The sequence below is a fragment of the Streptococcus ferus DSM 20646 genome (genome assembly GCF_000372425.1).
Classification (GTDB): Bacteria; Bacillota; Bacilli; order Lactobacillales; family Streptococcaceae; genus Streptococcus; species Streptococcus ferus.
This window is the reverse complement of record NZ_AQVD01000001.1, coordinates 114,832-172,502: the sequence shown is the minus strand read 5'-3', so window position 1 is coordinate 172,502 and position 57,671 is coordinate 114,832. Positions and strand designations below refer to the sequence as shown.

49 protein-coding genes and 1 pseudogene (1 of these 50 running past the window's edge) are annotated in these 57,671 nt (G+C 43.1%); 11 read left to right on the top strand and 39 right to left on the bottom strand.

What is annotated here, in order from left to right; genetic code table 11:
* The 10 genes from A3GY_RS0100850 to A3GY_RS0100805 all read right to left on the bottom strand — a co-directional run.
* Window positions 1-716, bottom strand: partial view of an ABC transporter permease gene (locus tag A3GY_RS0100850; RefSeq protein ID WP_018029499.1) — the 5' portion only. The gene continues 16 nt to the left of window position 1, outside the view; 716 of the gene's 732 nt are visible here — the first part of the coding sequence; the start codon lies at window positions 714-716; its stop codon lies off the left edge, out of view.
* The gene (locus tag A3GY_RS0100845; RefSeq protein ID WP_018029498.1) at window positions 713-1,591 is read right to left on the bottom strand and encodes an ABC transporter ATP-binding protein; all 879 of its coding nucleotides are present in this window, start codon (window positions 1,589-1,591) and stop codon (window positions 713-715) included. Before A3GY_RS0100845 ends, A3GY_RS0100850 begins: the two co-directional genes overlap by 4 nt.
* A 187-nt stretch (window positions 1,592-1,778) precedes the next feature.
* Window positions 1,779-2,702: a YihY/virulence factor BrkB family protein gene (locus A3GY_RS0100840; RefSeq protein WP_018029497.1), complete on the bottom strand. Its 924-nt coding sequence runs from the start codon at window positions 2,700-2,702 to the stop codon at window positions 1,779-1,781.
* A gap of 8 nt (window positions 2,703-2,710) precedes the next feature.
* Entirely contained in the window at window positions 2,711-3,571 is an 861-nt protein-coding gene (locus A3GY_RS0100835) for a methionyl aminopeptidase (RefSeq protein WP_018029496.1), read from the bottom strand.
* Window positions 3,572-3,587: 16 nt separating this feature from the next.
* Window positions 3,588-4,871, bottom strand: coding sequence for a CBS-HotDog domain-containing transcription factor SpxR (spxR, locus tag A3GY_RS0100830; protein WP_018029495.1), 1,284 nt, complete (start codon window positions 4,869-4,871; stop codon window positions 3,588-3,590).
* Entirely contained in the window at window positions 4,864-5,418 is a 555-nt protein-coding gene (locus A3GY_RS0100825) for a GNAT family N-acetyltransferase (RefSeq protein WP_018029494.1), read from the bottom strand. Before A3GY_RS0100825 ends, spxR begins: the two co-directional genes overlap by 8 nt.
* A 110-nt stretch (window positions 5,419-5,528) precedes the next feature.
* On the bottom strand, window positions 5,529-7,805 hold the full coding sequence (gene glgP / locus A3GY_RS0100820; protein WP_018029493.1) for a glycogen/starch/alpha-glucan family phosphorylase: 2,277 nt from the start codon (window positions 7,803-7,805) through the stop codon (window positions 5,529-5,531).
* Window positions 7,792-9,306 (bottom strand): 4-alpha-glucanotransferase, encoded by a 1,515-nt coding sequence (gene malQ / locus A3GY_RS0100815; RefSeq protein ID WP_018029492.1) that lies wholly within the window; start codon window positions 9,304-9,306, stop codon window positions 7,792-7,794. Before malQ ends, glgP begins: the two co-directional genes overlap by 14 nt.
* Before the next feature lie 99 nt (window positions 9,307-9,405).
* Window positions 9,406-10,431, bottom strand: a complete 1,026-nt coding sequence (locus tag A3GY_RS0100810; protein WP_018029491.1) for a LacI family DNA-binding transcriptional regulator — start codon at window positions 10,429-10,431, stop codon at window positions 9,406-9,408.
* A gap of 74 nt (window positions 10,432-10,505) precedes the next feature.
* Window positions 10,506-12,248 carry a glycoside hydrolase family 13 protein gene (locus A3GY_RS0100805; RefSeq protein WP_018029490.1) on the bottom strand — a complete coding sequence of 581 codons (1,743 nt, stop codon included), beginning with the start codon at window positions 12,246-12,248 and terminating at the stop codon, window positions 10,506-10,508.
* Between the two features lie 228 nt (window positions 12,249-12,476).
* Between A3GY_RS0100805 and A3GY_RS0100800 the strand changes: the two genes are divergently transcribed.
* From A3GY_RS0100800 to A3GY_RS0100785, 4 genes are all read left to right on the top strand, one after another.
* On the top strand, window positions 12,477-13,724 hold the full coding sequence (locus tag A3GY_RS0100800) for an extracellular solute-binding protein (protein ID WP_018029489.1): 1,248 nt from the start codon (window positions 12,477-12,479) through the stop codon (window positions 13,722-13,724).
* Between the two features lie 64 nt (window positions 13,725-13,788).
* Window positions 13,789-15,150 (top strand): carbohydrate ABC transporter permease, encoded by a 1,362-nt coding sequence (locus A3GY_RS0100795; protein ID WP_018029488.1) that lies wholly within the window; start codon window positions 13,789-13,791, stop codon window positions 15,148-15,150.
* Window positions 15,150-15,986, top strand: coding sequence for a sugar ABC transporter permease (locus A3GY_RS0100790; RefSeq protein WP_018029487.1), 837 nt, complete (start codon window positions 15,150-15,152; stop codon window positions 15,984-15,986). Before A3GY_RS0100795 ends, A3GY_RS0100790 begins: the two co-directional genes overlap by 1 nt.
* An 18-nt stretch (window positions 15,987-16,004) precedes the next feature.
* Window positions 16,005-17,138: an ABC transporter ATP-binding protein gene (locus A3GY_RS0100785; protein WP_018029486.1), complete on the top strand. Its 1,134-nt coding sequence runs from the start codon at window positions 16,005-16,007 to the stop codon at window positions 17,136-17,138.
* Window positions 17,139-17,236: 98 nt separating this feature from the next.
* Here the strand turns inward: A3GY_RS0100785 and A3GY_RS09985 are convergent.
* The 4 genes from A3GY_RS09985 to metK form a co-directional block, all read right to left on the bottom strand.
* Window positions 17,237-18,588, bottom strand: a protein-coding gene (locus A3GY_RS09985; protein ID WP_111703029.1) for an IS3 family transposase whose coding sequence is annotated in 2 segments (ribosomal slippage) — window positions 17,237-18,129 and window positions 18,129-18,588 — 1,353 coding nt in all. Because the reading frame shifts where the segments join, the coding sequence is not laid out codon by codon here.
* An 83-nt stretch (window positions 18,589-18,671) separates the two neighbouring features.
* Window positions 18,672-19,931 carry a UDP-N-acetylglucosamine 1-carboxyvinyltransferase gene (gene murA / locus A3GY_RS0100770; protein ID WP_018029483.1) on the bottom strand — a complete coding sequence of 420 codons (1,260 nt, stop codon included), beginning with the start codon at window positions 19,929-19,931 and terminating at the stop codon, window positions 18,672-18,674.
* Between the two features lie 125 nt (window positions 19,932-20,056).
* Complete coding sequence (locus A3GY_RS09550) at window positions 20,057-22,531, bottom strand: GBS Bsp-like repeat-containing protein (protein WP_018029482.1); 2,475 nt, start codon at window positions 22,529-22,531, stop codon at window positions 20,057-20,059.
* An 88-nt stretch (window positions 22,532-22,619) separates the two neighbouring features.
* A complete protein-coding gene (gene metK / locus A3GY_RS0100760) occupies window positions 22,620-23,816 on the bottom strand; it encodes a methionine adenosyltransferase (protein WP_018029481.1) in 1,197 nt (398 codons plus the stop codon).
* Window positions 23,817-24,125: 309 nt separating this feature from the next.
* Here metK and birA point away from each other — a divergent pair, with 309 nt between their 5' ends.
* A complete protein-coding gene (birA, locus tag A3GY_RS0100755) occupies window positions 24,126-25,061 on the top strand; it encodes a bifunctional biotin--[acetyl-CoA-carboxylase] ligase/biotin operon repressor BirA (RefSeq protein ID WP_018029480.1) in 936 nt (311 codons plus the stop codon).
* On the opposite strand, the gene A3GY_RS0100750 is transcribed toward birA, so the two are convergent.
* The 16 genes and pseudogenes from A3GY_RS0100750 to udk all read right to left on the bottom strand — a co-directional run bounded on the left by A3GY_RS0100750 (window position 25,042) and on the right by udk (window position 38,386).
* On the bottom strand, window positions 25,042-25,236 hold the full coding sequence (locus A3GY_RS0100750) for a DUF3272 family protein (protein ID WP_026161855.1): 195 nt from the start codon (window positions 25,234-25,236) through the stop codon (window positions 25,042-25,044). The two genes, birA and A3GY_RS0100750, sit on opposite strands and share 20 nt — an antisense overlap.
* A 46-nt stretch (window positions 25,237-25,282) precedes the next feature.
* Window positions 25,283-26,950, bottom strand: a complete 1,668-nt coding sequence (gene dnaX / locus A3GY_RS0100745; RefSeq protein WP_018029478.1) for a DNA polymerase III subunit gamma/tau — start codon at window positions 26,948-26,950, stop codon at window positions 25,283-25,285.
* Window positions 26,950-27,447 carry a GAF domain-containing protein gene (locus A3GY_RS0100740; protein WP_018029477.1) on the bottom strand — a complete coding sequence of 166 codons (498 nt, stop codon included), beginning with the start codon at window positions 27,445-27,447 and terminating at the stop codon, window positions 26,950-26,952. The genes dnaX and A3GY_RS0100740 overlap by 1 nt, the downstream gene beginning before the upstream one ends.
* Before the next feature lie 82 nt (window positions 27,448-27,529).
* Window positions 27,530-28,261, bottom strand: coding sequence for an ABC transporter permease (locus tag A3GY_RS0100735; RefSeq protein ID WP_018029476.1), 732 nt, complete (start codon window positions 28,259-28,261; stop codon window positions 27,530-27,532).
* A 2-nt stretch (window positions 28,262-28,263) separates the two neighbouring features.
* On the bottom strand, window positions 28,264-28,986 hold the full coding sequence (locus tag A3GY_RS0100730; protein WP_018029475.1) for an ABC transporter ATP-binding protein: 723 nt from the start codon (window positions 28,984-28,986) through the stop codon (window positions 28,264-28,266).
* Window positions 28,987-28,988: 2 nt separating this feature from the next.
* Complete coding sequence (locus A3GY_RS0100725) at window positions 28,989-29,405, bottom strand: helix-turn-helix domain-containing protein (protein ID WP_018029474.1); 417 nt, start codon at window positions 29,403-29,405, stop codon at window positions 28,989-28,991.
* 114 nt (window positions 29,406-29,519) lie between these two features.
* A pseudogene (locus tag A3GY_RS10200) lies at window positions 29,520-30,140 on the bottom strand (Type 1 glutamine amidotransferase-like domain-containing protein).
* Window positions 30,141-30,154: 14 nt separating this feature from the next.
* Window positions 30,155-31,207, bottom strand: a complete 1,053-nt coding sequence (locus A3GY_RS0100715; RefSeq protein WP_018029471.1) for a bifunctional transcriptional activator/DNA repair enzyme AdaA — start codon at window positions 31,205-31,207, stop codon at window positions 30,155-30,157.
* Between the two features lie 140 nt (window positions 31,208-31,347).
* Complete coding sequence (locus tag A3GY_RS0100710) at window positions 31,348-31,866, bottom strand: class I SAM-dependent methyltransferase (RefSeq protein WP_231871634.1); 519 nt, start codon at window positions 31,864-31,866, stop codon at window positions 31,348-31,350.
* Window positions 31,867-31,974: 108 nt separating this feature from the next.
* On the bottom strand, window positions 31,975-32,541 hold the full coding sequence (locus A3GY_RS0100705) for a GrpB family protein (RefSeq protein WP_018029468.1): 567 nt from the start codon (window positions 32,539-32,541) through the stop codon (window positions 31,975-31,977).
* A 55-nt stretch (window positions 32,542-32,596) separates the two neighbouring features.
* Window positions 32,597-33,187, bottom strand: coding sequence for a 3-isopropylmalate dehydratase small subunit (gene leuD / locus A3GY_RS0100700; RefSeq protein WP_018029467.1), 591 nt, complete (start codon window positions 33,185-33,187; stop codon window positions 32,597-32,599).
* Window positions 33,188-33,198: 11 nt separating this feature from the next.
* Window positions 33,199-34,584, bottom strand: a complete 1,386-nt coding sequence (gene leuC, locus A3GY_RS0100695) for a 3-isopropylmalate dehydratase large subunit (protein WP_018029466.1) — start codon at window positions 34,582-34,584, stop codon at window positions 33,199-33,201.
* The gene (locus A3GY_RS0100690; protein ID WP_018029465.1) at window positions 34,581-34,865 is read right to left on the bottom strand and encodes a DUF1294 domain-containing protein; all 285 of its coding nucleotides are present in this window, start codon (window positions 34,863-34,865) and stop codon (window positions 34,581-34,583) included. The genes leuC and A3GY_RS0100690 overlap by 4 nt, the downstream gene beginning before the upstream one ends.
* Window positions 34,852-35,889 (bottom strand): 3-isopropylmalate dehydrogenase, encoded by a 1,038-nt coding sequence (leuB, locus tag A3GY_RS0100685; RefSeq protein ID WP_018029464.1) that lies wholly within the window; start codon window positions 35,887-35,889, stop codon window positions 34,852-34,854. The genes A3GY_RS0100690 and leuB overlap by 14 nt, the downstream gene beginning before the upstream one ends.
* Before the next feature lie 14 nt (window positions 35,890-35,903).
* Window positions 35,904-37,466 carry a 2-isopropylmalate synthase gene (locus tag A3GY_RS0100680; RefSeq protein ID WP_018029463.1) on the bottom strand — a complete coding sequence of 521 codons (1,563 nt, stop codon included), beginning with the start codon at window positions 37,464-37,466 and terminating at the stop codon, window positions 35,904-35,906.
* A gap of 293 nt (window positions 37,467-37,759) precedes the next feature.
* On the bottom strand, window positions 37,760-38,386 hold the full coding sequence (gene udk / locus A3GY_RS0100675) for a uridine kinase (RefSeq protein ID WP_018029462.1): 627 nt from the start codon (window positions 38,384-38,386) through the stop codon (window positions 37,760-37,762).
* Between the two features lie 91 nt (window positions 38,387-38,477).
* Here udk and A3GY_RS0100670 point away from each other — a divergent pair, with 91 nt between their 5' ends.
* Together A3GY_RS0100670 and A3GY_RS0100665 are read left to right on the top strand one after the other, a co-directional pair.
* The gene (locus A3GY_RS0100670) at window positions 38,478-39,458 is read left to right on the top strand and encodes a Gfo/Idh/MocA family protein (RefSeq protein ID WP_018029461.1); all 981 of its coding nucleotides are present in this window, start codon (window positions 38,478-38,480) and stop codon (window positions 39,456-39,458) included.
* Entirely contained in the window at window positions 39,455-40,543 is a 1,089-nt protein-coding gene (locus tag A3GY_RS0100665) for a DEAD/DEAH box helicase (RefSeq protein WP_018029460.1), read from the top strand. Before A3GY_RS0100670 ends, A3GY_RS0100665 begins: the two co-directional genes overlap by 4 nt.
* A 34-nt stretch (window positions 40,544-40,577) precedes the next feature.
* Here A3GY_RS0100665 and A3GY_RS0100660 read toward each other — a convergent pair whose 3' ends face one another.
* From A3GY_RS0100660 to acnA, 7 genes are all read right to left on the bottom strand, one after another.
* The gene (locus tag A3GY_RS0100660) at window positions 40,578-42,212 is read right to left on the bottom strand and encodes a phosphoenolpyruvate carboxykinase (ATP) (protein WP_018029459.1); all 1,635 of its coding nucleotides are present in this window, start codon (window positions 42,210-42,212) and stop codon (window positions 40,578-40,580) included.
* A gap of 115 nt (window positions 42,213-42,327) precedes the next feature.
* Window positions 42,328-43,767 (bottom strand): NADP-dependent glyceraldehyde-3-phosphate dehydrogenase, encoded by a 1,440-nt coding sequence (locus A3GY_RS0100655; protein ID WP_018029458.1) that lies wholly within the window; start codon window positions 43,765-43,767, stop codon window positions 42,328-42,330.
* A gap of 169 nt (window positions 43,768-43,936) precedes the next feature.
* Window positions 43,937-45,664 carry a phosphoenolpyruvate--protein phosphotransferase gene (gene ptsP, locus A3GY_RS0100650; protein ID WP_018029457.1) on the bottom strand — a complete coding sequence of 576 codons (1,728 nt, stop codon included), beginning with the start codon at window positions 45,662-45,664 and terminating at the stop codon, window positions 43,937-43,939.
* 2 nt (window positions 45,665-45,666) lie between these two features.
* A complete protein-coding gene (locus tag A3GY_RS0100645) occupies window positions 45,667-45,930 on the bottom strand; it encodes a phosphocarrier protein HPr (protein WP_003064009.1) in 264 nt (87 codons plus the stop codon).
* A 173-nt stretch (window positions 45,931-46,103) separates the two neighbouring features.
* Entirely contained in the window at window positions 46,104-47,294 is a 1,191-nt protein-coding gene (gene icd / locus A3GY_RS0100640; RefSeq protein ID WP_018029456.1) for an NADP-dependent isocitrate dehydrogenase, read from the bottom strand.
* 1 nt (window position 47,295) lies between these two features.
* Complete coding sequence (locus tag A3GY_RS0100635) at window positions 47,296-48,414, bottom strand: citrate synthase (protein ID WP_018029455.1); 1,119 nt, start codon at window positions 48,412-48,414, stop codon at window positions 47,296-47,298.
* Window positions 48,411-51,080, bottom strand: a complete 2,670-nt coding sequence (acnA, locus tag A3GY_RS0100630) for an aconitate hydratase AcnA (RefSeq protein WP_018029454.1) — start codon at window positions 51,078-51,080, stop codon at window positions 48,411-48,413. The genes A3GY_RS0100635 and acnA overlap by 4 nt, the downstream gene beginning before the upstream one ends.
* Before the next feature lie 259 nt (window positions 51,081-51,339).
* Between acnA and nrdH the strand changes: the two genes are divergently transcribed.
* The 3 genes from nrdH (at window position 51,340) to nrdF (ending at window position 54,820) form a co-directional block, all read left to right on the top strand.
* Complete coding sequence (nrdH, locus tag A3GY_RS0100625; protein ID WP_018029453.1) at window positions 51,340-51,564, top strand: glutaredoxin-like protein NrdH; 225 nt, start codon at window positions 51,340-51,342, stop codon at window positions 51,562-51,564.
* Between the two features lie 84 nt (window positions 51,565-51,648).
* Window positions 51,649-53,808, top strand: coding sequence for a class 1b ribonucleoside-diphosphate reductase subunit alpha (nrdE, locus tag A3GY_RS09540; protein ID WP_018029452.1), 2,160 nt, complete (start codon window positions 51,649-51,651; stop codon window positions 53,806-53,808).
* A gap of 52 nt (window positions 53,809-53,860) precedes the next feature.
* On the top strand, window positions 53,861-54,820 hold the full coding sequence (gene nrdF / locus A3GY_RS0100610; protein WP_018029451.1) for a class 1b ribonucleoside-diphosphate reductase subunit beta: 960 nt from the start codon (window positions 53,861-53,863) through the stop codon (window positions 54,818-54,820).
* Window positions 54,821-54,929: 109 nt separating this feature from the next.
* On the opposite strand, the gene A3GY_RS0100605 is transcribed toward nrdF, so the two are convergent.
* Window positions 54,930-55,667: a glycerophosphodiester phosphodiesterase gene (locus tag A3GY_RS0100605; protein ID WP_026161852.1), complete on the bottom strand. Its 738-nt coding sequence runs from the start codon at window positions 55,665-55,667 to the stop codon at window positions 54,930-54,932.
* Window positions 55,668-55,769: 102 nt separating this feature from the next.
* The gene (nagB, locus tag A3GY_RS0100600) at window positions 55,770-56,471 is read right to left on the bottom strand and encodes a glucosamine-6-phosphate deaminase (RefSeq protein ID WP_018029449.1); all 702 of its coding nucleotides are present in this window, start codon (window positions 56,469-56,471) and stop codon (window positions 55,770-55,772) included.
* Between the two features lie 119 nt (window positions 56,472-56,590).
* Between nagB and queA the strand changes: the two genes are divergently transcribed.
* Window positions 56,591-57,619 (top strand): tRNA preQ1(34) S-adenosylmethionine ribosyltransferase-isomerase QueA, encoded by a 1,029-nt coding sequence (queA, locus tag A3GY_RS0100595; protein ID WP_018029448.1) that lies wholly within the window; start codon window positions 56,591-56,593, stop codon window positions 57,617-57,619.
* Window positions 57,620-57,671 lie beyond the last annotated feature (52 nt).

Here is a 57,671-nt window from a genome sequence, read left to right as displayed (position 1 = left end):
TTGTTTTTGATAAAGAGTGCGAGACCCGCTATTATTATCGCATATCCCAGAACAATTAGCAAAGATGTCCAGTTGATCTGACTCTTTTGAGCATAAATCTCAACCAGCTGGTTGACATGATAGGTTGGGGTAACTTTTGAAATAGACTGCATCCAGTCCGGAAAAAGACTGATTGGCATCCAAGAGCCGCCCAAAACAGCTAAACCAAGAAAAGCAAGATTCCCGACAATCGACATCAGCTGCTGGGATTTTATCTGAGCAATTAAAAGACCAAAGGCCAAAAAAACGACACTGGCAATTAAAAGCAAGAGAATGGAGACTAACCATTTTTCCACAGGCATAGAAACCTGACGGTAGAATTTCCCAACTAAGAAGGTCACAGTGATGGAACACAGAAAATAAATAAACACTCGGAAAATTTTAGAAAGATAGTAGTAATAAACCGGTACTGAAGAATGTTCGATATAAGAAAACCAATGACTGGTCCGATCTTCGACTAACATAAAAGGAAAAGAGAAGAAACCAAAACTTGACATGGAAAAAGCTGTCATGGTCAGCATATAGTTCCGAACAAACAACTTTTGTTCTTCTGGCGTGGGAGCCATCTGCATACCCGAATAAAGCAGGAAAAAACCAACAGGCATCCCAATTGCTAAAACAAAGACGCTCCACTGACGCCAAATTTGGATCCATTCCACTTTGATAAGTGCTTTCATTTGTCTTCCTCCCTCGTATTGTCAAACAGCGTATTCAATAAGGTTTTATTCTGAACCTCAATATCTGAAATACGGCAGCCCTGCTCTTGCAACTCCTGCCAAATGGTATCAATCGACTTGGTCATAAAGCTGACCGTATCATTTTTGACTTCCAAATCGTAAATACCGTCCAGTCCTTCCACCGCCTCTAAAAAGTCCTTGGACAGAGTCACCTGTTTTTCCTGCTCGCTGGTTCGCATCGCAAAAGGGGTTGTATCTCGGAGGAGTTTGCCTTGATGCAGCACTAAGATCCGTTCGGCTGTATGTTCCACCTCCTCGATATAATGACTGGAATAAATAATGGTAATGCCCTTAGCTTTTAAAGACTGAACAATCTGCCAAAAACGCTGACGGGTTGAGGTATCCATTCCCGCTGTCGGCTCATCCAAAAACAACATCTGAGGCTGACCAATCAGGCATAGAACGAAAGACAACAAACGCTTCTGACCACCAGAAAGCTTGCCGGCCAGCTGTTTTTTCTGTTCATCGGTAAATTGCAGATAAGCATCAATGGCCTCATCAGACAGAGGATGGCGGGCAATCTCTTTGAAAAAATTCAGCAGCTCAAAAACCTTAAGATTAGAAGGAATCTCATTTTCCTGAGCTAAGACCGCCAGCTGACTCCGCAGCTCCTTGCTTCTTGGCGATTTGCCATTCACTAAAACCTTGCCCTGACTAACCACCTTATCTCCTAAAAGACAAGACATGAGGGTGGTTTTCCCTGCACCATTTGGACCAATCATAGCCAGACAGTCCCCTTTTTCAATAGTGAAGGATATATCTGACAGAATGGTCTTTCCCTTAATTTGTTTTCCCAAATGCTCAACTGTAATCATAAGCTCCTCCTTTGTGCCCACAACTTATATCCTAGAGGCTCCTCTTTGGCGACACCGCTTGTTAACTTTTCATCTTTATTATAAAAAACGGCCGACAAGTGCGTCAGCCCAAAATGTCATCTTTTGACATGACTTTTGTCATGTTTTAAAACAAAAAAAGACTTAGTTCTTCTAAGTCTCTTACGTTTTATTCCGGCGTATCTTCTTTCTTGTCTTCCCGTCTGGACTGGATTATTTCAATTACCGTTCCGCGGCGAGTTTCAAATTCTTTGACAAAGCGTTTTTGATAGCTGGCATTGAAAATGGACCCCATAATCAATATTTTGGCAAAGAAGATAAACCACAACATCAGTACAAATACAGCTACGGACCCAAAAATCCTCAAATTGTCCATCCGATCCATGGCATAATTGACATAGGAACCAAATAAACTGGTCAAGGTCACAAAGACAGTTGTCGTAAAAATACTGCCTGGCAGAATGTAGCGAATCTTACGAATCTTCACATTGGGCAAGATATAATAAAGAATCGCCAAGGCCACAAAAAAGATCAGTGCTGTAACAGGCTGGGTCAAATACATGAGGGCACTGTACAGCTTGTCGTTGATATGATAATTCTCATAGATGAGCCGCAAAATGGTCTTTCCGAAAGTGGACAGTAAAATAGCAACCGTCAAGAATATCAGAATCAGCAGACTGGAGAAGAGACCGACCACGTGACCTAAAATGATGTCTCGGTGATCCTGCACTCCGTAAGCTTTGTTAATCGACTTCTGCAAGAAAATCATACTGCGGGACATGGTCCAGAAACCTGTCAAAATAGACAGCCACAAGAGACTGGTTGAAGGGTTATTGAACGCATTGATAACAATGGTGGCCGTACTATTGTACAATTCTTTGGGCAGATTGTCTCTCATGAAATTTAGAATTTCTGCCGTATCAATATTAAGATAAGGAAAGAGATTGGCCAAAAGCACCAAAAAAGGAAAGATGGTCAGAATCAAGTAATATGCAACAGCGATACTTGATAAATCCATCTCTGAAACCTTATAGTATTCAATAAAATAGTTGACAAAACGGCTATTTTTCAGCCTTTCAAGTAACCTTTTCACAATTCCCCTTAATAACTGCCCTCTTCACCCTGACTCGTCAGAATACGAGGACCATCTTTGGTAATGACAAATTGATGCTCATATTGGCAAGAAAGTCCGCCATCGAGCGTTTTATGAGCCCATCCTGTTTTCGTATCGGTATCAATCTCCCAGGTTCCAGTATTGATCATAGGTTCAATGGTTAAAACCATACCTTCTTTAAGACGCAAACCTCTGCCAGCAGTGCCATAATGCGGAACATTAGGCTCCTCGTGCATTGTCGGTCCAACACCGTGACCCACTAAATCACGAACAACACCGTACCCTTTGGATTCCGCATAATCCTGAATTGCTGCCCCGATATCACCCAGACGGTTGCCTACAACCGCTTGCTCAATACCGCGGTAGAGACACTCCTTGGTAACAGCCATAAGGTCTGCAACTTCCGGTGAAACATTGCCAACAGCGTAGGCCCAGCAGGAATCTGCGATACCGCCTCGGAAAGACTCTGTATAGGTCTTCATTTGCGCCACATTGTTAAAATCCAATTTGGACACATCCAAGTCCGACTTGGCAATTGGTCCGCCTAGAACCATATCAACCTTTAGGAGATCTCCTTCTTTTAAAGTATAATGGCGCGGAAAAGCATGTGCCACTTCATCATTCAACCCGCAGCAGGTGGCGTAGGGGTAGTCCATCAGATGCCCATCTACTCCAATCTGAAGTGGCAAGAAATTATCCTCTTTACAACGCTTGCGAACATACTCTTCAACTTCCCACATGTCCACTCCTGGCTTAATCAAATCGCGTAAGCCAATATGAACACTTGCTATAAAATCACCCGCCTGATCCATGGCTTCGATTTCACGTGCGGATTTCAATGTGATCATTTATTCTTTTCTCCCTTTAATTCAACTTAGTCGTCACAACGGCTTTTGTCACAGCCTGACTGCCGTGGTAAATTTCAAAATCAAGTGTCGCACCACGTCTGTTTTTAGTAATAATCTTGGGTACAATTCTTAACTTGTCATCAATCTGAACAGCCTGTAAAAAGTATAACATCATTTGTTCAATAATGATATTCTTTTTCATTTTTTCAGTCAAAACACGTATAGCGATATCTTTCAGAAACTCTGTTAGAACACCATGCGCCAAATTTCCTGTCTGATCAATCATAGCAGGCTCTACCACAAAATGAAAACCGTCTCGCTCCTCCTGCAGTCTGGAAACAATTTGTTCGCTGTAAGTATGCAAATTGATATGTTGCGTGTCTTGCAGACTCTCCATGACCTGCCGGCGCGTAATAACCCCCAGCAAGCGATAATCCTCACGGACAACTGGAAGCATATCAAAATCCTCAAAAATCATTTTTTGGCTGATATTGGCCAAACTTATAGTCGGCTTAGCAACCACAGGATTTTTGGTCATCAGCTGATTCAGCGACACATTCGGGTCTTTGCCAGCGACATCTCTCATACTGATGACACCTACCACCATGTCATGATCATTGATAATCGGGTAGCGGACATCCTTGTTTTTCTTGATCAGATTATTGTAATCTCTGACGGTATCTGTATCATGAAGAAAGCCATGTTCACTCTTCATTTTATAGACTTCTTCAACAGTTTTGATATCTGTCTTAATCCGCACATTTGATAAGGCCTGATTGATTAAAGTTGCGACGGTAAAGGTATCGTAATTGGTCACCATGACAGGAATGCCCAATTGGTCGGACACCTGACGCACTTTTTCCGAAACGTCAAATCCTCCCGTTATCAAAATCGCATTATGATTTTCCAAGGCTAGTAACTGGATATCTTCACGATCACCGACAATCAGCAGGCCGCCATTGGTCAAATAACGGTGAATATTATCAATGGTCATGGCTCCGATTGAAAATTTGCTGAACTCATGTTGTAAGCCATCTGAACCGGAGACAACTTCTGACTCGCTGATATTAGAAATTTCCTCATAGGTTAGCTTATCCAGACGAACACGAACCTTCTTTTCAACCCGAACCGTGCCGCTGCGAGGGCGGGTCTCTACAATACCTCGGTTTTCAGCCTCCTTAATGGCACGATAAGCTGTCCCGTCGCTGACCTGCAGGTGGTTGGATATACTGCGCACACTGACCCGCTGTCCAACAGTCAGCTTTTCCAGATAGTGTAAAATATCCTGATGTTTACTCATTGTTCCAATCTCCTATTTGGTAGTCATAAGCAAGATAGTCTCGAATTTTGTGACTGTAACGGTCACTCCCCTTGAAACGTTTTGACAAACGAAAACCTGCTTTTTCCGCCACTCTGCCGGAAGCGTGATTTTCTTGATGAACGATAAGGCTTAATCGTTCAAAAGCAAATTCCTGAAAGGACAGAAATACCAGATTTTGAAGCGCTTCTGTAGCCAGTCCCCTGCCCCAAAAGTTCTGATTGATAAAGTAGCCAATTTCGACCTCAGATGCCTTCTCCTTTAAATTTTCAAACCGAATCACACCGATCATCTTATGACTGTCCTTGTCTTCCAAGGCCCATGCTCCCAAGGGATTCTTCATAAAAGAGTGCACCATCAAATAATCACTCTCAGCTCTGCTGCTACAGGCTGAAAACAAAAAAACCAGGTTTTGAGGATTGCTCGCTATTTCAAAAAAATCCTGCCCATCTGAAAAATGAAAGGGGCGCATTCGTAAATGTTCCGTTTCAAATTCTGCAAACCGGGCAAACTGTACCCATCTATCCATATTGTTATAATACAGTTTTTTTCCTCAATCGTCAATATGAAAGACAATTCTCACTAGAGACTTTCTTTGATACACTTAAAAAATCAGCTGCCATAGGCAGCTGATTTAGCTTATTGGTCTAATGAATGCCAGATATCAGCATCATATTGTTCGATGGTTCTGTCTGAGGAGAAGAAGCCTGCTTTGGCAATATTTTGAATGACTTTTCTGTTCCAAAGATCTTGATCTTCATAGTCAGCCAGCATCTCTTCTTTCTTAGCCACATAGTCAGTGAAATCAATCAAGGTCATGAACCAGTCCTTGTTAATCAACTCCTGATAAAGGCGTTCCAAACGCTCTTTATTTCCTAACGCGGTTAACTGATCGCTGACAATAAAGTCAACAGCTTCTTTGATGGCTGCGTCGTTTTCATAGTAGTCTTTAGAAACATACGCTTCTTTGTCATAGAGATCAATAATAGTGTCAGAATCTTTACCAAAGATATAAATGTTTTCTGGTCCAACTAGCTCTGCAATTTCAACATTGGCACCGTCCATTGTTCCCAGAGTCAGGGCTCCATTAAGCATAAACTTCATGTTACCTGTTCCTGACGCCTCTTTAGAAGCTAGGGAAATTTGTTCGGAAATATCTGTCGCAGGAATCAGCTTTTCTGCAACCGTAACATTATAGTTTTCAACCAAATGAACATTGAGATATGGACTGACTTCTGGATCATTATTGATCAATTCAGACAGACACAGAATCAAGTGGATAATGTCTTGGGCAATCGTATAGGCTGGAGCTGCTTTACCACCAAAAATGACGGTTACCTTACGCTGCGGCAGCTGACCATTTTTGATCGCCAAATACTTGTGGATGACATAAAGGGCATTCATCTGCTGACGTTTGTACTCGTGGAAACGTTTGATTTGCGTATCAATGATTGAATGCTCATCCAGATCAATATTCTTATTCGCTTTGAGGTAGCGTTTCAGAGCTAATTTATTTTTAAATTTGATTTCTGCCAGTTTTTCATGAACCGTTTTATCATCTGCAAAGGCCAGTAATTTTTCAAGTTTGGTCGCATCCTCAAGGTAGTCATCACCAATCAGTTCCTTGATATAGTCGGCCAAATCTTGGTCTGCAAATTCCAGCCAGCGACGGAAAGTGATTCCGTTCGTTTTATTATTAAAGCGGTCTGGGTAAAGATCATAGAAAGGTTTGAGCTCTGAATTTTTCAAAATATCTGTGTGCAGAGCTGCAACCCCATTAACACTTGTGGAGAAATGAATATCCATATGTGCCATATGAACACGACCAGATTCATCAATAATCTGAACACGGGCATCCTCATACTGATCACGTACCAGAGCATCCAAACGTTTGATGATGGCAACAAGGTTTGGCACGACTTCCTCCAAGAAGTCCAGAGGCCATTTTTCAAGTGCTTCGGCCAAAATAGTATGGTTGGTGTAGCCCACCATCTTCTGAACAACAGCAACCGCTTCTGCAAAATCGAAACCATGTTTTTCCGTCAACAGACGAATGAGTTCCGGAATAACCAAGGATGGGTGCGTATCATTGATCTGAACATAAGCGTAATCAGCTAAATCATGAAGGTTAGAGCCACGCTGGAGTGCTTCATCAATAAGGAGCTGGGCTGCATTTGAGACCATGAAGTACTGCTGATAGATACGCAGCAATTCCCCTTGTTTATCAGAATCGTCAGGATAAAGGAAAAGGGTCAAATTCTTTTGAATTTCTTCCTTGTCAAAGGTAATGCCGTCTTTAATTAAACCATAGTCAAGACCATTGATATCAAAAAGATTCAGATAATTCTTAGTCTCTTTTTTGTAACCTAAAATGTCAATGCGATCTAATCGTGACTTAAGTGTAAAATCACGGAAAGGCACATCATAACTGATATCTGTCGGTACCAACCAAGAATCATCTTCAATCCAGAAATTAGGCTCTGCTTCTTGCTGGTTGTCTCGGAAGACCTGTTTAAAGAGGCCGCAATGGTAGTTAAGTCCTACCCCTTCGCCATTAATACCAAGTGTTGACATGGAGTCAATAAAACATGATGCCAGACGGCCCAGACCGCCATTTCCTAACGATGGTTCCGGCTCAATATCTTCAATTTGGCTAATTGATTTGCCAGCCCGTGCTAATTCTTCTTTGATATCTTTATAGATGCCAAGGTTGATCAGGTTATTCGATAAAAGTTTCCCAATCAGGAACTCAGCCGAGATATAGTAAACCTTGCGTTTTGAGTCATTCTTAGGTTTATCTTTGGCTGCTTCTTTCACAAAATCCAGAAGACCTACGTAAATGGTCTTATTATCAAGTGCAGCTAATGTTTGTCCCGTTTTAGCCTCGATGTAGTTGGTAAAATTAGTTGTTGTCATTGTCAAGTTTCCCTCTCTGATAAAGTTTTGTAATCTTAAGTAAATACGCTTTTCGTTCTTCTGTCAAATCTTCTGCTTTCATACGCCACTGCCAGTTCCCTCCTACCGTCGATGGGTAATTCATGCGACTCTCAGCGGGCTGATCAAGGATATCCTGCATACTGGCAATAGCCAAATCGCTGACTGTCGAAAAAAGGAGACGCAGCATGGCCCGGCTGACTTTTTCGATAGGCTTGCGATGGGTATAGTCATCAACAAACTCTTGCTGTTCAACCGTTAAATTGTCATACCAGCCATTGACCACCTCGTTATCATGCGTCCCTATGTAGGCAACACTATTGGGAACGCAGCGATGAGCAATATCAATACTCTGACCTGTCACATCATAAAAGCCAAACTCCAAGACCTTCATGCCTGGATAACCTGTATTGCTGAGGAGCTTTCTTGCCTTATCGTCTATATTTCCTAAGTCCTCAGCAATAATCGGCAAGTCTCCAAGACTGGCTTGGACAGCATCAAAGAGCGCTATACCGGGACCAGGTTTCCATTTACCATTTTTAGCAACTTTGGCATCACCTGGAATTTCCCAATAATCTGAAAAACCTTTAAAGTGGTCGATCCGAAGCATATCGTAGAGCTTAAAACTCTCCTTGATACGGTAGATCCACCAGGTGAAGCCCGTCTCCAAATGTTTAGGCCAATCGTAAATTGGATTGCCCCAAAGCTGACCGTCTTTTGAAAAGCCATCAGCAGGAACACCGGCGACATAAAGGGGTTTTCGGTTTTTATCCAGCTTGAAAAGTTCTGGCATGGTCCAGACTTCCACACTGTCCGTTGAAACATAGATTGGCATATCACCAATAATATCAACGCCGTGCTGATTGGCATAGGTTTTCAAATCATGCCATTGCTCAAAGAAAAAGTACTGTGTGACTTTATAGTAATCAATTAAATCGTTGAGCTTGTCACGATAATAAGCCAGTCGCTCAGGAACCCGCTGAATGGCTTCTTTGTCCTCCCACTCTTGGAGAGCCTTGTAATCAAAGTGTTCCTTGATGGCCATGAATTCAGTGAAATCAGGCAGCCAAGACTGATTCTTTTTCTCAAAGTCTCTCAGTTTCTTTAAGTTAGCCGGCCGTCCCAAAAAATGACGGACAGCTTTTTCTAAAATGGGGCGACGAACTTTAAAGAGCAAAGCATAGTCAACTGTTTCTGGGTCTTGACCAAAATCAATATCAGCATAGTCAGCCTCTACCAATAAGCCATCGCGTGACAAAAAGTCAAAATCAATAAAATTAACATTCCCTGCTATGGCTGAAAAAGATTGATAAGGGGAATCACCGTAACTGGTTGATGTTAAAGGCAGAATTTGCCAGCAACTCTGTTCTGTTTCTTTAAGAAAGTCTACAAAATCATAGGCTTCCTTTCCAAACGTTCCGATGCCAAATTTTCCAGGCAGGGAACTGATGTGCATCAGTACACCGCTTGCACGTTTTTCCATAGTTTTTTCTCCCTTTGGCGTTTCGATAATGAAATTATAACGCAAGCGCTTGCGTAAGTCAAGAGCTTCTGAAAATTTTAATCAAAAAAAACCGAGAAATTAGCTTTTCTCAGTTCCTTTAATATTCCGAACACTTTCCCGTTTTTTAAGGGTGAATGGAACAATGACTTTTTCATTTTGCTCCTGATGCTTAATAATGGCCAACAGCTGTCGCAGGCTCGTCCTTCCCAGACTATTGACATTGATATCAAAAGTGGTCAGGTAAGGATGGAATATTTTAGCATAGGTTGAATTGTTAAAAGATACAATAGAAACATCATCTGGCACCTTAATGCCATGATAAGACAGAAGTTGAATAATCTTAACCGACAAGACGTCACCAATCACCACTAGACCGGTGATTCTATTATTTTTTATTTCAGTGATAAACTGTTCCAGAACTTCTGGATCGCGATGGTCAAAGAGAAGGCTGTCGAAGGACGGCAGTTTTAGCTTCACAATTCCTTTCTGGTAACCAATGTACCTTTCCAAAAAGATTTCACTTTCTTGGTCATTGGTAACAAATAAAATCCGCTCATGCCCCATTTGATAGAGGTAGTCAACAGCTGTTTTAGCCATCAGCTGGTTATCATTGTCAATATAGGTTGTTTCGTTGCTATAAGCTACCGGCGCTCCTACAATGACAAAAGGAATTTTATTTTTCATGAGAAAATTACGGACAGGATCATCCTCCTCTGAGTACAGCACTATGAACCCATCCACTCTTTTTTGACGGTGCATCAGCTGCACCTGCTCCTTTAATTCGGTAATGGTATCACTGGTAGCGATGGAAACCGTAAAGTCATTTTTCCGAGCTTCGTCATTGATAGCTGTTAAAATCTCCATGAAAAAGGGGTCACTGGCTCGGTCAGGAGTGATTAAAGGGGGCAAGACCACACCGACACTATAAGTCAGGCCGCTGGCCAACATTTGCGCCGCTAAATTGGGAACATAGCCCAAATCGGACATGGCTTTTTTGACTTTTTCTTTCGTTTTTTGCGAGATGGATGAACTGTCCTTCAGAGCTCGACTGACCGTTGATGGATTGACGCCTGCTTTTTCTGCCACATCTTTAATGGTAACCATAAGAATTCCCTTCCGTTGTTTAATTAGGTCTATTTTACAACAGATGTCAGGTCTTGACAAGGGCAAACGCTTGCTTAGTTTTGATAAATGAGAAAACCGTGCTTTTCCAGCTTTCCATTGATATAATTTTGCCTCATGATTGCATGCTCCGCTGCAATGTCATGAGTCTTTCCTTCATTAAAAATGCAAGATAGGCGCTCATCTCCATGCTGAATGACGAAGGATAAAAGTCCCTTCTCCTCATCAACAAGCTCAAAAGACCTTTTCCCAAAGCTAATCACATCTGCATAAGATTTTCGAAAGGCAATTAGTGCTTTGTAAAAAGCCAAAAGCTCCAAATCCTGATTTTCCGGAAGCCAGGCCATACAGCGACGGCAATCAGGGTCTGCTCCTCCTGTCAGACCGACTTCATCTCCGTAATAAACAGCAGGACTCCCTTGCTGCAAAAAGATGAAGGTCAAAACAAACTTCAGCAGCTCCTTGTTATTACCACATAGGTGTAGGAGTCTCGGTGTATCGTGAGAAGCAGGTAAATTGAACATAACTTGGTTGGCTTGTTCTCGGTACAGCTGCTGATGTTCCGCCAACTGCGACAGCATCCGATTAAGACCGATTTGATGATAGAGGTAATGGCTTAAAATGCTGTCCGTGTAGGCATAATTCATGACTGCATGACATTCATCTCCTTCTAACCACTTTTGGGCCGAATGCCAAATTTCACCGACAATGTAGAAATCCTTCTTAGCTGCATCACAGACCTTGCGAAAATCTTTCCAAAACGCATGGTCAATTTCATTGGCAACATCCAAGCGCCAGGCATCAATGTCAAACACCTCAATCCAATACTTGGCAACCTCTAACAGATAAGCCTTAACCTCTGGATTGGCCGTATTTAATTTAGGCAGATTGCCTGATTGGGCAAACATGTGGTAAGTGGCTCTGACGTGTCCCCTTTTGGAGCGTGTCACCTGCGGAGGAAATTGCTCAATATGGAACCAGTCTTTATAACGTGACTCTTCTCCCTTTTCAAGAACATCCTGCCACTGAGGTGACTCTTCACCGATATGGTTAAAAACAGCATCCAGCATGACCTTGATTCCTCTCTGATGGCAGGCGGTTATGAGTTGCTTCAGCAGCTTCTTGTCTCCAAAGGCTGGATCAATATCAAAATAATCAATGGTATCATATTTATGATTGCTGGAAGCTTTAAATATCGGACAGAGATAAAGACCGTTAACGCCCAAATCAGACAGATAATCCAGTTTATCCATAATTCCTTGTAGGTCACCACCAAAAAAATCCTTGTAACCCGGTTTTCTCTGACTGTCCCAAGTGAGGGTCCCCTCTGGGTCATTCGCTGGATTGCCATTGGCAAAACGCTCTGGGAAAATCTGGTACCATACCGTTTCCTTAACCCATTGAGGCGCCTTGAAAGCATCCCTGTCATGAAGAAAAGGAAGGCGAAAGTAAAGATTTTCAATCTGTAAGGATAGGTCTCCTTCAGCAAAAATGCCATGTTCCGTATAATAGGCGACCTGTCCTTGGGTATCCGTCAGTTTAAAGAGATAAGCCAGCCTTTTTAAAGGAGGCTGGATGGCTATCTGATAAAAATCTTTGTCCAGACTACTGGCTGTCTGTGCCATCGGTTGAGCGTTTAAATACCACCTTTCTGATAAAAGACGGTAAGGATCTCCCCAAATTACTTCGACCTTCTGCAAGTCGTCTTTAGCTGACTGGAAACGAATATGGAGATGCCCGTCATCGTATAAATAGGCCATTTCAGACTCAGGACGATGGTAACAAGCTGCACTATTCATCTAAATCACCTCAATTCTCTCTATTATTTTACTGATTTTTGATAAAAAGGCAAGAATTTCAGCAAGCGATTGCATGTATCGTTCGTTATTTTGTCGGTTACTTATCCTTGTTAGAACTCTTTTTTAAAAATTTTTTAAATTTTTTCAAAAAAGACTTGACTTTTTTTGCAAACGGTTGCATAATATTCTTGTAAGAAAAATTTTTAAAAGTTTCAGGAGGAAACAGCTATGAAAACATGGCAAAAATTAGCAATTGGTAGTGCGAGTCTTGTTCTCGCAAGCAGCTTATTGGTCGCTTGCAGCTCTAAAGACTCAAGCTCTTCAACATCGTCTTCTAAGACCATTAAACTTTGGGTTCCAACCGGTGCCAAAGAATCTTATGCCGCTATCGTGAAAAAATTTGAAGCGGATTCAGACTACGATGTTAAAGTCATCGAATCAGAAGATCCAAAAGCACAAGAAAAGATCAAAAAAGATCCTAGCACTGCTGCTGATGTTTTCTCTCTTCCACACGACCAGCTCGGTCAATTAGTTGAATCAGGAACTATCCAAGAAATTCCTGAACAGTACACTAAAGAAATCACAGACACAGTTACTGAGCAAGCTCTTGCCGGTGCTCAATACAAGGGTAAAACTTATGCCTTCCCATTTGGAATTGAGTCACAAGTTCTTTACTATAACAAGTCAAAATTATCAGCTGAAGATGTTAAATCATACGAAACAATTACCAGCAAGGCCACATTTGGTGCGAAATTTAAACAAATGAACGCCTATGCAACCGCTCCGCTCTTCCTCTCAGTTGGGGACACTCTCTTTGGTGAAAACGGTGAAGATGCCAAGGGCACAAACTGGGGAAATGAAGCTGGTGTTTCTGTCCTTAAATGGATTGCCGATCAAAAAAATAACAAAGGTTTTGTTAACCTAGACGACAACAACGTTATGTCTAAATTTGGAGATGGTTCTGTTGCATCATTTGAATCCGGACCATGGGACTTCTCAGCTGCCCAAAAAGCAGTTGGTAAAGACAACCTTGGTGTTGCTGTCTACCCTAAAATCAATATCGGCGGAAACGATGTTCAGCAAAAAGCCTTCCTCGGTGTTAAACTTTATGCGGTTAACCAAGCCCCTGCTAAAGGAGACACAAAACGTATCGCAGCAAGCTACAAGTTGGCATCATACCTCACTAACAAAGAAAGCCAAGAAAACCAATTCAAATACGAAGGCCGTAACATTATCCCTTCTAACAAGGAAGTACAAGCTTCTGAAGCTGTTCAATCAAACGATTTAGCAAAAGCTGTTATCACAATGGGGTCTTCTTCTGACTACACAACTGTTATGCCAAAACTGAGCCAAATGGCAACATTCTGGACTGAAAGTGCTGCTATCCTTAGCGATACCTATAACGGTAAAATTAAAGAAAGCGACTACCTTGCTAAATTACAACAATTTGATAAAGATTTAGCAGCTGCTAAATAATATCAAGATTTATGAGTGAGGGGAGAAAATCTCCTCGCTTCTTTTTATATAAAGGAGATTGTATATGGCTAAATCAGTGCTATATGATCAAGTATCGGTTCCGCAGGCCTTCAAAGAAGGTGGGATTGATATTAAGCTATCATTTCTTATTATGGGTTTTGCCAACCTAGTAAACAAACAATTCATCAAGGGCTTTTTATTCCTGATTAGTGAGCTGGCTTTCTTAATGGCTTTTGTGACTCAAATCATCCCTGCCATAAAGGGTTTGATAACACTGGGTACCAACACGCAAGGAATGCAGGAAAAGGTCATTGACGGCGTGAAATTTCAGGTGGCTGTTGAAGGTGACAACTCCATGCTCCTTCTCATTTTTGGTCTGGCTTCCTTGATTTTTTGCTTGGTCTTTGCCTATATTTACTGGTGCAACTTAAAAAGTGTCCGTAATATCTACGTCCTTAAAAAAGAGGGCCAAAAAATCCCAAGTTTCAAAGAAGATTTTCTAACTCTGACTAACGGTCGCTTCCATATGACTTTGATGGCTATTCCGCTCATCGGAGTGCTTCTCTTTACCGTACTGCCGCTAATCTATATGATTTGTTTGGCTTTTACCAACTACGACCACAATCATCTGCCGCCAAAATCACTCTTTGACTGGGTCGGTTTAACCAATTTTGGCAATATTTTGACAGGCCGGATGGCGGGGACCTTCTTCCCTGTTCTGTCTTGGACCTTGATCTGGGCTGTCTTTGCTACCGTAACCAACTTTATTTTCGGCGTTATCTTGGCTCTCATCATTAACACCAAAGGATTAAAACTGAAAAAATTATGGCGGACCATTTTCGTTATCACCATTGCGGTGCCACAGTTTATTTCCCTCCTTTTGATGAGAAATTTCTTAAACGACCAAGGACCGCTCAATGCCTTACTGGAAAAAATCGGCTTGATTTCTGATCCGCTTCCATTCCTATCCGATCCGATATGGGCTAAATTCTCTATCATCTTTGTCAATATGTGGGTTGGTATTCCTTTTACCATGCTAGTTGCCACAGGAATTATCATGAACCTGCCAAGTGAGCAAATTGAGGCCGCGGAAATTGATGGTGCCAGCAAGTTCCAAGTGTTCAAGTCCATCACCTTCCCTCAGATTCTCCTGATTATGACCCCATCTCTGATTCAGCAATTTATCGGAAATATCAATAACTTTAACGTTATCTATCTCCTGACTGGCGGCGGTCCAACAAATTCTGAGTATTACCAAGCAGGGACAACTGATTTGCTGGTGACTTGGCTGTATAAATTGACCGTAACAGCCGCAGACTACAACCTAGCTTCTGTTATCGGTATCTTTATCTTTGCCATCTCTGCTATCTTTAGTCTGCTAGCATACACCAGAACATCATCATATAAGGAAGGAGCTGTGAAATAATGAAACGAAAAAAACAATTGCGATTTGCACTGACCTACCTTCTTCTCGTTGTTCTTTCACTCATCTGGCTTTTCCCAATCATTTGGGTGGTCCTGACCAGTTTCCGTGGAGAAGGAAGTGCTTATGTCCCTTACTTCATCCCGAAAACCTGGACCTTGGACAACTACATCAAACTCTTCACCAATTCTTCCTTCCCATTTGCCCGCTGGTTCTTAAATACACTGATTGTATCGACTGCGACCTGTGTTTTATCAACCTTTATCACGGTATCAATGGCCTACTCTCTCAGCCGAATCAAGTTCAAATTTAGGAACCGCTTTTTAAAAATTGCACTGGTTCTCAACATGTTCCCAGGCTTTATGAGCATGATTGCTGTTTACTATATTTTAAAAGCGCTTGGACTGACGCAAACTCTGACATCACTGGTCTTGGTTTACTCCGCCGGAGCTGCCTTAACTTTCTATATCGCCAAAGGTTTCTTTGATACCATTCCTTACTCTCTTGACGAGTCGGCGATGATTGATGGAGCAACCCGAATGGATATCTTCTTTAAGATTACCCTTCCTCTGTCAAAACCAATCATTGTCTACACAGCACTTCTGGCCTTTATTGGACCATGGATTGACTTTATCTTCGCCCAAGTTATTTTGGGAGATGCTACCAGCAAATACACGGTTGCCATCGGTCTCTTCTCCATGCTTCAAGTGGATACTATCAATGACTGGTTTATGGCCTTTGCTGCTGGTTCTGTCCTAATTGCAATCCCGATTACCTTGCTCTTCATCTTTATGCAGAAATATTATGTTGAGGGCATTACAGGCGGATCCGTGAAATAAAAAGTAAGGAAATAGATTATGACAACTTTAAAACTTGATAAGATTTACAAAAAATACCCCAATTCAACTCACTACTCCGTTGAAGACTTTAATCTTGACATTAAAGACAAAGAATTTATCGTCTTCGTTGGTCCATCTGGATGTGGCAAATCAACCACACTCCGTATGATTGCAGGGCTGGAGGATATTACAGAAGGCAGTTTCTATATTGACGACAAACTCATGAATGATGAGTCTCCCAAAGACCGTGACATTGCCATGGTTTTCCAGAACTATGCCCTCTACCCACACATGAGCGTTTACGAAAATATGGCTTTTGGGCTTAAACTTCGTAAATATAAAAAAGATGACATTGACAAACGGGTTCGAGAAGCGGCTGAAATCCTCGGTTTGACAGAATTTTTGGATCGAAAACCAGCAGACCTATCCGGAGGACAAAGGCAGCGGGTCGCTATGGGACGTGCCATCGTCCGTGATGCTAAGGTCTTCTTGATGGATGAACCTTTATCAAACTTAGATGCTAAGCTCCGTGTTTCCATGCGGGCAGAAATTGCAAAAATTCATCAGCGCATCGGAGCGACCACTATCTATGTAACCCATGACCAGACCGAAGCCATGACACTGGCAGACCGCATCGTTATCATGAGTGCTACAAAAAATCCTGAGGGAACAGGTACCATTGGCCGTATTGAACAGATCGGCACTCCTCAGGAACTTTACAATGAACCTGCCAACAAATTTGTGGCTGGCTTTATCGGAAGCCCAGCGATGAACTTCTTCGAACTGACCGTTGAAAAAGATCGTCTGATCAGCCCTGACGGCTTTGAACTGGCACTTCCCGAAGGGCAGGAAAAAATCCTTGAGTCAAATGGCTTCTTAGGCAAAAAAGTTATTTTTGGTATTCGTCCAGAAGACGTTTCCAGCAAGGAAATCGTTCACCAAACCTTCCCGAATGCCAATGTCACAGCCGAAGTTCTGGTTTCAGAGCTCTTGGGCAGCGAAACCATGCTTTATGTCAAAGTCGGAAATACCGAATTTGCTTCCCGTGTTGATGCCAGAGACTTCCATAATCCAGGGGAAAAGGTTAATCTAACCTTTAACATAGCCAAGGGACATTTCTTTGATCCTGAAACTGAAAAACGCATAAAATAAGGATGTTTCTCTTGGCAGCCACCAGATTAACATCTGGTGGCTTTTTAGCTCAAAAAAGGTCTGGAGTTGTACTGCCCCCAAAAAGTTAGACAAAAATATTAGTGAAAGGATTTGGTTCTGTACTGGACAGGACTAAGTCCTTTTAGTTTTGCTTTAATACGTTTGTTGTTGTAGTAAAAAATATAATCAGTGATGGCTTGTTCCAAGTGTTCCAGTGACTTGAAAGTCTTCTCAAATCCGTAAAACATCTCTGTTTTCAAGATACCAAAGAAAGACTCCATCATGCCGTTATCCGTGCTGGTTCCTTTGCGAGACATGGACGGACGGATGCCTTTCCTGTCAAGAAAATGATGGTAAGTTTCATGCTGGTATTGCCATCCTTGGTCACTATGGAGGATGGTATTTGGGTAAGCTGCTTCAGGAAAGACCTTCTCAAGCATAGACTTGACCTGCATGAGGTTGGGAGAGCGAGATAAGGTAAAATCAATAATTTCGCTGTTATAGCCATCCAGAACAGGCGATAGATAGAGTTTCTCAGAGGCATCTGGCAGAGCGAACTCGGTCACATCGGTATAACACTTCTCAAAAGGCTTCGCCCCCTCGAAGGCCCTGTTAATCAGATTAGGAGCTTTCTTGCCCACATCCCCCTTATAAGACTTGTATTTCTTCCGCTTACGGATGCGAGCTGATAAGCCTAGCACCTGCATCAGGCGTTGCACCTTTTTATGATTGATAACATAGCCACGGTTGCGTAGTTCCAGGTAAATCCTGCGATAGCCATAATTGCCCTTGTGTTCCTCAAAGATAGCTTGGAGATCAGCTTTTAGTGCTTTGTCTTTGTCCTCTTTAGCCAGCTGTTTGAGCTGGTAATAGTAGGTGGCACGAGCTAACTGAGCTGTTGTAAGAAGAAGGTCTAGTCGGAATCCTCCATTGACCATTTCTCTAACTGTTTCTGCCTTTCGCGCGCTAAGGCTTCGTCCCTCAGGCGCAATTCCCTCAACTTTTTTAGATAGGCATTCTCCGTTCTAAGCCGTTCATTTTCTTCCTGGAGTCGCTCCAACTCCGTCATCTCTTCCCAGGTTTTCTTTGGTTTACGCCCCATTTTTGGTGGCCTCCCTCTTGTTTTCTCAAGAATAGTATACCCCTTTTTCTTGTATTGTGCTATCCAGTTTGGAAGAGTTCCTTGATTTGGTAGAGCGTACTCAAGTGAGACTGATAGACTTGACTGTTTCTTCAGAAGTACTTTATCAATCATTTCCAGCTTGAGTTCTGGAGGATAATAGGTGTTCTTCCCTTTCTTGACAATACCTATTCCATACCGGTCCATCAATCGAATCATATATTTAATGCCGGATTCTACGATATTAAACTGTTTTGACAAGGACTTACTGGTTTCACCATTTTGTCGTAGCTCATAAATTCGAACTTTATCGTCATAACTCAATTTCATAAAAATAACACCCCAAAAGTTAGATTTTTTCTGTCTAACTTTTGGGGTGCGGTTCAAGTTAACTCCAGACCTTTTTCCCGTCTTTAATCTTCAATCAGCTGAATATCAGCACCCAGCTCTGTCAGCTTTTCAATAATGTTTGAATAGCCTCGCAGGATAAACTCAACATTGGTAATCTCGGTACGTCCTTCAGCCATTAGGCCGGCAATGACAAGGGCTGCTCCGGCCCGTAAATCAGTTGCCTTGACAGGTGCCCCTGACAGGCTATTGGGAGCTTCATAGACAATCTGGCCACTCAGCACAGAGATTTTCGCGCCCATTCTTGCCAATTCAGCAACATGATTGACCCGCTTCTCGTAGATGGTATCACGGATATTACCTCTGCCCTGTGTCCGCAAAAGGAGGGGGGTAATAGGCTGCTGCAGGTCTGTTGCAAACCCTGGATAAGGGGAAGTCTTGATAGACACCGATTTGAGTTGATCTTGTTTTTCAACAAAGATACTGTCTTCTTCGACAGTCATCCGAACGCCCATTTCTTCCAGCTTTGAAATAAAACTTTCCAGATGTTCATAAAGAACATTACTGACCTTGACCCCTTCACCGATTGCAGCCGCCATAGCGATATAGGTTCCTGCTTCGATACGATCAGGGATGACTTGATGACGAGTGCCATGAAGCCTTTCAACACCTTCAATGGTAATGATATCCGTACCAGCACCGCGAATATGGGCTCCCATATTATTCAAAAGGGTAGCCACATCAATAATTTCGGGTTCACGCGCCGCATTTTCGATGACTGTTCTGCCCTGCGCTCGGCTGGCGGCTATCATGGTATTGATGGTTGCTCCGACACTGACGGTGTCCATATAGATATGTGTCCCTTTCAAGGGATTCCCATCTGTCGCCAGACGCATGCTTTCGCCTTGGTAGGAAACTTTGGCTCCCATCGCTTCAAAAGCTTTGAGATGGAGGTCGATTGGACGAGGTCCTAAATCACAACCACCTGGCAGCCCGACAACTGCTTGCCCAAAACGCGCTAACAAACTGCCGTAAAAATAATAGGACGCCCTGAGACTGTTAATTTTTCCGTAGGGCATGGGAACATCCTGAACACCACGAGGGTCAATGGCCAAAGTCTCACCTTCTCGCTCGACCTTGGCTCCCATCAATTCCATAATATCAATCAGGCTGTCAACATCACTGATAGCCGGAACACCGTCTAAGATAACAACATCTTCTGCTAGTATAATCGCCGGTATTAAGGCCACAACACTATTTTTTGCTCCAGAAACAGCGACTTCTCCCTTTAAAGGATGGCCACCATTAATCACAATTTTTTTCATTCATTTAAATACTTTCTCTAAAGTTCAGCCTGTCAATTCTACCATAAAAAAGGGATTTTTTCAATATTCCCCAACAGAAAAAGCGTCAGAAAAACCGGACCAATCTTCTGCGATCAAGGAAATAACTAAATATCATTAATTTTAAAGAAGGGCGTTCCTGAAAGATTATCCATTGGATCGGTTGATTTAATACTGTAAAGGTAATCAATCGAATACCAGCCATTATTGCTGGCATGATCCGGGTCTAAAACATAGGTCATATTGTCCCGATAGTCTTTTAGCACAATTTCATGAGTCCAGCCTGGGACAACAAATCGGCTTGCACCAACGGCTGCTGCGACATAGTAACCATTTTTCAAAGCCTGTGTCAGACTGTCTTTAGAAGATAAGCCCTGCGCCGACAGGCCCCAATTAGCTGCTGCATGGAGAATGCCGTTGCTGGAGGTGCCGCCGCCTAGGCGATTAAAGTCCAGGCTGTTATAGTGAAGGTAGTTAGCCACCTGAGTCGGAAGGACTTCTTGCCCTTTCAGAGCTGAAATGATCATAGCCATAGAAGTCGGCACACAGCCTGATGAATCCATATTGTAGAGACCATAATAAGTTGTTCCCCAGCGAGGATCATTTTGAGAATAGTAAGGCGCGGCATAGGATGATTTCGTCACATGGAATGTTGCCGCCTTAAGCGGAATCATCTGTCCCTGATAACGCTGATAAAGGTGGAGGTGATAGAGGCCTGTTCCTGAGTGCTGCTGCGTATTGATATGACCGCTCATAACTGACTCTTCAGCAGAAGCTTGATACCAGCGAAGGTCATCTTGGTCATTTTGATCAGACCAAACAGCATAAAGGAGATCCCCTTCTCCGGACGGATTAGCGACTCTTAAGCGATAAGTGCCAGTACCTGTATAAGTGATTTTTATTTGGTTGGGAATCGCTTCTAAGGTCACCGAACGGTTAGCCAGTCCTTGCAGACTGCCATCGTTTTGTTTTAGATAAACATGGATTTGATAGAGGCCTGATTCATACTGATGGTTTTCAGAGTTTACCGTCACCTTATAACGATTGTCCGTTTGAAGCATCGCCTGATACCAGACAATATCATTTTGACCAGACTTCTCGCCCCAGACAGGAACCAAGACCTCTTTTAAGCCCATAGGTGCCTTTATATCTGAAATCAAGACCTCAAAGCTGCCATTTTCCTTGCTTACATTCTCAATGGTGACGGTTGCCGAGGGTTTAGGAAAACTGACTGATACGCTGGTGCCAGCAATTGGGACAACACTGCTTTTGCTCTTTAACTTGTAATAAACATGAATATTGTAATTTCCGCCTGAATAGTTATGACGGGCAGGATCTACCGATAGCATATAGCTGCTATCATCTTGTCGCTTAGCAGAATACCAGATCAGATCATCTTGACCAGCGGCTTCTGACCAGACCGGAACCAGAACCTCATCCAGTCCTCCCTGAGCTACAACCTCCGAAACCTTAATCACAAAACCACCTGTTTCAGTATTTTGTTCTACTATGGCGACCTTTCCAGAGGGCTTTCGTTCTGGTATGATGAGACTTGTTCCTAAAACTCCCCGTAACTGATTATCCATCTCTTTATAATAAACATGGATATGATAAAGACCCGTTGAAAACTTGTGGTCTGCCATAGAGACTGAGAGCCTATAAGTACCATCATTCTGCTGGTTTGCTGTATACCATCTAATATCATCTTGATTGTTGACATCAGACCAGATGGGGAGAAGAACCTCTTTAAGACCCTTTTGATCCGTCACATTGGAGAGAACCAGTTCAAAACTGCCCTTGTTATTGTCCTGATTGAGAATATTAAGCTCCCCTGTGGGCGGTAAGGCATGAACAGTGGTGCTGGCTGTCGTGACACCTCTTAATTGATTGTTAATCAAGTAGTAAAGATGAATTTGATAAAGGCCAGTTGAGAATTTATGATCCTTGATAGCCACTGAAACGCTGTAAGTCCCATCCGCCTGCTTTGAAGCCGTATACCAGATAATATCGTCCTGACCGCCTGTCTCTGACCAGATGGGAACAGCGACTGAGCTTAGACCGCTCGGAGCAGCGACTTCTTTAATCACCACATCAAAACGGCCTAGTTCATCTCTTTGATTAAGAATCGTCACTTGGCCTGAGATAGCTGTTGAATTGACCGCCGCTCTTGGCTCAGGACTGCTTTCAACTTGGACCCTCGAACTGGTCTCGGGCTGACTCTGCTTCTGACTTGAGACAGCCATGGACTGACTAGAACTTGATGATGTCAGTTCTGTTTGGCTTGCCTCCTCGGACACATCAGCTGGATTGATCCTTGGCACCTCTTCGGCTACCGAAGGCTGACTGCTGATCTGGGACTGGTCTGTCTCAGGGACCGTTTCAGCGGCTGCCTGATTATTGTCAGTTTCTGCCGCCTGCTCACTGACCACCGTCAACGAAGGTTGTTCCTCCACGGTAACACTTTGGTTTCTTGTAACCGATGTCTCCTGATTAAGGTCATCGGCTAAGGCTGCTACTGTCCAAAAACTTCCCAGAATGACGGTTGATACCAGCAAACTTTTTAAAATGCGCGTCTTTTTCATGTTTTCTCCTCATTGTTATCGCTACTCTTATTTTATGATATTCTGGGCTATAAAACAATCTACCATTCATGAAAAAAAGTAGGTTTCCCTACTTTTTACTGACAATAGCTTTTAAATCCTCTACCTTATCCAATTTTTCCCAAGGCAGATCAATATCGGTCCGGCCCATGTGGCCATAGGCTGCGGTTTGTTTGTAAATCGGCCGATTGAGGTCCAACATTTGGATAATGCCTGCTGGCCGGAGGTCAAAAATCTGACGGACAGCTGCTTCAATCTTGCCTTCGGAGACTGTATTGGTACCAAAGGTATCCACCCGTACCGATACAGGACGGGCCACTCCGATGGCGTAGGCCAACTGCACCTCTGCCTTGCTGGCTAGACCTGCTGCCACGATATTTTTAGCGATATAGCGGGCTGCATAGGAGGCGGAGCGGTCTACCTTGGTCGCATCCTTACCAGAGAAGGCACCGCCACCATGACGGGCATAACCGCCATAGGTATCAACGATAATCTTACGGCCTGTCAAGCCGGAATCTCCCTGCGGGCCACCGATGACAAAGCGACCGGTCGGATTGATGAAATACTTGGTTTTTTCGTCCAGATATTCCGCAGGAATAACTGCTTTGACGACTTTTTCTATCACATCTTGATGAATTTGCTCATTGGTCACATCTGGATCATGCTGGGTCGAAATGACAACCGTATCCACTCGAGCTGGTCTTCCATTCTCATCGTACTCGACGGTCACCTGTGACTTGGCGTCTGGACGCAGGTAGGAAATGGCACCTGATTTGCGCAAATCCGCCAATTTTTTCACCAGCTTATGAGAAAGTGAGATGGGCAGCGGCATGAGTTCAGGCGTTTCATCTACCGCAAAACCAAACATGAGCCCCTGATCACCTGCACCAATCAAATCCAGCGGATCTTGATTGGCATCCTCACGCACTTCCAAGGCTTCATTGACCCCCTGAGCAATATCTGGTGACTGCTCAACCAGTGACGGATGAACTCCGACAGATTCTGCTGCAAAACCGTATTCGCCCTTAGTATAGCCAATCTCAGCAATGGTATCACGCACAATTCGGTTAATATCCACATAAGCCGTGGTCGAAATTTCCCCAAAAACATGGACGCTTCCAGTGTAAACAGCCGTTTCAGCTGCCACATGAGCATCTGGATCCTGAGCCAAAATGGCATCCAAAATCGCATCGGAAATCTGGTCTGCAATCTTATCCGGATGTCCCTCCGAAACCGACTCAGACGTGAAAAGTTTACGTTCTGACATAAAAATGTCCCCCTTTTAAGAAAATCGTTTGCCAACAAGCAGCCGTTTGGAAAGACAAACAGCTGTCAGTTGACTGTTCTAGGTTAAAAAGTTACAAAGAACTGACTAAAATCATCGGTCTAGACCTTCTTTCAGTCACCTTTTCGGGACTCATTAACTGTTTTAGTATATCATGTTTTCACGATAAATTGGGAAGAATCACCAAAATTTCTATTAGAATTTAGAATAGCCGGTCATCAGTCTGACTGATACTCCAAATAAAGATAGCTTTTTAGGATTTATGTTACAATAATGGTAAAGGTAAACAAGATGAAAACTTACGAAAAAATATACCAGGCGCTTGCTCAAAGCAAGGACTTTTTAAACGGCGAAGAATTAGCACAGAAGTTAGGTCTCTCACGGACTTCTGTTTGGAAAGCTATTCAGACATTAGAAGCTAAAGGTTTGAGGATTAACTCTGTCAAAAACAGAGGCTATCGTCTTCTTGAAGGTGACCTCCTCATCCCTGACAATATTAAGGCAGAGACTGGCTTAGAGGTCTTTCACAATGACAAGTCTATTTCTACCCAGCTTGATGCCAAAGAGGGGATTGATAAGGGACATACTGCGCCGAGCCTATACTTAGCGCCTAAGCAAGAAACCGCAAAGGGACGCTTCAGCAGAGACTTTTTCACACCTGAAAACGGTGGTATCTACATGTCTCTCCACCTGAAGCCAAACCGACCTTACGCAGAACTTCCTCCCTATACGCTGATGGCTGCTTCCAGTATTGTCAAGGCGATTTCCCGCCTAACGGCTATCAATACTGAGATTAAGTGGGTCAATGACATCTATCTTCATCAAAAAAAACTAGCTGGTATCTTGACCGAAGCCGTGACATCTATTGAGACTGGTTTGGTGACGGATGTCATTATTGGTGTTGGTCTTAACTTTTATGTTACCGACTTTCCAGACGCCTTAGCAGACAAGGCCATCAGCTTATTCACAAGCCAGCCAGACATTAGCCGAAATCAGCTCATTGCTGAGATTTGGAACATTTTTCTGGGAACGCCTGTTGCAGATTTGGTGAAGGTCTACAAAGAAAAATCACTTGTCCTAAACAGACAAGTGACCTTTGACGAAAATGGAAAGCACTATCAAGGAATGGCGACTGACATTACCGACACTGGCCAGCTTGTGGTTAGGCTTGACAGCGGCTTAGAAAAAGTGCTCAACAGCGGAGAAATCAGTCTTTCTTCTTGGTAGAGGCTAGGACATCTTTGGTAAATTTACTGATGAGATAAACCTTCCTTAAATTTCTCAGCAGCAGAAAGCCCCAAAAACCGGCCAGAAAGAAGTCACCGTCTAGGATTGCATTATTTAGCAAAATAGTTTCAAACACGGTAATCAAAACCATGATTAGAAAATCTCGTTTTATCATAGAACTATTGTACCAAAAAAAGAAAATTCTGCGATGAATTTTCTTTTTAATTTTCCTCAATGGTAATTTTTTCAGCCAAGAAATCAAATTCCTCCGGTATCAGCTCTTCTGCCGGTGCTTCTTCTGCTGGCGTTTCTGATTTCAAAGACTTGGCAAATTCACTGCGGATGGCATTAAAGTCTTCTCTGGGAATCGCCATGATATTCGGTGAAAATCCTGAGGTCTGGCTCATGATATTTCCAAATATGGTGTTGAGGTCCTGACGCTTCATAGCCTGCTGAGCATTGAAAGCAGCATCAAAGGCTAAAATGGCATTCTCGCTGTTGGCCAAAACAGGTTCTGAACCCAGCAAAAGCGCCCTGTCCTGAGGTGTTAACCGCTCCAGAATCTCATTCCAAGAACCTTTGAGAGCATCCAGATATTCTCGCGACTGCTGGCTATTGACGACGGTCTCCTGCATAATGGTGATCACTTTGTCACGGTCAACCTGATAACGCTGACTGGAAACCTGTTTGGTTTTGGTAACAAGGGCAACTGCTGGTTTTTCCCCTTCGTTTAGTGCCTTGATGGCTTGTTTAAGCTGGTGAACTTCCTCTTTCAAAGACTGGAGGTCTTGCTCAAGATTGGCTGGAAGAGCAGGCTCTTTTGGACCTTCTAACTGTGACAGCCGGATTGTCATCATTTCTGCGTAAATCTTAGGCTGAGTACCGGTTTTAATTTCTGGCAGACTGTCTGTAATAAGATCAATCATAGCAAAAAGATGACCTTGCGACAGAGACAAGTTTGCCGTGAAGAGATCACTTTGATGACCGCTATCACCGCCTGCCTGAACAAGGAGAATGTCTCTCAGATAATTCAATAAGTCCGTCGCAAATCGGCTCATGCTTTTACCATTTTCAAAAATCAGTTCCAGCTTAGCCAATGCCTGATTGACATCCTTCTCTCTGAGGGCAGCAACATATTCATCAAGAGCCTCTAAACTGATACTCCCTGTAATTTCTTCGGCAATCGCAAGAGAAAGATGACCATCACTGGTTAAGCTGAGTGCCTGGTCCAAAATAGACAAGGCATCGCGCATGCCGCCTTCTGCCCGTCTGGCAATCAGTCTCAAGGCATCTGTATCAAAAGCGAGTCCTTCCTTTTCCAAAACGGCTGCTAAATGTCTGTTAATATCAGCTTCCTTAATGGCCTTGAACTCAAAACGCTGTACACGGGATAAAATGGTGGCTGGAATCTTATGTAGTTCTGTAGTTGCCAAAACAAAAACAACATTCTCAGTAGGCTCTTCCAAGGTTTTCAAAAGGGCATTAAAAGCACCTGTTGAGAGCATATGCACTTCGTCAATGATGTAGACCTTATGGGTCGCTCGACTGGGAGCATAGGTTGATTTATCACGAATGTCGCGGATTTCATCCACACCGTTGTTGGAGGCGGCATCAATTTCAATCACATCTTCAAGACTGCCATTGGTAATATCCTGACAAATATCACAATGATTGCATGGTTCTCCATCTTTTTGATTGGGACAGTTCATAGCCTTGGCAAAAATCTTGGCCGCACTGGTTTTCCCTGTTCCTCGCGGTCCTGAAAATAGGTAGGCGTGACTGATTTTTCCTGAGGCAACGGCCTGTTTTAACGTGGTCGCAACAACTTCTTGCCCAACCATTTCATCAAAAGTCTGGCTTCTGTATTTTCGATAAAGGGCTTGATACATCAGTTTTTTACTCCAAACATGTTAAAATTCCAATCCGTTTTTTCAAGCAAAAGTGCTACAAATCGTTCCAAATAAGTTTGATCAATGGCATCGTAATCTGCAAGCTCCGAAGAGTCCAAATCCAGAACTCCCACTAGCTGGCCGTCTACAACCATAGGCACCACGATTTCTGATTTAGCCGCAGAATCGCAGGAAATGTAGTTGGCATGCTTGGTCACATCCTCCACAATCAGCGTTTGACGCTTCTGGGCGGATTCACCGCAGACCCCTTTGCCAAGAGCAATATGCACACAAGACACCGCCCCCTGAAAAGGACCCAAGATCAATTCACGACCATCAAACAGATAAAAACCTGCAAAAACAGAGCGAGGCAGAGCCATCTTCAAAAGAGCACTGGCATTTGCCAGATTAGCGACAGGATTGGTCTCATCAGTCAGTAAGGCGTCTAACTGAGCTAACAAGAGTTCGTATTGAGACATTTTTTCTGAATTCGTCATGAGTCTATTATAACAAAATTCACCTCTGAGAGGTGAATTTTTAAAACTTAAATCTAGCAGCCTTTTAACACAATATTTACCATTAATTATTTTTCATTTGCCTCAAAAAGAAATATGTCGCCAGAAACATCGTCAAAAGAGTATAGCCCAAAAGCCACAGCAAACTGGAAAAGCTATCCTTAGTAAAGCCATTCAAGGCCATTCTCTCCAAGTTGACCGCGTGGACAAAAGGCAAGGCATAGGCGACCTTCTTAAAGAGACCCCCAATCAAATCAAGATCAAACCAAATCCCTGATAACCAGCCAGCCAGATTGGTCAGCAAAGCACCACATATCCCTCCTACCTGTTTGACACTAAGAACACTTCCGCAAAGAAGACCCACAGCGATAAAAAAGAGGGAAATCGGAAGGATACAAAGAATCGCGTAAACCGTTTTAAGGTTAAAAGACAGGCCCAGCGGGATGGCCACCAGATAACAAATCAGTGTCTGTGTTAAAGCAATAGGCAGAATTGGAAAAGCATAGCCCAAGATAAAGTCCATAGCCGTCATAGGACTTGTATAAAGGCGTTGCAGAAATGATGATTCTCTATCCTTGGCAATAAGTGTCGCCGAAAAAACGGTCATAAAGGTCAATCCAAACACGGCAATCCCAGGAATGAAGCTGTTTAATTGAAATAAAGAAACCGGGATGTTTGCCTGGATCGCATTGAGGAGAAAAATCAATACCACCGGGAAACCTACACCAAAAGCTAAATTGATAGGATCTCGCAAGATTTCTTGGGCCGTACGTTTTGAAAAAGCAAATAATCTCATGATCAGCCTCCTTTTACAATCGTGATAAAAGCTTGTTCAAAATCAGTTGTATTTGCCAAAACTTTCAGATCATGAACACTGCCAAGGGCAAGGAGTTTACCCGCTTTCATGATTCCTACTTGATCTGACAGAGCTTCTGCTTCCTCCATATAATGCGTGGTCAAGATAATAGTCATCTTATTTTTCAAATTTTTTATCGTATCCCACAACTCACTTCGTGCCACAACATCCAAACCAAGAGTCGGCTCATCCAGAAATAAAATCTTAGGTTCACTAATCAAAGCCATGGCAATACTGAGTCGGCGACGCCATCCTCCAGAGAGTTTACCTGCTCGTTTATCAAGAACAGGAGCTAGCGCAAACTGACTCACCGTCTCTTTTATTTTTTGACCGGTTTTCTGTTTGGAAAAACGATTAATGCCACACATCAAATCTAGGTTTTCTCTAACGCTCAAGTTGGGAGCAATGGCTGTTTCTTGTGGGGAAATACTAATGAGGTCTTTCACTTCTTGCCGATTACTCATAATACTCTTGTTGTGTAAAAAAGCATCACCACTGTTTGGCTGCGTCAGACAAGCTAGCATTTTGATAAGCGTCGTCTTTCCAGCCCCATTAATTCCTAATAAGGCAAAAAGCTTCCCTTCTTCAATTTTTAAATCAAGATGGTCGACAGCAACGATACCTTTGTACTTTTTGGTTAATCCCTCTATCCTGATGGCATCCATAGCTAATCTCCCCCTTTTTTTAAATGATTATGCGCCTCCATGAAAAATCTAGCATCAACAAGGGCAAGCCCCTGATTAATATCGCCTAGTACAAGTAACTCATCTCCCTTTTCGATATGGAAAATACGTCGAGCTTTGACAGGGATAACAATCTGACCCTTTTCCCCGACAGTAACTGGCCCAAACATAAACTTGCCATCCTTAGTTGCACTATGGAGGACCTCCCGTCCAGAGTAGACCAATTCATCAAGTGTGATTTCAAAAGCCTCTGCTAAACGACTTGAGTGAATAATATCCGGATTGCTTTCGCCGGTTTCCCACTTACTCAACGTCTGGCGAGACACACCAATTTTTTCCGCCAACATTTCTTGAGACAAACCGTGTTTCTTTCTTAAAAAGCTAATCGTCTCACTAATCATACTTTTCCTACCTCCTCTTGACTTCATTATAACTGAACAAATCCTCTTTTCAAGAAAGAATAGGTGGCAGTTTATCTATTTTTGGTTAAACATTGTGGCGAAAACGATCCAAATCTACGGACTGCTCACGACAATAGACTTATCCCTAGTCGTCAGAACAGCTTGTTTGTTGTCAAGCTTGATGAGATTTAACTGCTTGCCATAAGTTCCTGCTGTCTGCTCGGTGATTTCTTCAAAAGGAAACTCACCCCAATGCGGCAAAACAGAAAAATCAACTAGACCTAAGGCAGCATAATCTGTCAGATCTGATGCTAGACTCTTATCATCCATGATTTGGCTGTAAGAAATATCATTGGAAGCAATGATGGCACCAGCTGATTCACCGACATAAACCATTCCTTGATTGATGCGTTCGCGGATCAAAGGCAGTAAATTTTTTCGCTTTAATTCCTATAAAAGATAAAAAGTATTGCCGCCTGAAATGTAGAGACAAGACGCTTGTGCTAGCTTTTCCCGCACCACCGTCTCTGTCGCTGCTGCTATATCCACCAAGTCAACATCAAATTGCAAATCTGCAAAAATAGCCCTGCCTTCATCAATATAGTCCCTGTACTCTTCGATATCTCCAGCTGTGGGAATGAAAAGGACTTTCTTTTCCAACTCATATTGTTCTGCGAATTTCTCAAATAAAGGCCGCACTTCTGCAAAATAAGAACATAAGAATAATGTTTTCATGAATTTTCTCCCAGTCATGTTTTTTTAATTTTTTTCTCTAACTCCAACAGATATTTTTTGCGCTCTTTTCCGCCGCCATAACCGCCCAAACTGCCGTCACTGGCAATAACACGGTGGCAAGGTATCAAAATAGCAATCTGATTGGCTCCGTTAGCATTGCCGACAGCTCTGACCTTGTTGCTATCACCTAGCTTTAGAGCCAAATCTTTATAGGTAGCCGTTTCTCCAAGTGGAATTTTCTGAAGCAGTTTCCAAACTGCTTGCTGAAAGGCTGATCCACTCAAATACAGAGGAACGGTAAAACCTGCAAAGGTTCCAGAGAAATAGGCAGCTAGCTCTTTCTCCAATTGCTGTAAAAGAGTATTGGTTCCATGGATAATTCTTGCATTCAGTCTGCTGCGCAGCCGCTCTATTTCTCTTTCCAGTCCTCGTCGATTTTCAAATTCCAAAAGATAGAGATACTCCTCATCCGCCAGAGCCAGCATTCGTCCAATTGGTGTCGCGATAAAAGCAGCCGTCAGCACTTTAATAGTCGTTTTTTTGACTGGATTTCCCATAATACGGCTGAAGGCGTCATTGAAACCGCTAGACGATTGATAGCCCATAGCCAGCTGCTGATCAATGACTGTCTGTCCGTCCTTGATATTCTTAAAAGCCAGACCCATCCGACGGGCACGCGCGTACTGAACAAAGGTCATATCGTAGACTTCTTTGAATTGTCGCCTAGCAGTTGCCGAATGAAGACCTAACCTCTTGAAATCTTCTTCCCTCCACCGCTTCTCAGGATTAGCTTCTACAGTTGTTATGAGCATTCTGACTTCTTCAGGAAGTTGATGTGGATATGACAGGGGCTGACAGATTTTGCATGGTCGATAACCAGCCAGAAGCGCTTCTTCTGCCCTTTCGTAAAAATCACAGTTTTCAAACTTAGGCTTTCTGGCCCGGCAGGTCGCGTGACAAAAAATCCCCGTCGACTTAATGGCCGCAAAGAAAATCCCGTCAAACTGCGCATCTCGTTCCAGCAAAGCTTGGTAATAACGCTCTTTTAGCTGTTCATTTTCTATCATTACAGTCTCCTCATTCATCAATTTTTATTATTATACCCTAAACCAAAGTGAATGACTTCCGAAAAATGAACAAGTAATTTAAAAGGTTAAAAACAAAGAACAGATCTTCATCTTCTAACAGAAAATGTTTAAGTTAGTACCTACTGTTTTGCAATCACATAACAAAGCCAAGCTGCCTGCTTTTGGCAATCTAGCAAGCGCAAGCCCATTTTATCCAAATAGTTAGCAAACTCTTTATTGTCTTTCAAATCGGGTAAATAATAAGTCACTTTACTTTGCTCGCAAGCAATGATGAACCGCCCATCATCTGCCAGCACGCGCTTGATTTCAGATAGAGCCTGCTGTAAATCCGGCCAATGAAAATGCGTCTGAAAGGCGCAGACAAGCTCAAAACGGCTATCAGGATAAGACAGCTGACTGACGTCCATGACATCAAAAGTCACTCCTTCTAGCTGATAACCTTGCTGGGCTTGGGAAATAGCCTCCGCAGAAATGTCTATGCCCTTGATCTGACTCTGGGGAAAAAGTCGGTGAAGGTAGGCTGTTGATGCCCCATTGCCGACCCCAATATCCAAGATATGCCCATAAGATTTTTGAGGAAGCACAGACAAAGCCCACTGTGCCATCGGTAAGTAGGCCTTATTCCAAATTTTCATCATGCTCCTGCCAATGAATCCTGATGGGTGTTTCGATTGGCTGACGAGATACTTGAGCAAGATGTAAAAGGATACTGCTAAAACGACAAAAAACAGCAAGGACGCTTATCATCAATACCTCCCCTTATAGTCTTTCTTAGCTTGTTGCGTGTATTTCTTAATGAAATCCGTCTTAGCATCTGTATAAGCATCACGGTTATGCTCGTATGCTTTCCATAAGGCAAGTTTCAACCCTTCATAGTCTTTGGCAACTTCCGGATGTTCTCTTAAATAATCTCTAAAATAAAGTTCATCATGGTCACCCTGATAACGTAAGTGAAGATGAAAAACTTTCTTGGCAAAACCAGCTTCTGTATAACCTTTATTGAAGGACATACGATCTTCCTCTTCAAACATCAGCAAATAGCCAGCATTTAGCAACTGCTTTTTGACAGATTGGACATCTGCTGTTTTGGGAACTTCCAAGAGGATGTCCACAATATTTTTAGCCCAGATATCGGGAATAGCTGTGCTGCCGATATGCGAAATGCTGCTGATTTCCCCCTTGGAAAACAGCCGCAAGAGAGCCTGCTCTTCTTCTTGATACCACTCCTCCCATTCTTCCTTAGGCGGCACAAGAAAGATTGGAAACAAGTGCCAGAGTTCTTCCAAAGTCATATCTGATAACGATTTTGTCATACGTTTCCCCTATCTCATTTATAGCAAAAAACCACTTAAAAAGTGGTTTTGACTGTTACTGCCAGTAAGCCGGGCGTTGCTTTTCGTAGGCCGCAATTAGTCCTTCGTATTGAAGCGTAATGCCAATATCATCAAGCCCTTCGACCAGTTTACGCTTCCACTCATGGTCAATATCAAAAGGGAATTCCCCCACAGACGACTTAATCAGCTGATTGGGCAAATCAATAGTAATTTCTTCACCGGCTGGCAAGGATGCTAATTTTTCACGCACATCAAGTGGCTGAACAATTGGAAGCATGCCATTTTTCAGTTCATTGTTGTAATGAATGTCTGAAAAAGAGCCTGCAATCACACAGCGGAAGCCATAATCTTCCAGAGCCCAGGCTGCGTGCTCACGTGACGAGCCTGAGCCGAAATTATCCCCCGAAATCAGAATGGTTGCATTCCGATACTCTGGTTTATTGAAGATAAAGTCTGGATTTTCATCATAATCATCATTGAGGTAACGCCACTCAAAAAGTAAATTCTTCCCAAAACCCTTCTTATCGATGGCTTTTAGGAATTGTTTAGGAATGAGCTGGTCGGTATCAATATTGTCATTCATCAAAGGGACAGACTTCCCTGTATAAACGGTAAATTTTTCCATCTTATCCTCCCTTATCCTTGAACTTCTTCAAGCTGACGAACATCAACAAATTTTCCAGCGATTGCAGCGGCTGCTGCCATAGCTGGGCTGCAAAGGTGAGTTCTGGCTCCATAACCTTGACGGCCTTCAAAGTTACGGTTAGACGTTGACGCACAGTGTACCCCTTCTGGAACATGGTCAGGGTTCATCCCCAGGCACATAGAGCAGCCCGGATCACGCCATTCAAAACCTGCGTCTAGGAAAATTTGATCCAACCCCATGCGTTCAGCTTCCTTCTTAACAGGACGGCTGCCAGGAACAACGATAGCCGTTAAATTGGGTGCAATTTTTTTCCCTTTCACAAACTTGGCCGCTAATTCCAAATCTGAAAGTCGGGCATTGGTACAAGAACCGATAAAAATATAGCCTAAATCAATCTCTTCAGCCAGCTGACCTGGTTTAACATCCATATATTTGTAGGCACGATCATCGTTCATATCCTTAATTTCTGGGAATGGTTGATCAAACTCAACCCCCATTTCAGGATTTGTTCCCCAGGTTACCATCGGCGCCAGTTTAGACACATCAATGGTAATCACTCGGTCATAGACGGCATCCGGATCTGAAACCAATGTTTTCCAGTCTGCGACTGCCGCTTCAAAATCTTTAGGCGCTTCTGGACGTCCCTTAACATAGTCAAAGGTTTTTTGGTCTGGATTCATCAGACCAATTTTAGCCCCAAATTCAATGGACATATTGCAGATCGTCATCCGCTCATCCATTGTCAAGGCATCAATAGCCTCACCTGTAAATTCAACCGCATAGCCGACACCGGCATCAACACCGTAACGTGAAATCAGAGCCAAAATAAAATCTTTGGAATAAACCCCTTTTTGCGGGATACCGACAAATTCAACCTTCATCTTCTTAGGCTTAACCTGCCAGAGCGTCTGGGTGGCAAAGACATGCTCCACCTCAGATGTCCCAATTCCAAAAGCAATCGCTCCGAAGGCTCCGTGCGTTGCCGTATGGCTGTCACCGCAAACCACCGTTTTACCTGGCTGACTGCGACCTGTTTCAGGTCCGACCATGTGAACAATCCCCTGACGCTCTGTTCCATGCGTTGCCGCATCAATTCCAAATTCCTCAACATTACGAGCCAAGGTATCGATCTGATTTTTAGAAATCAAATCTCGGATATTAAAAATATCAACTGTGGGTACATTGTGATCCGTTGTTCCAAAAGTCAAATCCGGCCGTCTGACCTTCCTGCCAGCATCACGCAGTCCTTGGAATGCCTGAGGACTGGTTACCTCATGAATGTAATGCTGATCAATATAAAGTAGCTGGGGCTCACCTTCTTTGCCAGTTATGACATGGCGATCCCAAAGTTTGTCAAAAATAGATTTACCGCTCATCTAAGCCTCCAAATCATGTAAAGAATGGCTCCGTCAACAAGAATGCCGACTAGCCATACCAGTTTAAAATACCATTTTCTAGTCTTATGACGAAATTGCTGTGCCGATATCAAAGCACCTAAACCGCCACCGCATAAACTCATCAGCAGCAAGGTTTGTTCAGAAACCCGCCAAAGACCTTTTTGTGCCTTCTGCTTGTCTAAATAATAGATTAAGTAGACCAATAAATTCCACAAAAGCAAAAAGCCTAATAAGATATAGCTGATATTATAAATTCGCAATAATAGCCTCTGTCATTTCTCTTGTCGTAGCTGAGCCGCCTAAATCACGCGTAAAAATTCCCTGTTCAAAGGTCTTATCAACAGCTGTTTCAATCATATCAGCACCAGCTGTTTCGTCAAAACTTTCCCGCAGCATCATCGCGACCGAAAGAATCATACTCACCGGATTGGCAATACCCTGCCCTGCAATATCAGGAGCCGAGCCATGGATAGGCTCATAAAGGCTGGGGCCATCTTCAGAATGACTGGCAGAAGGCATCACGCCAAGCGTCCCCGGAAGGACACTGGCCTCATCGGACAAAATATCTCCGAAAAGGTTTTCGGTGACCAAAACATCAAAACGAGCTGGATTGGTAATCATAATCATAGCAGCCGAATCAACCAGCTGGTGCTCCAAGGTCACATCTGGAAATTCTTCTGCTACCTCATCTGCTACTTTTCGCCAAAGTTTTGAAGTTGCCAGTACATTTTGCTTATCAATACTAGTGACTAGCTTGCGGCGGTTCTGTGCCGTCTGAAAAGCTCTTCTCATGATACGGCGAATTTCATCAGCTGTATAATCATTGACATCACGGGCGGAATCTCTGTTCAGAGTATGTTCTCCAAAGTAGATCCCTCCTGTCAATTCACGCACGACAACAAAATCAACACCGGCAATTTTCTCTGCTTTTAGGGGCGATAAATGTTTCAGTGCTTCAAAAATCTTAACCGGACGGATATTGGCAAAAAGATTGAGTGCCTTACGAATAGCAAGGAGCCCCTGTTCCGGCCGAACTGGCGCCGTATCGTATTTAGGACCTCCAATAGCAGCCAGCAAGATGGCATCTGCTTCTTTTGCAGCGCTTAAAGTCTCTTCTGGCAGCGGATGGCCCTTTTCATCAATACCCGCTCCTCCAAAAGGCTTGGCATCAATTTGATAATCAAATCCTATTTTTGCCGCAACAGCCTGTAAAACGTCCAGACCGGCAGTCATAATTTCCGGTCCTATCCCATCACCGGCCAAAGTCACAATTGTTTTTGTCATTGTATTCCTCATTCTTAAGTATTGGGTAAATCACGGAAAGACAGGGGCTTCCCAATTTCACCAGCGTTTTCTTTCTGAACAAAGACATTGGCATTAACATAAGCAATAGCCCCCGCCTTCAAAACATCAAAATCAATCCCCGAAGCATTAAAGATCGTACCGGTATCAACATTTTCTATCGAAACCGTTACCCGAGCCTGGGCATCGATGCCATCCGTTACGGCATCCATGGTATAACTCTCTAATTTGACCGTCTGGTTAAAGAATTTGTCAATCGCATTGTAAATCGCTTCAACAGATCCCTTACCATTGGCAATCACATCAACGGTTTCATCCTCAGTATTGGACATGGTGACTTGGGCTGTCACCGTATCATCCGGATTAGACGTCAATTTCAAATCGCCAAAGTGGAACCCTTCAGGGTTTTCAATATCTGTTCCCGCAATCAGAGCGACAATATCTGCATCTGTAATATCATGTTTTTTATCAGCCAATGATTTGAATTTGGCAAATAGGGTGGCGACTTCAGAGTCTTCAAAATCAAGTGCTAGTTCTTTTAGTTTTTCAACAAAGGCATGGCGGCCAGAAAGTTTGCCAAGTGGCAGAGAATTTTTCTTCACACCAACCAGCTCCGGCGTAATGATTTCATAAGTCAGTGGATTTTTGAGGACACCGTCCTGATGAATGCCTGACTCATGTGAAAAGGCATTGCCGCCAACCACGGCCTTGTTCTTAGGAATCGGAATACCTGAGTAGCGCGAAATCAGTTCAGAGGTATTAACAGTCTCATTAAGAACAATGTCGCTTGTTGCCTGATAGTAGTCTTCACGAATATTAAGGGCCACTGCCACTTCTTCAAGGGCAACATTACCGGCACGCTCACCGATACCATTCAAGGTTCCTTCGACACGACCAGCGCCATTTTTAACAGCTGCTAAGGTGTTGGCAGTTGCCATTCCCAAATCATCATGGCAATGTGGACTGAAGATAATCTCATGGTCGGAAACAACATTTTCAATCAGGTATTTGAAAATATAACCAAATTCCTCCGGCGTTGTAAAGCCGACAGTATCAGGAATATTAATGTAAGTTGCCCCTGCATTGACAGCCGTCTGAACCACTTCTAAGAGAAAATCCAGTTCTGTCCGTGTCGCATCCTCAGGGGAAAACTCAACGACATCAAATTTAGAACGCGCATAAGCCACATGCTCTGCAATCGCCGCCAGAATCTCTTCTTTGGATTTCTTGAGTTTAAATTCACGGTGAATCGGACTTGTCGCAATAAAGACATGGCATTGAGGAAACTTGGCATCCTTCAGCGCCTCATAGCAGGCATCAATATCCGACTTAACCGATCTAGCCAAACCAGAAACAGCCGTCTTAGTCATGGCTGCAGCAATTTGTTTAACTGCTTCAAAAGAATCTGGACTGGCTGCCGGAAAGCCTGCTTCAATAGAGGAAATCCCCCACTTTTCTAATTGCTTCGCAATCGCCAATTTTTCTTTAATGGAAAAATTAACACCCGGTGTTTGCTCACCGTCACGAAGCGTCGTGTCAAGAAATTCAACTTTACGCATAAGATTACCACCTTCTAAAATTAAAAAAACATCTCACTCAGGAATCCAAGCGAGATGTCTTATCTTCCCGCTTGGTAAGCCAAACAGGACTAATGCTTCTGCACTAGCCCTCGTACCTCAACAACAAAACTGATGTCATTTTGATAATCATTTGACTTTTTCCTTCTAAGATGTATGTTGTTACAATAATACCCTTTTTTAGAAAACTTGTCAACTCTAATAACGAAAATTTTCTGAAAAATCAAACAATCAAAATAACTTGGGGCAAATCACCTCAACAATAATCACTATATCTATTTGCTTTCAATAATACTGGCAATCTTGGTATTGATGAGATCAATGGCAACTAGATTGGAAACCCCTTCGGGAATTACGATATCAGCATAACGCTTGCTGGGTTCAATAAATTGATGATACATGGGTTTTACCACAGTCGTATACTGTTCAATAATACTGTCTAGGCTGCGACCCCGCTCTTCCATATCACGCTTGATCCTCCGAATAATACGAATATCATCGTCCGTATCAACGAAGAGCTTGATGTCCATCAGCTCACGAAGACGCTTATCTTCCAGAACTAAAATACCTTCAACAATAAAAACCTCTTGAGGCTCCTGCCGATAAGATTTGTCGCTACGGGTATGTTGCGTATAGTCATAAATAGGAATATCTACCGGCCGGCCGGCTATCAGTTCTTTCAAATGATCAATCATAAGATCTGTATCAAAGGCCAGCGGATGGTCGTAATTAGTAGTGACCCGTTCTTCAAAGGTTAGGTGACTTTGATCCTTATAATAGGAATCATGCTCAATCATGGCAATCTTAGCATCAGGAAAGTGAGCCAAAATAGCTCTGGACACACTCGTTTTTCCACCGCCTGATCCACCTGTCACACCGATAATAATTGGTTTATTGCGCATTCTATCCTCCACAGCGTCATTATATCCTTATCTATTTTACACTAAATCATGTTATAATGAAATATAAATAAAGGAGAAATGGGGTGCTTTTATGCTAAAACTCGCAATTATCGGAACTGGAAATATTTCGCACCAATTCATTGAAGCCTGTCAGCTGTCAAAGGCTTACCAGTTAACTGCCGTTTATTCCCGTAAATTAGAGACCGCCCGTGCGTTTGCCAAGACCTATGAACCACTTGAGGTGTTTGATAATCTTGAACAGTTTTGGAAGGCAGATTTCGATGTCGTCTACATTGCCAGCCCAAATGCCATTCATTTTGAACAGGCCAAACAAGCGATTACAGCCCAAAAACATGTTATTGTTGAAAAACCCGCTTTTTCCAATCCTAGAGAGCTCAGAACCATCATTGATTTAGCTGTTGAGAACCATGTGTTCTTCTTTGAGGCAGCTCGCAACTACCATGAAAAAGCCTTTAAGACTATTGAAGCCTTTTTAGCTGACCAGACCATTTTAGGGGCTGACTTCTCCTATGCCAAATATTCCTCCAAGATGAAAGATTTGCTGGGGGGCAAAAATCCTAACGTTTTCTCAGCAAAATTCTCCGGCGGATCCCTGTCTGACTTGGGAATCTATCCTGTTTACGCAGCTATCCGTCTTTTCGGTCAGCCCAAGGACGCCAATTATACCGCTACCCAGCTGAAAAATACAGTTGATTTAAACGGTAATGGTAACCTCATTTACCCTGACTTCCATGTGTCTATCCGAACTGGAAAAAATTATGATGTCTTAGACCATGCTGAAATCTATACCAGTCAAGGAACACTGCATCTTAATCATATCCAAGGCATTTCTTCTGCCGTTTTCCAAAAACACGACGGCAGCAAAGAAAAACTAACCATCAATGCTCCTCAGCATCTCATGCTGGATGAAGTCCTTGCCTTTGCTTCTGCCATAGAGAACAAGGACTTAACAGCTTACCATACCTATTTGAACGCTGCACTTGCTGTCAATCAGGTTCTCTATCAAATGCGTCAGAGCGCAGGTATTATTTTCGAGGCGGACCAAAAATGAAAACAAAACTCCCACAAGTTTGGCAGGACATGCTGAAGCAATACCAGTTTGAAGAGCTGACTCCTATCCAGGAGCAGGCCTTTGAACTAATTCAAAGCAAAAGCAATCTCCTAGGAATCAGTCCTACGGGTAGCGGTAAAACCTTGGCCTATCTCTGGCCCAGCCTTTTAAACCTAAGCCCTAAAAAAGCTCAGCAGCTTCTCATTCTAGCCCCGAATACCGAACTGGCCGGTCAAATCTTTGAAGTGACCAAAACTTGGGCTGAGCCCTTAGGCTTAACAGCCCAGCTCTTCTTATCTGGCTCCAGCCAGAAACGCCAAATTGAGCGGCTCAAAAAAGGACCTGAAATCCTCATTGGAACACCGGGACGGGTTTTTGAGTTGATTAAGCTCAAAAAGATCAAGATGATGGCTGTCAACACCATTATTTTGGACGAATTCGACGACCTGCTCAGTGACTCTCAATATCAGTTTGTTACCCATATTATTAATCGTGTTCCAAAAGACCACCAGATGATTTATATGAGCGCAACCAAAACCGTTGCCCCTGAAACACTGGCGCCAGATACCATTACTCTAGATCTATCACAGCAAGCTAAGGAGACTGTTCAGCATTACTATCTTGCTTTGGATAAGCGCGACCGCCTAGACATACTAAGGAAGCTGTCCAATATCCCTGATGTCAGAGCCTTGGTTTTCTTTAACAGCTTGTCTGATTTGGGAGCGGCTGAGGAACGGCTCCAATTTCATGGCACCTCTGCTGTTTCACTAGCAAGTGATGTGAACAGCAAATTTCGTAAAGCGATTCTTGAGAAATTTAAAAAGCATGAGATTTCTCTTTTGCTGGCGACTGACTTGGTCGGCAGAGGTATTGACATCGAAAACTTAGACCTTGTCATTAACTTTGATGTTCCCAGAGATAAAGATACCTACATTCACCGCGCAGGGCGGACCGGAAGAATGGGCAAAAGCGGTCAGGTCTTGACCTTGGTCACCCATAAGGAGGAACTTAAAAAACTCAAAAAACTGGTTCCCGTTCAGGAAGCTGTCCTGAAAAATCAAGAACTGCGTCTCTTATCACATTAAAGACAGGCCAAGGCCTGTCTTTTTGCTGTTCAATTCAGATAGAAGAAACTAGAGATTTCAAATAGCTAATGACCGTTTTTGGAATAGCTTCTTCCTGCGTACTTCTGTTGTTGAAATCAAGAAGATAACTCAGACGAAAGTCTAAACGCTCCTTAAACAAAATACGGTAATCTGGATCATCCTCAGGAACACGAAAGCCTTTAAAAGGGAGATACTGGCAAGATTCAAGCAAGGGAAATTCCTCGAATCGAGCCTCGTTATCAACAATTTTTTCAATACAGGCTAGAGTGACCTCTTTACTGATATCTTTAGCAATATATTTACCTGTATTGATAATGTAGCAATCAACACCGGTATCAAATAATTTAAAAAATTTATGAAAATCTTCAATCAACGGATAAACTCTGAACGGATTAGCATAAGGTTCAATAACCAGCTCACCCATATTTCCTTTAACATTTTCTGCATTGGAGCGTTTTGTCATTAGAGTACAACCAAAAATCGTTGCTAAAAGAGGATGATTGATTTTCATTATTGGAGGGAGAGAGTCGTCTTTCATAATCCAAAAAATAGCAGTAATGGGTTCATCAATCTTATCGACCCGATTAGGTGTTGCATAGCGTGATTTGATGGTTCGTCCATTACCGTTACGAATATCTTCTGTGACAAGGACACGTCGACCTTCTTCATCCAGTGTCACTCCACAATTTTGAACTGTGACAAAATAATCCTGCTCTGGATGACCAGCTGGATAGTCGCTCGTTTTATCAAAATAGGCTGGTTCCAGAGCGATAGATGAGCCTGTTGACATGGAGATAATAAAAGCATCATCATGCAAGACCTTAATATCATACTTACCATCATGCTTAGCATGCGTCAAAGTTGACTTCCCAGAACCTGATAAACCAAAAAAGGAGGCAACAAAAGGATTTTCTTTTTTAAAGGACTTCAGTCCGCCGTGACACGCGGCATAGCCACTCCTAGCCGCAGCTGCCCAGGCGAGCGTCAAGGTTCCTTTCTTGATTTCACCGAAATACCTCATTCCCAAAATGGCAGCCACATTATGTGCTGCATCAAAATAGGCTAAGCCATCAGGATAATCGGGATGAGACCAGCGAGGATCAAAGAAAATATAAATGTCATTTTCCTGATAACTCTTAGAATGTTTAAACCTTTCTTTATAATCTTGATTTAACATTTGAAAATTAAGAAGCCAGGAATATAGGTTATTGCTCTCTTCTTTTGGCATCATGATATGCGCTTCAATCATGAACTCTTCGTCCAGGCCTACCACTGCTTTGGCACTTAGAAAAGGGGAAAACCCAGCCTGATAAACGGCTTCGCGAACAAGGGGAATAAGGACTGTGTCCTCTGCAGCATCTTCTCCAAACAGACGTCTGGCTTTAGCGGTTCGGCCCACAATAGCGCCGCTATTTTCAAGTAAGACCTTAGATGAACTTTCAAGCCCCAACGCCTCAGCATGAGCGACCTCTTGAGCCAGAATAATAGTATTGGGTGCTTCCTTAGCTAAAGCATAAGCTTCTTTCAAAGAAGCCACCTCGTGGACATTGTTGCCATAAAATGCCGTCTCAAGGGTAACCTTCAATCTTGAAAATTCTGAATTATCTTTCTTAATGGCTGTTTTTTGAAACCTCTGAATAGATGTCATGCCTTTCCCCTTTATTTCCTTCTATTAGTGCAAGAGACTATGTTAAAAGCGTAAAGTCCACTCTTTCAAATTTCCTTTACGCTTATTGGCTTTGGGAGATAATCTCCTAAGCTTTTTATTTAATATCAAACACAACTGATTTAACGGTTGTCATCGCTTCGATAGAGTATTTAACCCCTTGGACACCGGCACCAGATTTTTTAGCTCCCAAGAATGGGAAGTTATCTGTTCCACGCTGTGTCTTATTATTGATATGGACAGTACCGACCTCAAGCTGCTCAGCAATATTGAAGGCAAGCGGGAAATCATTGGTAAAGACAGCTGCCTGCAAACCATATTCCGATTCATTGGAAATCTTAATGGCTTCTTCAACAGAAGCAACTCGGATGATTGGCAGAACAGGGCCAAATGGTTCTTCCCAAGCCACGCGCATATCCGTTGTGACATCTGCCAGAACAGTCGGCCAGATTAAATTGTTTTCACGCTTATAGGCATTCACTTCCTTAGCTCCCTTATCGACCGCATCTTTCACAAGACCTTCGATAAAGTCAGCAGAAGCTGTGTCAATAACTGGAGTAATGAAAGCGTCGTCTTCAGGCATCCCAACAGACAATCCTGCAACTTCGGCTTGAATAAGCGCAGTTAGCTCATCTGCAACGGAATCTAGCACCAAAACACGCTTAACAGCGGTACAACGCTGACCTGAATAGCTGAGAGCTCCGCCAACGATATCCTTGGCAGCCTTTTTAAGATCCGCATCTTCAAGGACGATAGCCGAATCCTTACCACCTAATTCAAGCATGATTGGACGCATACCTGCCAATTTACCAATGCCCTCACCAATTGGTGTTGACCCTGTAAAGTTGATAAAGTTAACGGCTGGGTGCTCAACGATATAGTCACCAATGACAGATCCACGACCAGTGATGGTGTTAAACACGCCGTTTGGAGCACCAGCTTCTTCCAGAGCTTCTGCGAAAGCTTGCGCCAAGAGAATACCTGAGATGGAACCTTGTGTCGGTGGTTTGAAAGCAACAACATTCCCAGCGATTAAAGCAGGTGCAATCTTAGAAGCGGCCAAGTTTACAGGGTAGTTAAATGGTGAAATAGCTAGCACCAAGCCAACTGGCTCACGGCGAACGACTGCAATTTTCTTCTTGCTGGCAGCCTCAAAAGAGCCTCCTTCCAACACTTCACCCTCTAGACGAAGCCCTTCTTCTGCTGCGTAATTAATAATCTCAGCTGTACGTACCACTTCACTAACAGCAGCTTTGTGCCCTTTGGCCACTTCCTTGGACAGAACGGTCCCAATCTTCTCAGCATCACGTTCTAAGATGTCTGCAACAAGGTGCAAAATAGCAGCACGTTCCAAATAAGACAGAGCACGCCAAGCTGGCTGAGCTTCTTTTGCTGCTGCGTAGACCTGATCAACCTCGGCCTGAGTCATTGCAGGAACGGAACCTAGCAAGTCACCTGTAGCCGGAGTATAGATCTTGATTTCAGTTTGCGAGCTCTTCCACTCACCATTGACATAGTTTTTATATTGTTTTGCCAAACTAGTTCTCCTTTTTAATATACTAGTACCATTCTAACATTTTGTGTTATTTTTTCAAGACTTTGACACGAAATCTTTTTGAATTATTTGAAAATTAAAACTATTATGAGTTTCAGCAGTTATTAGAAAAGCAGAGCTCCTGCCCTGCTTTTTATTCTATTAAATCTGATTAGTCAAGATATTCTTTTTGCAATTCAAGAACTTCTTCAGCCGTTGCACACTCCGTAATCGCACGATTAGCGTACTCTTGCATCTTAGCCGTATCAAGTGTTTTCATCAGACTGCGTGTTCGAAGAACAGATGTTGCTGACATTGAGAACTCATCCAAGCCAAGACCAACAAGAAGAGGAACGGCCTGCTGATCACCTGCCATTTCACCACACATACCTGCCCATTTACCTTCAGCATGCGCTGCCTTGATAACGTTATTAATCAAGCGTAGGATAGATGGATTGTATGGTTGATACAAATAAGAGACTTGTTCGTTCATGCGGTCTGCGGCCATTGTGTACTGAATGAGGTCGTTGGTTCCGATAGAGAAGAAATCAACTTCCTTAGCAAACTGATCTGCTAACATGGCAGCCGCTGGGATCTCAATCATAATCCCAACCTGAATATCGTCAGCCACGGCAATTCCTTCTGCCTTAAGCTTAGCTTTTTCTTCATCAAAGACAGCCTTAGCCTTACGGAATTCATGCACAAGCGCAACCATAGGGAACATGATGCGTAACTGACCATGAACAGACGCACGGAGAAGCGCACGAATCTGAGTGCGGAACATAGCATCTCCTGTCTCTGAAATGGAGATACGCAGGGCACGGAAACCAAGGAAAGGATTCATTTCTTTTGGAAGGTCGAAGTAAGGAAGTTCCTTATCACCGCCGATATCCATTGTCCGAACCACAACTGGTTTGCCGTTCATCCCTTCAAGAACAGCTTTGTAAGCTTCATACTGCTCATCTTCTGTTGGGAAATCTTGAGAATCCATATAGAGGAATTCTGTCCGATAAAGGCCAACCGCTTCGGCACCATTATCGTTAACACCTTCAACATCTTTGGGTGTTCCGATATTAGCCGCCAATTCAAAATGTTTTCCATCTGCTGTAACGGTTTTAGCGTCTTTCAAGAGAGCCCATTCCGCTTTTTGCTTTGCATAAGCCTGACCGGCAGCCTTAAAGTCTGCAATTTCTTGCTCTGACGGGTTAATGATAACATCTCCTGTGATACCATTGACCGCTAAAATGTCTCCGTCTTTAACTAATTCGGTAATATTATTAGTTCCCAAAACGGCTGCAATTTCAAGTGTACGAGCCATGATAGCAGAGTGGCTGGTACGCCCTCCGATATTGGTTACAAAAGCTTTGACAAAGTTCTTGTCCAACTGAGCTGTATCAGAAGGGGTCAAATCATGAGCCACTACAATAGACTCTTCATCAATGGCAGCTGGGTTTGGTAATTTAACACCAAGCAGGTTAGCCAAAACACGTTTAGCCACATCGCGGATATCTGCTGCCCGCTCTTGCATATATGGGTTATCTTCCATATTTTCAAAGAGGGTCACAAACATATCTGTGACTTCTTTGAGACCAGATTCGGCATTTACTTGTTTGGCACGAATCGTTTCTTTAATCTGACCAATCATTTCCGGGTCAGCGAGAACCATTAAGTGAGCATCAAATACGGCTGCTGCTTCCTCTCCTAACGTACCTACTGCCTTTTCACGGATAAGAGAAAGCTCGTTTTGTGAAGCTTCTAGAGCTGCATCCAAACGAGCTTCTTCTGCATTTGTATCTGTAACTGAAACAGTTTCAAATGACAAATCCGGTTGGACTAGTAGATATGCTTTTGCAACAGCAACACCATCAGATGCCGCAATTCCTTTAAGCATTTCTGTCATATTTAAGCCAATCCTTCTTTTGTCATTGTTTCTTCGATAGCTGCAAGCGCATCATCAGCATCTGCACCTTCTGCTGAAATGGTAACATCTGCACCTTGACCAACACCTAGGCTCATAACACCCATGATCGATTTAAGATTTACTGCTTTACCCTTGTAGTCTAAAGTGATGTCTGAAGCAAATTTACTAGCTGTTTGAACAAGTAAAGTAGCTGGGCGTGCGTGAATTCCTGTTTCTGCAACAATGTGAAAATCTTTTGAAGCCATAGTATGGTTCTCCTTTATAGTTGTGTTTTTTTAGGTCATCTATGATAACCCTTACAATTTTAGATTATAGCATATTGCTATTTGGTTTTCAAGGACAAAAGTCATTTTATGGAAATTTTCAAACCTTGCAAAATCTTTTTCATACACGATCGTTTCTGGCTTCAATCTTATTTTTACGCTTCTATATAAGCCAGTAATGCTCGTGAAAACTGACTGGTTTTCAATCCCTCAACTCCTGGCATTAGCTTGGCGAAATCTCCGGTAACTTTCTGATTTTCAAACGCTTTTTCAATAGCCCCTTCAATTAAATCAGCAGCCTCTGTCCAGCCCAAATAATTCAGCAGCATACAACCTGACAGCAATAGAGAACATGGATTTGCCAAATCTTGTCCGGCAATGTCCGGTGCCGTTCCGTGGGTGGCTTCAAAAATGGCATGTCCCGTCTGGTAATTGATATTGGCTCCTGGAGAGATGCCAATCCCTCCGACCTGCGCAGCCAAAGCATCGCTAGCGTAATCTCCATTTAGATTGGTTAAAGCAACCACTTCAAATCGCTCCGGGTTGAGAAGAATCTGCTGTAGAAAATTATCTGCGATAATGTCATCCACAACAAGCCGGCCATCCGCCAACTCCTGCGCATATTCTCTTTGCACGAGTTCGTAACCCCATTTACGAAAACCGCCTTCTGTAAATTTTTGAATATTCCCTTTATGAACCAGACTGACCCTGCTGCGTTTATTTTTAAGAGCATAATCAATAGCGGAGCGGATCAGACGTTCTGAACCTTCTTTGGAAATGGGTTTAATGCCAATTGCAGATGTTTCAGGGAAACGGATCTTACTTACCTTCATCTCCTCTTCTAAAAAGGCAATCACCTTATGAACAGCTTCTGTCTGGCTCTCCCATTCAATACCCGCATAGATATCCTCAGTATTTTCCCGAAAGATGGTAATATCCGTTCGTTCAGGATTTTTCAACGGACTTGGAACCCCTTGAAAATAGCGGACGGGGCGAACACACGCAAAAAGATCAAGGTCTTGACGAAGAGCCACATTTAAGGATCTAATGCCATCTCCGACAGGGGTTTCCAACGGCCCCTTAATGGCAACCAAGGCTTCTTTAATCGTCTTTACTGTCTCAGACGGCAGCCAATCACCCGTCTCGTCAAAGGCTTTCTTACCTGCAAGAACTTCTTGCCAGGTGATTTGCCGTTTCCCCTGATAAGCGACCTCAACCGCCTTGTCAAAAATCATTCTGGCACTCTTCCAGATATCCTGACCCACACCGTCACCTTCTATGAAGGGAATAATGGGATTATCGGATACCTTTAATGTCCCTGATTTAAATCGAATTTGCTCAGCCATCTTATCTCCTTTCAATCGGAATATAGGTTAAGTCTCTCAGTCCTATATACATTGAGCGAGGACGAATCAATTTATTATTTTTACGCTGCTCCTGCACATGAGCAATCCATCCAGAGACTCGACTCATGGCAAAGATAAGGGTGAAAATAGATGAGTCTATTCCCAAAACGTGGTAAACCGTCGCGGAATAAAAATCAACATTAGGAATAAGCCCCTTAGTCTCTTTCATATAAGTTTCCACCTCTTTGGACAGCTCATACCAAAGGTTGTCCTCTGTCCCTCGGGTCAACTCTCTAGCCATCTCACGCAAATACTTCTCTCTCGGATCCTGAGTCTGATAAACACGGTGGCCAAAGCCCATGATTTTTTCATTGGATGCCAGTTTTTCCTGAAGATAAGTGACTGTATCACCATGGTCTCGAATATCCTGAAGCATATCAAACACACGCTCATTGGCCCCTCCGTGAAGAGGGCCCTTTAGGGTGCCGATAGCTGCCGTAACGCAAGAGTATATATCTGACAAAGTGGAAGCGCAAACTCTGGCTGCAAATGTGGAAGCGTTAAGCTCATGATCTGCATGTAAAACCAAGGCCCTGTTCATGGCTAAGACTTCCAATTCTGTCGGCTCCTTGCCATTGAGCATATATAAAAAGTTAGCTGCAAAGCCTAAATCCTCTCGCGGTTCAACTGGACTGAGTCCTTGTCTTAGACGCATAAAGGTGGCGATAATGGTGGGTATTTTAGCCATCAGCTGAATACTCTGTTCGTAGGTAGCTTCCACCGAGCTCTCTTCCGCGTTGACATTGTAAACCCCCAATAGGCTGACAGTTGAGCGCAGCACACTCATGGGGTGCAGGTGCTTTCGCGACTGAATCAAGATACATTGCTCTACAGCATCACTAATCGCATAATTTTTTCGCAATTCCTTTTCAAAATAGTTTAATTCAATTTCAGTTGGAAGATGGAGGTTCCACAAGAGATAGATAACTTCTTCAAAGCGAGCCCTATTATCCATCAATTCTGAAATGTCATAGCCTGCATAGGATAATCTATCATCTTCAATAGCACTGATTCTTGTCTCACAAGCAATGGTGTCTTTTAAACCCTTCGTATCTGTCATACTCCGCCTCCCTTTAATTTCTTTCTGACGACCATTGGCAAGATGCCGCCGTTCTGGTAATAACGAATGTCTGCGTCTGCGTCAAACCTCAAGAGTGCCTTAAACACTTTCTGCCCTTTGTCAGACTTAGCCATTATGCGAACAAGAGCTCCCACTTTTGGCTCTTCCGGCAGATCAATCGAATAGGTCTCATACCCCGTCAAGCCCAAAGTCTCTGCATTCTCGCCTTCTAAATACTGTAATGGAAGCACACCCATCATCACAAGGTTTGATCGATGAATTCTCTCAAAACTTTCTGCCAGAACGGCCTTAACGCCCAGCAAACTAGCCCCTTTAGCTGCCCAATCGCGGCTGGACCCCATGCCATAGTCTTTTCCAGCTAAAACAAGGGTTCCTTGATTAGCCTCTTTATAACGCATGGCAGCTTCATAGATTGGCAGGAGTTGGTCCTTGTATTTGGTATATCCGCCAATTTTACCATCGGCTAGATCATTTTTAATCCGAATATTAGCAAAAGTGCCCCGCATCATGACTTGATGATTGCCTCGTCGGCTGCCATAAGAATTGAACTCTTGGTAATCCACTCCATTGTCTTCCAAGTATTTGGCTGCCGGACCGTTCTTGGCAATATTACCTGCTGGTGAGATGTGATCTGTTGTCACAGAATCACCAAATTTAGCTAAAACCGCCAGATCTAATAAAGCACTGGGTTGATCTTCATTTGACAAAGTATCAAAATAAGGGGGATTTTGAATATAGGTCGACGAAGGATTCCAGTGATAATTCTGTGATTTCTCCGTTGGAATCTGATTCCATTTCGCACTCTCTGAAAAGACATGGGCATACTCGTCTTTGAAAAGATCACTGGTCACATAGCGATCAATATAAGCCTGAACCTGATCGCTGGTCGGCATAAGATCATCCAAATAGACAGCTTCACCTTTATCATCAAAACCAAGCGGCTCTGTCAGCAAATCAATAGACATATTGCCAGCCAAAGCGTAGGCTACTACCAGTGGCGGGCTTGCCAGAAAATTAGCCTTGACCAAAGGATTAACACGGCCTTCAAAATTACGATTCCCTGAAAGGACGGCACTAACCAGCAGATCCTCCTCCTGAATCGCTTGAGCCACTTCTGCTGGCAGATCTCCGGAATTACCAATACAGGTCGTACAGCCATAACCCACCAGATTAAAGCCGAGCTGATCCAGATAGGTCTGCAGGCCACTATTTTGCAAATAAGCCGTAACAACTTTAGAACCCGGTGCTAAAGAAGTTTTAACGGTCTTAGCGACACGCAGACCCCGTTCAACGGCATTCTTGGCTAAAAGTCCGGCTGCTATCAGGACGTAGGGATTGGACGTATTGGTACAGGAAGTGATTGCTGCGATGGCCACATGCCCTGTTTTAATCGTCACCTCCTCATCGCCATAGCTGACGGTTGCCTCTTTTTCATATTCACTTGGATCAAGACCAAAACCGCGGACACCCGCCTCTCTGACTAAACTATCCTGAAATTCTTTCTTAGCATTTTCCAGTTCAATCAAATCCTGAGGTCGTTTCGGTCCAGAAATGGAGGGTTTGATTGTAGATAAATCTATATCCACCACCTTTGTATAAGTAGCTTCTTTATCGGGGTTGTAAAACAGATGATTCTGCTTAGCATAGGCTTCCGTCAATGCAATGTGCTGGCGGGAACGATTAGTCAGCTCCATATACTTCAGCGTCTCAGCATCAATAGGGAAATAACCACAAGTGGCTCCATATTCTGGTGCCATGTTCGCAACAGTTGCTCGATCCGCCAGAGATAAGGTTCCCAGTCCGGGACCAAAATACTCTACAAACTTACCGACAACATTTTCTTGTCGGAGGACTTGAGTGACTTTAAGGGCTAGATCAGTAGCAGTTGCAACTTTAGGAAGCTGACCGATCAGGCGAACCCCGATTACTTCCGGAACAGGAAAGTAAGAGGCTTCCCCCAGCATGGCAGCTTCTGCTTCAATACCGCCGACACCCCAGCCTAAAACCCCGATACCATTAATCATAGTTGTATGGCTGTCTGTTCCAAACATAGAATCTGGATATAGCAGGCCATCTTTTTCAATAATGACATCCGACAGAAATTCAATGTTCACTTGATGGATGATTCCAGTCGCCGGCGGAACGGCTCGGTAATTTTCAAAGGAAGATTCTGCCCATTTCAAAAACTCATAGCGTTCATTATTTCGCTTAAATTCAAGCTCAATATTCTGCTCCAAAGCCTCGCTAGTCCCAAAAAAGTCAACTTGTACACTATGATCAATAACAAGGTCAACAGGGATTTCTGGATTGATTAAGTCAGGATTGCCACCCTGTGCCACAATCGCATCACGCATAGAAGCCAAATCTACAACTACGGGAACTCCGGTGAAATCCTGTAAAATAACACGGCTGGGTTTGAAAGGAACCTCTCCTTGAGGGTTATGTGCTGCATAGGCCAGCAAGGCCGCTATGTGCTGTTCATTAATGTCAATACCATCCGATTTTCGCAATAAACTTTCAATCAAAATCCGAATGGTATAAGGAAGTTTGTCAATATCGACATGATGAAGCTGAGCAGCTTTTTCAAGATCAAAATAAGTGTATTCTTGCCGATCCAATAAAAAAGAAGATGTGTAGTTGGTCATAGGAAGCTCCTTTTCTTATAGTCTTTTAATTATATAATTTTCTGAATCTTCTATCAAGCATAGACCGCAAATCCATGTCAGAAAACCTTACATTTTGATGTAAGTGAGATGTGAAAACTTATTTTCACAATATCTTGTGGTTGTAAAAATGATGAAACACAATATTTTGTGTTTTTTAAGTTCAATTCACTTGCTTTTTTCCTTTTTTTCGGCTATCCTATTATGGTGACTAAAACGAAAATCAACTGAGGAGATTAAAATGGCTAAGATTACTGTTTTTTCAAAAAATAATTGCATGCAGTGTAAGATGACTAAAAAATTCTTGGAGCAAAACGGTGCTGATTTTGAAGAAATTAACATTGATGAGCAACCTGATAAAATTGACTATGTGAAAGGGTTGGGATTCACCGCTGCTCCTGTCATTGAAGCAGGTGAAACTGTTTTTTCAGGCTTCCAGCCAAATAAGTTAAAAGCAATCATCTAAATATAAGCAAACTAAAAACTCCTTCTTTAATTAGAAAGAGTTTCTTCTATGCTAATCACTAGAAAATGACAAAGGATTGATTATATGAGTCTTAAAAATCTCGGCGATATTTCATATTTTCGCCTCAATAACGAAATCAACCGCCCTGTTGATGGGCAAATCCCGCTCCATAAAGACAAGGAGGCACTCAAAGCCTTCTTCGAGGAAAATGTTCTGCCAAATACAAAACCTTTCGATAGCATTACTGATAAAATTCAATTCCTGATTGATCACGACTATATTGAAGCGGCCTTTATTGGAAAATACAGACCTGAATTTATTGAAGAACTCATGGCTGAGCTCAAGGCCGCTGATTTTCATTTTCAATCGTTCATGGCAGCCTATAAATTCTACCAGCAATATGCCTTGAAAACAAATGATGGCGAGGCTTACCTAGAAGGTATCGAAGAGCGTGTCCTTTTCAATGCCCTTTATTTTGCTGACGGCAATGAGGACTTGGCCCGTGATCTTGCTCAAGAAATGATTAGCCAGCGCTATCAGCCTGCAACCCCAAGTTTCCTAAACGCAGGGCGCAGCCGCCGCGGTGAACTCGTTTCCTGCTTCCTGATTCAGGTAACAGATGATATGAATGCAATCGGCCGTTCTATCAATTCCGCTCTGCAGCTGTCTCGTATCGGCGGCGGTGTCGGCATTTCTCTCAGCAATCTCCGTGAAGCTGGAGCCCCTATTAAAGGCTTCGCCGGCGCTGCTTCTGGCGTTGTTCCTGTCATGAAACTCTTTGAAGACAGCTTCTCTTACTCTAACCAGCTCGGTCAACGGCAGGGCGCTGGAGTGGTTTACTTGGATGTCTTCCATCCCGATATTCTTTCTTTCTTATCCACTAAGAAAGAAAATGCGGATGAGAAGGTACGGGTTAAGACGCTTTCTCTAGGGGTAACCATTCCTGATAAGTTTTACGAATTGGCACGTAATAATGAGGATATGTACCTTTTCAGTCCTTACACTATTGAAAAAGAATACGGGGTGCCTTACAACTACATCAATATCAGTGACAAGTATGATGAATTGGTGGCTAATCCGAACATTACAAAAACCAAAATCCGAGCGCGTGATTTAGAAACGGAAATCTCTAAATTACAGCAGGAATCAGGCTATCCTTATGTCATCAATATTGATACCGCCAACCGAGCCAACCCTGTTGATGGCCGTATCGTCATGAGCAACCTCTGCTCTGAGATTCTGCAGATTCAAAAACCGAGTGAAATCAATGATGCTCAGGAATTTGTGACAATGGGAATGGACATTTCATGTAACCTAGGGTCAACCAACGTGGTTAATATGATGACATCTCCTGATTTTGGAAAATCCATTGCTGCCATGACACGTGCCCTGACCTTTGTAACCGATTCTTCAAATATTGAAGCGGTTCCAACCATTAAACACGGCAACGCCCAAGCACATACTTTTGGACTTGGTGCCATGGGACTGCATTCTTATCTGGCTAAAAATCATATCGAGTACGGCAGTCCGGAGTCAATCGAATTTACAGATATCTATTTCATGTTGCTCAATTATTGGACGCTGGTTGAGTCAAACCATATTGCCCGTGAACGTCAAGAAACCTTTGCTGATTTTGGGCAATCAAAATATGCAGACGGCACATACTTTGATAAATATGTTACCGGCCAGTTTGTGCCAAAGTCAGAGCGTGTTAAAGAACTCTTTGCGGATCACTTTATCCCGCAGGCAGAAGATTGGGAAGCCCTCCGTCAGGCGGTCATGAAAGACGGTCTCTATCACCAAAACCGTCTGGCAGTCGCTCCGAACGGCTCTATCTCATATATCAATGATGTTTCTGCTAGCATTCACCCTATTACACAACGTATTGAAGAACGCCAAGAGAAAAAAATCGGTAAGATTTACTACCCTGCTCATGCCCTCTCCACTGATACCATCCCCTATTACAAATCGGCCTATGATATGGATATGCGCAAGGTCATTGATGTCTATGCCGCGGCAACTGAACATGTTGACCAAGGCCTCTCATTAACACTCTTTATGCGCAGCGAGATTCCGCAAGGTATCTACGAATGGAAGACAGAAAACAAACAAACCACACGTGATCTCTCTATTCTCCGTAATTATGCCTTTAATAAGGGAATTAAATCAATCTACTATATCCGCACCTTTACTGATGACGGCGACGAAGTTGGTGCTAACCAATGTGAATCCTGCGTCATTTAACGAGGAAAAGCTAACTTTATCCTCTCAGACAACTCTATTTAGGAGATATCGAATGACAACCTACTACGAAGCGATAAACTGGAATGCCATTGAAGATGTCATTGACAAGTCAACTTGGGAAAAGCTGACCGAACAATTCTGGCTGGATACCCGTATCCCTCTATCAAATGACTTGGACGACTGGCGTAAGCTATCCGATCAAGAAAAAGATCTCGTCGGAAAAGTCTTTGGCGGTCTGACACTGCTTGATACCATGCAGTCCGAATCAGGTATTGAGGCGATCCGCGGCGATGTGCGGACTCCCCATGAAGAAGCTGTGTTAAACAACATTCAATTCATGGAATCCGTTCACGCCAAGTCCTACTCCTCCATCTTTTCAACCCTCAACACTAAATCTGAGATTGAAGAGATTTTTGAGTGGACAAACAATAACGAATACCTTCAAAAGAAGGCTCAGATTATCAATGATATTTATGAAAATGGAGATGCTCTTCAAAAGAAAGTGGCCTCTACTTTCCTTGAAACCTTCCTGTTTTATTCCGGTTTCTTTACCCCTCTTTACTATCTTGGTAACAATAAGTTGGCCAATGTTGCCGAAATTATCAAGCTGATTATCCGCGATGAGTCTGTTCACGGAACCTATATTGGCTATAAATTCCAACTTGGCTTTAACGAACTTTCTGAAAAAGAACAAGACCAGTTCCGTGACTGGATGTATGATCTTCTTTATCAACTCTATGAAAACGAAGAATTATACACCCAAACACTCTATGATTCTGTTGGCTGGACCGATGAGGTCATGACCTTCCTCCGCTACAATGCCAACAAGGCTCTGATGAACCTGGGACAAGACCCCCTTTTCCCTGATACTGCCAACGATGTCAACCCAATCGTGATGAATGGTATTTCAACTGGAACCAGCAACCATGATTTCTTCAGTCAGGTTGGAAACGGCTACCTGCTCGGAACCGTTGAAGCCATGACAGATGATGACTATCTTTACGGCCTTTAGGCCAATTATAACCACCCGTCAAACGGGTGGTTTATTTGTCTCGTACCAAAGGATGCGAGAAGGACTAAAAGTCACATAATCATAAAAACCACTGATGCCTTTCTCTTCATCAGTGGTTTTCTTCTACTTCTCTTTTCACCAGAAGAGCTTCCTCCGGTTTATCGGTAATAATGGCCTGAACACCGCCTTTAATCGCCTTTTTCATGTCTGATGTCTTATTGACAGTCCACAAACGAAGGGGTTTCAAGAGAGAAAGGTCTCTTTTCTTGCCCAAGAAAAGGGAACGATGCGGATGAACAGCCCCGATAAAAGGACTCTTTCCTGCCAACCAGAGATGAAAAGACTGATCCTTCATCAAATAGGCTAATTCAATTCCTGGGTCATGCTTTCGCATAAGATAAAGGCTAAAAAGATTAAAACTGGAGTACATATAGCTAAAAGAGACCTTTTTGCGATGCATTAGTCTGGCAATCTGTTTCTCAATCTTAGGGTAGGGATACTTATCCGTTTTGATTTCAATATTGAGCAGGCCTTGGAAGCCTTTTTCTTCCAAAAAATCAATCACTTCCCCCAAAGTTGACACACGTTCACGAAAGTACTGGGGATGAAACCAAGAACCAGCATCCAAAGACCTGATTTGTTCCAAGGTCAACTTGCGGACCAGTCCGCTCCCGTTAGTCGTACGGTCCACACTTTCGTCGTGAATGACGACTAGGTGTCCGTCTCTCGTTCGATGAACGTCTAATTCGATACCGTCAGTACCGACACGAATGGCTTCCGCAAAGGAAGCCAGAGTATTTTCAGGCCGATTGCTTTTACTTCCTCGGTGGGCAATTATTTGAGTCATCATTCCTCTGTCTCTTACTGTTAGTCTGTTATTATTATAGCCTAAAGTCTTTCTAAAAAATAGAGGATTGACTTAGAAAATGATAAATCCTGACCGATATTCTCAAAGTTTACTTGCAGCTGCCTGATCGGCAATAATAATAAGGTCCTCGTGCTTCTGTAAAATACTGGCTGGCAAATCTTCCGTTATTGGTCCTTTGACCATTGCAGCAAGAGCATCTGCTTTATCCTGACCAAAAGCCATCAGCACGATTCGTTTTGCAGCCATAATAGAGGCAATGCCCATTGAAAGCGCCTGTTTCGGAACTTGAGAAACTTCCTCGAAGAAACGGCTATTGGCTTCAATGGTTGAAGGAGCTAGGTCAACAAGATGCGTCTGGCTATCAAAAGATGTTCCTGGCTCATTAAAGCCGATGTGACCATTACGGCCAATACCCAGAATTTGAAAATCAATCGGATACCTTTGAAGCAAATCATTGTAGCGATGACACTCTGCCGTCAAATCGGCAGCCAAGCCATTGGGTAAAAAACTCGCTTTAAAAGGCTTAGCGGCAAACAATTCTTTCTGCATAAAATAAGCATAAGACTGCGGATCGTCAGCTGATAATCCCACATACTCATCTAGGTTGATGGAGGTTATTTGAGAAAAATCCATAGAAGAATCTTTGATGGCCTGATAAAAAGGCAGAGGCGTGCTGCCTGTTGCCAGACCTAGTGTTTTAGCGCCAGAAGCCAGCTTTTCTTCCAAAAGTTCTAAGGCTATTTTTCCTGCTTCTTCTTTTGATGTGACAGTGATCATTTTCATCCTTATATCTCCTTTTATTGGTCTATACCTGATTTACTTTTATTATATGGTCTATACCAATTTTTGTCAAGAAAAAAATCTAAAAAATGGTATAATAGTTAGGCTAGAAAAGAGGATTTATGAATACAAACGATTTTGATTTTGCCTTACCGGAAGAGCTGATTGCGCAAACGCCCCTTGAACAGCGTGATGCTTCTAAGCTCCTGATTATCGATCGCGCGAAGCAAACCATGAGCGACAGCCACTTTGATCATATTATCGATGAGCTAGAAGCTGGAGATGCGCTGGTCATGAATAATACCCGTGTCCTTCCTGCCCGCCTCTACGGACAGAAAGCTGAAACTCTGGGCCATGTAGAACTTCTCCTTCTAAAAAATACTCAGGCCGATCAATGGGAGGTTCTGGCTAAGCCAGCTAAACGGCTAAAAGTCGGCAGTCAGATTCTTTTCGGTGACGGCCGTCTAAAGGCAACCGTCCTTGAAGAATTGGACCATGGTGGACGAATTGTAGACTTTTCCTATGACGGTATTTTCCTAGAGGTTTTAGAAAGCCTGGGCGAGATGCCGTTACCGCCTTATATTCATGAAAAACTAGAAGATAAGGAACGTTACCAAACCGTTTATGCTAAAGAAAACGGCTCTGCCGCTGCTCCGACTGCCGGCCTTCATTTCACGACAGATTTGCTTGACAGAATACAGGCTAAAGGCGTTAAACTGGTTTACCTGACCCTTCATGTCGGTTTAGGAACCTTCCGACCGGTTTCTGTTGACAATGTTGACGAGCATGAGATGCACTCTGAATTTTATAGCCTCTCAGAGGAAGCGGCACAAACCTTAAATGCCGTCAAGCGGTCCGGAGGACGAATTGTTGCAGTTGGAACCACTTCTATCCGAACACTTGAAACCATTGGTCATAAATTCAACGGCAAACTAGAAGCCGATTCAGGCTGGACTAATATTTTTATCAAGCCGGGCTACCAGTTTAAAATTGTAGATGCCTTTTCGACGAACTTCCATTTACCAAAATCGACACTTGTCATGCTGGTGGCTGCCTTTGCAGGTCGAGAATTTGTCTTGGAAGCCTATAAACATGCCGTCCAAGAAAAGTACCGCTTTTTCAGCTTTGGCGATGCCATGTTTATCAAATAAAAAACCTGACAATGTACTGATGATCCCAAAATTGGAGAAACAATTATGGTAA

What these genes read in the sequence shown, in the direction of transcription:
- nrdF (WP_018029451.1), top strand. Translation starts at nt 53,861, where the DNA reads ATGACAACCTACTACGAAGCGATAAACTGGAATGCCATTGAAGATGTC.
- A3GY_RS0100810 (WP_018029491.1), bottom strand. Translation starts at nt 10,431, where the DNA reads ATGGTTACCATTAAAGATGTGGCAGAAAAAGCAGGCGTCAATCCATCA.
- nrdH (WP_018029453.1), top strand. Translation starts at nt 51,340, where the DNA reads ATGGCTAAGATTACTGTTTTTTCAAAAAATAATTGCATGCAGTGTAAG.
- leuD (WP_018029467.1), bottom strand. Translation starts at nt 33,187, where the DNA reads ATGGAAAAATTTACCGTTTATACAGGGAAGTCTGTCCCTTTGATGAAT.
- nrdE (WP_018029452.1), top strand. Translation starts at nt 51,649, where the DNA reads ATGAGTCTTAAAAATCTCGGCGATATTTCATATTTTCGCCTCAATAAC.
- A3GY_RS0100740 (WP_018029477.1), bottom strand. Translation starts at nt 27,447, where the DNA reads ATGACGAATTCAGAAAAAATGTCTCAATACGAACTCTTGTTAGCTCAG.
- A3GY_RS0100645 (WP_003064009.1), bottom strand. Translation starts at nt 45,930, where the DNA reads ATGGCTTCAAAAGATTTTCACATTGTTGCAGAAACAGGAATTCACGCA.
- A3GY_RS0100665 (WP_018029460.1), top strand. Translation starts at nt 39,455, where the DNA reads ATGAAAACAAAACTCCCACAAGTTTGGCAGGACATGCTGAAGCAATAC.
- A3GY_RS0100730 (WP_018029475.1), bottom strand. Translation starts at nt 28,986, where the DNA reads ATGGATGCCATCAGGATAGAGGGATTAACCAAAAAGTACAAAGGTATC.
- acnA (WP_018029454.1), bottom strand. Translation starts at nt 51,080, where the DNA reads ATGACCAACTACACATCTTCTTTTTTATTGGATCGGCAAGAATACACT.
- A3GY_RS0100835 (WP_018029496.1), bottom strand. Translation starts at nt 3,571, where the DNA reads ATGATCACATTGAAATCCGCACGTGAAATCGAAGCCATGGATCAGGCG.
- A3GY_RS0100795 (WP_018029488.1), top strand. Translation starts at nt 13,789, where the DNA reads ATGGCTAAATCAGTGCTATATGATCAAGTATCGGTTCCGCAGGCCTTC.
- metK (WP_018029481.1), bottom strand. Translation starts at nt 23,816, where the DNA reads ATGTCAGAACGTAAACTTTTCACGTCTGAGTCGGTTTCGGAGGGACAT.
- dnaX (WP_018029478.1), bottom strand. Translation starts at nt 26,950, where the DNA reads ATGTATCAAGCCCTTTATCGAAAATACAGAAGCCAGACTTTTGATGAA.
- leuB (WP_018029464.1), bottom strand. Translation starts at nt 35,889, where the DNA reads ATGACAAAAACAATTGTGACTTTGGCCGGTGATGGGATAGGACCGGAA.
- A3GY_RS0100670 (WP_018029461.1), top strand. Translation starts at nt 38,478, where the DNA reads ATGCTAAAACTCGCAATTATCGGAACTGGAAATATTTCGCACCAATTC.
- A3GY_RS0100750 (WP_026161855.1), bottom strand. Translation starts at nt 25,236, where the DNA reads ATGATAAAACGAGATTTTCTAATCATGGTTTTGATTACCGTGTTTGAA.
- A3GY_RS0100680 (WP_018029463.1), bottom strand. Translation starts at nt 37,466, where the DNA reads ATGCGTAAAGTTGAATTTCTTGACACGACGCTTCGTGACGGTGAGCAA.
- A3GY_RS0100805 (WP_018029490.1), bottom strand. Translation starts at nt 12,248, where the DNA reads ATGAATAGTGCAGCTTGTTACCATCGTCCTGAGTCTGAAATGGCCTAT.
- A3GY_RS0100735 (WP_018029476.1), bottom strand. Translation starts at nt 28,261, where the DNA reads ATGAGATTATTTGCTTTTTCAAAACGTACGGCCCAAGAAATCTTGCGA.
- A3GY_RS0100800 (WP_018029489.1), top strand. Translation starts at nt 12,477, where the DNA reads ATGAAAACATGGCAAAAATTAGCAATTGGTAGTGCGAGTCTTGTTCTC.
- murA (WP_018029483.1), bottom strand. Translation starts at nt 19,931, where the DNA reads ATGAAAAAAATTGTGATTAATGGTGGCCATCCTTTAAAGGGAGAAGTC.
- A3GY_RS0100790 (WP_018029487.1), top strand. Translation starts at nt 15,150, where the DNA reads ATGAAACGAAAAAAACAATTGCGATTTGCACTGACCTACCTTCTTCTC.
- birA (WP_018029480.1), top strand. Translation starts at nt 24,126, where the DNA reads ATGAAAACTTACGAAAAAATATACCAGGCGCTTGCTCAAAGCAAGGAC.
- A3GY_RS0100825 (WP_018029494.1), bottom strand. Translation starts at nt 5,418, where the DNA reads ATGGATAGATGGGTACAGTTTGCCCGGTTTGCAGAATTTGAAACGGAA.
- spxR (WP_018029495.1), bottom strand. Translation starts at nt 4,871, where the DNA reads ATGAGTAAACATCAGGATATTTTACACTATCTGGAAAAGCTGACTGTT.
- A3GY_RS0100660 (WP_018029459.1), bottom strand. Translation starts at nt 42,212, where the DNA reads ATGACATCTATTCAGAGGTTTCAAAAAACAGCCATTAAGAAAGATAAT.
- leuC (WP_018029466.1), bottom strand. Translation starts at nt 34,584, where the DNA reads ATGAGCGGTAAATCTATTTTTGACAAACTTTGGGATCGCCATGTCATA.
- A3GY_RS0100845 (WP_018029498.1), bottom strand. Translation starts at nt 1,591, where the DNA reads ATGATTACAGTTGAGCATTTGGGAAAACAAATTAAGGGAAAGACCATT.
- queA (WP_018029448.1), top strand. Translation starts at nt 56,591, where the DNA reads ATGAATACAAACGATTTTGATTTTGCCTTACCGGAAGAGCTGATTGCG.
- ptsP (WP_018029457.1), bottom strand. Translation starts at nt 45,664, where the DNA reads ATGACAGAAATGCTTAAAGGAATTGCGGCATCTGATGGTGTTGCTGTT.
- A3GY_RS0100785 (WP_018029486.1), top strand. Translation starts at nt 16,005, where the DNA reads ATGACAACTTTAAAACTTGATAAGATTTACAAAAAATACCCCAATTCA.
- A3GY_RS0100715 (WP_018029471.1), bottom strand. Translation starts at nt 31,207, where the DNA reads ATGATAGAAAATGAACAGCTAAAAGAGCGTTATTACCAAGCTTTGCTG.
- A3GY_RS0100635 (WP_018029455.1), bottom strand. Translation starts at nt 48,414, where the DNA reads ATGACAGATACGAAGGGTTTAAAAGACACCATTGCTTGTGAGACAAGA.
- A3GY_RS0100710 (WP_231871634.1), bottom strand. Translation starts at nt 31,866, where the DNA reads ATGATGAAAATTTGGAATAAGGCCTACTTACCGATGGCACAGTGGGCT.
- udk (WP_018029462.1), bottom strand. Translation starts at nt 38,386, where the DNA reads ATGCGCAATAAACCAATTATTATCGGTGTGACAGGTGGATCAGGCGGT.
- icd (WP_018029456.1), bottom strand. Translation starts at nt 47,294, where the DNA reads ATGGCTGAGCAAATTCGATTTAAATCAGGGACATTAAAGGTATCCGAT.
- A3GY_RS0100605 (WP_026161852.1), bottom strand. Translation starts at nt 55,667, where the DNA reads ATGACTCAAATAATTGCCCACCGAGGAAGTAAAAGCAATCGGCCTGAA.
- A3GY_RS09550 (WP_018029482.1), bottom strand. Translation starts at nt 22,531, where the DNA reads ATGAAAAAGACGCGCATTTTAAAAAGTTTGCTGGTATCAACCGTCATT.
- glgP (WP_018029493.1), bottom strand. Translation starts at nt 7,805, where the DNA reads ATGACAACAACTAATTTTACCAACTACATCGAGGCTAAAACGGGACAA.
- malQ (WP_018029492.1), bottom strand. Translation starts at nt 9,306, where the DNA reads ATGGAAAAACGTGCAAGCGGTGTACTGATGCACATCAGTTCCCTGCCT.
- nagB (WP_018029449.1), bottom strand. Translation starts at nt 56,471, where the DNA reads ATGAAAATGATCACTGTCACATCAAAAGAAGAAGCAGGAAAAATAGCC.
- A3GY_RS0100705 (WP_018029468.1), bottom strand. Translation starts at nt 32,541, where the DNA reads ATGACAAAATCGTTATCAGATATGACTTTGGAAGAACTCTGGCACTTG.
- A3GY_RS0100725 (WP_018029474.1), bottom strand. Translation starts at nt 29,405, where the DNA reads ATGATTAGTGAGACGATTAGCTTTTTAAGAAAGAAACACGGTTTGTCT.